Source organism: Reichenbachiella sp., assembly GCF_039941815.1.
Lineage (GTDB): Bacteria > Bacteroidota > Bacteroidia > Cytophagales > Cyclobacteriaceae > Reichenbachiella.
On record NZ_JBDVDW010000032.1, the window covers coordinates 576,716 to 634,386 of the forward strand.

Below are 57,671 nucleotides of genomic sequence, written 5' to 3' on the forward strand. Positions count from 1 at the left end.
TACAAATCTAAAAATAAGACACTCAAAGAAGTTTGTGAAAGTCACAATATCAATCCAGAGCAGTTATTGGATTGCATAGAAGGTGCCAAACCACAAAGCGGTGTTGATACAGCCGAGCTAAAAAAATATCCGGCGCGATTAATCATTGGCTATCTAAAACATACACACGAGCTGTTTATCAAAGATCGTTTACCATTCATTCTCAGACAAATCAATGCGCTGGATACACCATTGGATCAGGAGCTGATTTCAGATTTGAAAATGGTGCTGCCTATGTTTGTGGATGATTTTATCCATCACATTTACGAAGAGGAAGATCGTTTATTTACCTACATAAGCGATCTGGAGTATTTTCTAACTGGAAAAAACGCCTCATCCAAAATGCTGGCCAATATCAATTCATTTTCAATTCAAGAGTTTGCCCTACATCATGGCGACTCAGACGATGAAATGAGTGGTATCAGAGGAATTACAAATCAATATGATACTGAAAATATTGAAGACCTTCAGTTGAAGGTGATATTCAAAGAATTACAAGTTTTTGATCAAGAGCTAACCAAACACGCACAAATCGAAAACAAGGTGCTTTTTCCTAAAGCCCTGAACCTAGAAAAAGAAGCAAAAGAAAAGCTCAAGACGGTTTACAGTCTCAACTAAATGGGAAGAATTCTCGCGATTGATTTTGGCACCAAACGCACGGGCCTTGCCGTTACGGACCCGTTAAAAATCATCGCAACACCTCTCGAAACCGTACGTACCTTTCAAGCTATTGACTTCCTCAAAAACTATCATGAGAAAGAGGAAATAGATCAATTCGTGATAGGAATGCCCAAAGATTTAATGAATAAAGACACAGACAGTACAGCATCTGTTCGGTCTTTTATAAATTTGCTAAAGAAAAACTTTCCGAATCATTCCATCCATCAGGTCGACGAAAGATATACCAGTAAGCTCGCCATGGACGCTATGATTACGGGAGGAATGAAAAAAAAAGATCGACGGAAAAAAGAGAACGTGGATAAAATAAGTGCAGCGATCATTTTGCAATCGTTTTTAGAGTCAAGATTATGATTTACCCTATCGTAGTATACGGAGACCCGGTATTGAAAAGAGAAGCCGACGAAATAGAAGAAGGCAGCATTGATGTCATCCAACTCAGAGATGATATGTTTGAGACTATGTACGAAGCGAGCGGTATCGGGCTTGCAGCTCCTCAAATAGGCAAATCTATACGCATGTTTGTTGTAGATGGCAGCCCCTTGGAAGAAGAAGGCATGGAGGATTTTAAAAAGGTTTTTATCAATCCAGAAATTGTTTGGGAAGAAGGTGAGAAGTGGAATTTTGAAGAAGGCTGTTTGAGCATACCTGGGATACGAGAAGAGATCTCACGACACCGAAGAATAAGGGTGAACTACCTAGACGAAAATTTCAAAGAACACGAAGAAGAGTTCGATGGTATGAAGGCCAGGATATTCCAACATGAATATGACCATATAGATGGCATTCTGTTCACCGATTATCTATCACCCTTCAAGAAGAGAGTGCTCAAAGGCAAGCTGAATAATATCACCAAGGGAAAATGTGATGCCGACTACAAAATCAAAATTCCATCTCGGAAATAACAATGACATCCAAACTGCCCAACGCCCAGACTTCTATATTTGCTGTCATGTCAAAGATGGCCAACGAATCTAAGGCCATTAATCTGGCTCAGGGATTTCCAGATTTTGATGTTTCTCCCGTACTCATAGACCGGATACACTACTACATGCAGCAAGGCTACAACCAGTATGCACCTATGCCTGGTGTGCAGGAACTGAGAACTGCCATTGCAAAAAAAATTGAGAAAACTTATAGTGTCGGCATCGACGAAGATGACGTTACTATCACCGCAGGAGCCACCCAAGGCCTTTTTGCTGTGATCACGGCGATTGTTCATGCCGGAGATGAGGTCATCTACTTTGATCCTGCCTATGATAGCTACTTACCGGCGATTCAGCTATCAGGAGGTATCCCCGTCAACATCAATCTTGACAAGGACGATTTCTCAATTCCTTGGGAAGAGGTTGCCCGAAAGATCACCAGCAAGACCAAACTTATAATTATCAACACACCACATAACCCAAGTGGAGCAATATTGTCAGCAGAGGATATCGAAGAATTGGCTCGCTTGATCCGGGACAAAGAAATCTATGTGTTGAGCGACGAAGTTTATGAACACCTCATTTATGATGGAGAGGAGCATCACTCCGTACTAAAAAATGAGGAGTTGAAGAATAAAAGTATTGCAGTTTACTCATTTGGTAAAACATTTCACGCTACGGGATGGAAGATGGGTTATACGATAGCTCCGGATTTTCTCACTGCTGAGATCAGAAAAGTTCACCAGTTTATGGTATTTAGTGTGAGTACAGCGACTCAGTGGGCACTAGCAGATTATCTGCAAGACTCAAAGAATTATGAGTACCTATCAAAGTTCTTTCAAGCCAAAAGAGATTTGCTGTTGTCGCTAATGAAACCCTCTAGATTCATACCTGTAAAATGCCAAGGGACCTACTTTCAAACCTTTTCATATCGGGAAATAAGTGACCGGACCGATAGGGAAATGGCAGCTTGGATGACGAAAACTCATGGAGTAGCTGCTATCCCTTTGTCTCCATTTTATACAGATGGTTCTGATCATAAGCAGATTCGTTTATGTTTTGCTAAAAGCGAAGACACATTAAAGCAAGCCGCTCAGAAGTTATGTCAGATCTAACTATTGCCGTCATACAGTCAGACCTCCATTGGGAGAATATTGATGCCAACCTGGCGATGTTTGAGGAGAAAATCTGGTCGATTACTGAGCCTATAGATGTTATCGTCCTTCCGGAAATGTTTAACACCGGATTTTCCATGTCATCTAAAAGCATGGCTGAAGTACCAGGCCTAAAAACACACAAATGGCTTATTCAAATGGCTGCCCAGAAGCAGGCACTGATCGGAGGAAGCTATATGATCAAGGAAGGTCAGGATTACCACAATCGTTTTTTTGCCGCTTTTCCTGACGGTACATTTCAGGTCTACGACAAGCGGCACTTATTTACACTTGCTAAAGAAGACCAGCATTTTAAGGAAGGCTCTGAGCGCATTATTGTACAATACAAAGGTTGGAAAATTTGTCCTCTTGTCTGTTATGATTTGCGTTTTCCGGTCTGGTCAAAAAATAATTATGACCGTAGGACTAAAGAATATGACTATGATCTGTTGATCTATATTGCCAGCTGGCCAAAACCAAGAATTAATGCATGGGATACGCTACTGCAAGCTAGAGCTATCGAAAATCAATCCTATACGATTGGCTGCAATAGGGTAGGCCAGGATGGAAATGGCTACGAGTATGTTGGTCACAGCGGCATCTACAACTACCTGGGCGAAGGACTAGCATTTATTGACAATAAAGAAGACATCATTCTGCACAAACTAGAGAAAAGTCCACAGGACGAATTTAGATCTAAGTACTCATTTTTGGCAGATAGTGATAATTTTACCCTTGAAACCAACTAAATACATCAACCATGAAAACACTTGCCAGAATTTTATTTTTAAGTTTAATTATTATCAATTTTAGTTGCAGCGATGATGACGACGATGGAGGGCCCGCCTATGAATTTACCAACCAAAATCTCCAGGGTCAGATCAACGGAAAATCCTGGTCATTCGTGGAAGGTGTTGCTGAAGTAAGCCCGTTCGACGACACCAAACTGTCTATTGAACTGGGAGCTGAGGAACTTGAGTCACCGTGTGATCTTTTTGCTCTCTCTGGACTTAGAGTTTTCTTCTCCATACCCCATGAAGTAGCACTGACAGAATTGAATTTCTCTCTGGAAGAAGGTGGGCAGACCGTTACGCTCTTTGATCCCGATGGTACCCTCAACATTATCGCTACTGAAGGTGCAGTAGAAATCCTTACAATCACAGACACAGAGGTGACGGGAAGGATAGATGCACGAGAAGGAGGAGGTGGAGAAGACGGAGTGAATGGTAACTTTAGCGTGACTTATTGCTCAGAGTAGCTGCGCTAGAATCTCAATTATTGCTGCTAAGCACTATTTTAAGCGTACAACTTAGACCATTACTTGTTGCCTTTGCCAGATACATGCCGTCAACTAGAGAGCTAAGATCAACCGAAGAAAGGCTATAAGCCGAAAGCCATAACTCATGAATTTTTTTACCCGTCAGACTAAATATTTCTAAACGCGTGTTTGACTGGTTACTCAAGAAGTTGACAATTTTATCATTCGATGACGGTACGGGAAAGGCTCGTAGCGTCAGGTTGTTATCTGATGATTCTCCAGCGACATTGAAAAAATAGACACCGCCCTGGATGCTACCCACTACGACGGATGTGCCTCCGGTAAACTCACCAATGGCAGGTTTAGATATTCTACCCAATCTCGTCGGCACCAAAGAAGAGTTAGACTCAAGGCTGAGAACAGACGCTTGGGCCAGTGCATTTCCGGCTCGATAGTTTGAGTAGATAAGAAGTTCCCCAGTTCTATCTGTGGTGATCAAATCTGACTCGCCATCACCATCTACATCTCCTGCAGTGATCGATAAATTGCTTCGCTCACTAGTTGCGGTCAAGCCAAGATATTCTTGACTCTCGACTGTAAAATTGGGACTTTCGAACGTTCCTACATTTCTGTAGTAATCCAGCTGACCACTAGACAATCCAATCAGTAGGTCTAGTAGACCGTCTCGATCAACATCATCCAAATAGTAATCGTCTAAGAGAGTTAGATCAACATTGAACTCTTTGATATCTGCTAAGTCGAATGTCAGTTCGGAATTAGATCCTGCATTGATTATATAGTAGATGTTCGATGCGTTCAACACGTCTCTACCCGAGAAAATCAGGTCAGTGATTTGATCATTGTTCAAATCCACCAATTGGGGCTTGATGTGGGTGTATCCCAGGGAAGATAGACCAAACAAATCGTCAGTCTGCCATTCTAATCCCGTTGCAAGGGATCTGAAATAAGAGAGACTGCTTGTATAGTTGCCGTCTTTCATCCTTCCGGCGTTGCCTAGGACTAAATCGTCCTGGCCGTCACCGTCTATATCCACCAAGGCCGGATTGGCATATTCGCCTACATCAATCATTTCACCCTGCAGGAAAACTGTGGAACTAGTAAAATTATTCGATGTACCGGCGCCGATATTTTGATATAAAAAGCTGGAGAAAGTGAAATCAATCATGCCATCAACATTTGAGCGTTCGTTGCTTGAGATCAGTAGATCTCTCTTCCCATCGAAGGTGACATCTTCGTAGAAGGCAGCAGGAAAAGAAGTAAAACTGATTGGTTGATCGAATACTGGAAAGGTATTGTCGAAGGGTAGAAATGAGGCTATTGTAGAGTTCCCGCTATTTTCTGAATAATTTAAATTGACACAGGCCTCCTGACTTATGATGATATCTACTTTACCATCAGTATTGTAATCCAGACTAAGAATGGCTTTGCCACCAGCATGTTGAATGCGGCCGGACTCATCACAAGTTTCACCAACGGCAATATCGTCACAATCGCAATCTCTAATCTCACCATAGCTTCGCGACTCACGTGCGAAGGTAAGTCCACACGCACCGTCATTTTCTACTGAGAGATTTTTGTGAAACTCGATTTGCTCACTGGACGCAAAATCAAAAACCAAAATATCAAGATCTCCATCATCATCCAAATCCGAAATGGAGGGTATGTCTATAGGATTGAAAAACAAATTGATAAGCGAGCTTGAGCCTTGAGTTTTCAATGGGTCTGCGACTAACTCCCAAGAGAGATCAGTATCCGAAGATACGTTTCTAAATACTCGAATGCCTTGTCCTGTATAGGTGAAGAGATCTTTTTTATCATCACAATCATAATCGGCCAAGACCATCCAGTTTTGCAAGCCAGTTGGAAATTTGAAGTTATAATCAGGGCGATAGAGATATTCTGATCCAGTATTCTCAAAGCAAGTGATTTGATCAGCAGATCGGTCGAATATTAAAAGATCAAGGTCTAAATCGCCATCCATATCCATCGTTTGATATTGCGCACTATTGATTCCGCCAGCAAAAGGCATCGATAGTGTACGATCTCCAATGCTCACAGCCGGATCGACATACTCCAGTTGCACCTGTGCTAAAAGCAGCGAAGAGCACTTCAAAAGAGCCAAAAACAGTATGATGGGTTTTATCATTATTGTTATATACTACCTGCTGCCAACACAATGAAATTTATAATAACCAGAATTATTGAGTACTGATAAATATATTTGTGGGCTGCCATACAAATAACAACAAATTTGGATCAAACCATTTCTTTCCTTTACGAAAAATTTTTAGCAAGCGACGGGGTTTGTACCGATACCAGAGCGCTTCAAAAAAATCAAATCTTCTTTGCTCTGAAAGGAGACAGTTTCAATGGTAATACGTATGCCTCCAAAGCACTCAAGGCAGGAGCACTATTGGTCGTAATCGACGAGGAAGAGTTTAGTGAAGGTAATAAGTGCCTGCTTGTCGAAGATGTACTACTTACACTTCAGGAATTGGCCATTCATCACCGTGATCAATTTGACATTCCTTTTTTTGGAATAACCGGGTCCAACGGAAAAACGTCAACCAAAGAGTTGACTGCTCGTGTCATGGGGGCTGATCGCAAGGTGCAATGCACCAAAGGAAATCTCAACAATCATATAGGAGTTCCGCTCACAGTACTGAGCATACAAAAGGATACAGATTTTGCCATCATTGAAATGGGTGCTAACCATATCGGAGAGATCGCCAGACTTTGTGAGATCGCCAAGCCCACGCACGGCCTAATAACCAATATAGGAACCGCGCATATAGGGGAGTTTGGTGGACAAGAAGCAATCATCAGAGCCAAAAGCGAACTCTTTGACTATTTGAGGAAAAGTGAGGGTGTACCGTTTATTAATGTAGCCGATCGTGTATTGAATAATATGATCAAAAGATTTGATAACGCTGTGACTTATCCAAATGAGTCTTGCACCCTTCAATCTGCAACTCCCTTCGTCCACTATATTGACGAATATGGCGAGACTCATGCTACTGAGATGATTGGTGCGTATAATTTCGCAAATATTTCTGCTGCAGTCACAGTTGGAAAATATTTCGGTTCACAAGATCCCTATAAGGCAATTGACGGCTATATGCCGGAAAACAATCGTTCTCAATTGATAGAATTAAGTTCCAATACCGTTATTCTGGATGCATATAACGCTAACCCCGATTCTATTCTTGCCGCACTGGAAAACCTGGCGGTGATTAAGAGTGACAACAAGGTTGCTATTCTGGGAGATATGAAAGAGCTAGGTGTCTATTCTCATGAAGAGCACCGAAAAATTATTGATTTCGCTGAAACCTTAGACTTGAAACAAGTGTATTTAGTAGGAAATGATTTCTGTGAGGCGTTTGATCACAACCGGTCAAAAGTGTTTAGAAAAATTGAAGAATTGATCATCGAGCTTCGGCAGCATCCGCTCGTCGCAGCCACCGTACTGATTAAAGGCTCTAGAGGCATGCGTATGGAGCAGTTAATAGATTGTGTCGATATATGGAACTAAAACCAACTGTAAAATTTTTAAAAGAGTTATCAGCCAACAATACAAAAGAGTGGTTTGACCAAAACAGAAAGACTTATGAGAGTTGTCGTGTAGAATTCGTCGATCTGGTTTCTAAAATAATCCACGAGATATCAAAGTTCGACCCAGAACTAACAGGAGTTGATCCTAAAAAGTGTGTATTCAGAATCAATAGAGACATTCGATTCAGCAAGGACAAGACGCCTTATAAGACCAACTTTGGTGCCTTGATGGGCGCTAATGGAAAGAAAACTGAAGGAACCGGATTCTACATTCATTTGGCATCGGGCCAAAGTTTTGCAGGTGGTGGGATTTATATGCCACAGCCAGAAATGCTGGCAGCTATTCGCCAAGAGATAGATTACAACCCTGACCGCCTCAAGGAGCTTATATCCTCTCAAGAATTTAAGCAAACGTTCGATGAAATCAGAGGAGACAAGCTCAAGACTGCGCCCAAAGGATATCCCAAAGATCACCCCAATATCGAACTCTTGAGGCTAAAGAGTTTTTATGTGGTAAAGGAATTTTCCGATAAGGAAATCACTGCTGATGGTTTCTTCGATGAGCTTATTTCTACCTATAAAAAGGCGTATGAGTTCAACAAATATTTAAAAGCTGCAATAAGCTAAAATTTTATTGCAAAAGATTTGGAAATATCCATTCCTAATCTATTTTTGCACACCCAAATCAAGGGCGCTTAGCTCAGCTGGTTCAGAGCACCTCGTTTACACCGAGGGGGTCGGGGGTTCGAATCCCTCAGCGCCCACATTAAAAAGCCATTGCATTATGCAATGGCTTTTTTTATACTAATACCTGTATCCCTTGTTTAGGACCAGTCAACATCATATGATTTTATTTATTCTTCTTTAGGTACCTGACTGACATCAAGCCTTGCGCCATTGCCCTCTACAGACGAAACACAAAAGAATCCCACGACCAAAGCATCAGAAGTCGAATTTTCAATATTCGTTGGAATATTACTCAGCGGAGTATCAAATAGTGCGGCAAATCCGCCAGGTCTATCTGTTTGAATTCTGAGCTCGTTCAAGAAATTGTGTGCTGCAGGAGTAATAGAATGTAATTCAACATATAGTGAATCTCCATCATCAAAGGGAGATACAAATACATCCTCTTCTCCTTCCTTCTCATCAAATGGGTTAACTGCATCTCTGATCGGAGGAATAAATATCAATCCATCTATGGCACCTCCCGCAGAAAATCCGGCGTCCCAAGCAATGTTGATTTCAGAAGGTTTGCCAAGAAATTCTTCGTTTTTGAACGATTTGATCCAATAAGTATCCCCAAACCCTTCGATATCTCTTGACCAAAATTCGCCAAGATAGAATTCGTCTTCTTCTCCAAAATTTAGGGAATTTTCAAATTTGAAGGTGACACTATCCACTGTTGGCACTCTATTTTTTATAGATGTGGCTGTAAAGGTGTCTCCACCAACATTTACTGTGAGCTGATACGCATTGCCAACTGTACCAAAAGTTTCGGTCGCATAAGGCCAAACATAGTCACCGTTTGTGGTCTCCACAAAATCGAACCTGACACCTTCATTGTCAGTCAAATAGACTTCAGCACCAGTGACTCCACTGCTTTCAGAGTTATCAAAATACGGTTGAGTTCTGGTCAGAGATATGACCTGATCTTCTGGTTTGTCAGTAACCCATGCATCTACAACCAAAATCTCTGGTGCATCATCTAGTTCTGGATAGATTTGATCATCGCAAGAAGAAATTAGCGCGATTACAAAAAGTATGTTTATATATTTTAAAGCTTTCATTGTCATTAGAATTTGAAATTGTAAGAAACTGCCGGGATCATATTACCAATGATCGACACTTGTCTGGCTTGGGTGTTGACCAAAGCACCGGGGTCAGGCCTGACATCCTCTTGGGTAAAGTATATGGAGAATGGATTTTTTCGGCCATATAGATTGTAGACTGAAAACACCCAATAACTCTCATTTTTTCTACGCTCACCATTGCGCTTGTAACGCTTGCCTTGCAATGTAGCTGAGACATCCAACCTATGATAGATAGGTATTCTAAAATTGTTTCTTCCGTCGCCATAGTTATAAGGCACCACATAGTCACCCATTTGAAATCTTGAGGTGGGAAAAGTCGTAGGGGTACCCGTCAGGAAGGTAAAGTTTGAAGAAAAGCTCCACCGATCATTTAGATCATAAAAGGCTGCCAGTTTCACATTGTGACGTTGATCGTATCGAGTAGGGTACCAATTACCGCTATTGATACCATCGACTTGTAATTCTGTCTTAGCCAGGGTATAACTGATCCAACCCGTAAACTTGCCGGTATTCTTTTTGGCATATAGCTCGAGTCCATAAGCACGCCCATCACCTGTTAGCAAATCACCTTCTATCAGCTCATTGATTAGCAAATCTGCTCCATCTATGTAGTCAATCTGATTGGCCGTTTTTCGATAATAGACTTCTGCGGAAAATTCTACATTATTGTCCGGACCAAAATTCCTAAACCATCCCAGTGCTACCTGATGACCTGTTTGGGGCTTGATATTGTTGCTGCTCGGAGTCCAAACGTCCAATGGATTAGAAGCTGTAGTATTTGAGATCAAATGCAGATATTGGCTTGTCTTGTTATAACTCGCTTTAAACGAATTTTGATTATTCAGCTGATACTTCACAGAAAAGCGGGGTTCGAAGTTGTCATAATTCTTTATTACCTCTCGGCTTTCGTACTGCACCTCACCTATCACAGGTTTTCTGATACCTGGAATAGTGTCGCCATATATATAAGCAGTCCCAGAACCCAGCAAACTAAAATTGGAGTAGCGGATACCATATTGTAGCTGAATGTTGTTTCCTATTTTTTGATCGTTTGAAATGTATAGAGCAGATTCCAGTGCGTTTTTAGAAGGAAGACTAATATCTCTGGCTTCTCCATTACTCACACCGATGGCATTTGCAGGTTCAAACTCTAGAAACAGTAGTTCTCCACCAAATGATAGCTCATTGTTCGGGTTCATGAAATACGTGAACTCTGGCTTGAAATCATAGTTTCTAATCCGCGAATTCCAATCAAACTTGTCCATGTCATCATCACCAAAGGCAAGTACGTAGTCATAGTCACTATAAAATGCCGTGAAATTGGCAAATATCCGATCTGTAAAAATGTGATTCCATCTTAACGTGGCTGTCTTGTTTCCCCAATTAAAGCCTTGATTTGCATCAAATTTAAAATTGTCTCTACCGAAATAGCCTGACAAGAAAACCCTGTTTTTCTTATTGATATTCCAGTTTGTCTTCATCGTCAAGTCATAAAAATTGAGCGCAGCACCGTCGTCCAGTGCATCGGTGAAAAGCTTAGCAAAAACATCGATATAGGATCTTCTCGCCGCAATAATGAATGACGCTTTATCTTTGACAATCGGGGCCTCGACTGCCACTCGGCTAAAGATTGTACCTACACCTCCCTGTGCTGCAAACTCTTTGCTATTGCCTTCTTTCATCCGTATATCCAACACAGAAGAGATCCTCCCTCCATACCTTGCAGGTATTCCACCTTTAATCAAGTTGACGTCTTTGACCGCGTCAGGGTTAAACACAGAGAAAAATCCTAACATGTGAGACGAGTTGTATACCGGAGCTTCGTCAAGCAGCACCATGTTTTGTCCCACGCTACCTCCGCGTACATTGAAGCCTGACGCTCCTTCACCTACAGTAGCTACACCAGGTACCATCTGAATACTACGAAGTACATCTGCTTCACCCAAGAAAGACGGGATTTTTGTGATCGTCTCAATGTCGAGTTTGTTGGTCGACATCTGTATACCAGAGACGTTGATATCTTCTGGTTCTGCTGAGATTACTATTTCTTCCAGCTGCTGACTTTCAGAAGGCAGCTCTACATCTATCCGCTGGTTTTCTGACAAGTTAATACTTTGCACCACAGACTGATATCCTATATATCTATATTCTATCTCATAGGTGTTTTCTGGAAGAGTTATCGAGTAAAACCCGTAGGCATTGGTTATTACGCCTTGTGATGTTCCTTTGATCAGCACCGTGGCACCGATCAGGGTCTCCCCGTTGCTTGCATCTTTTACATAGCCACTAATGGTATTTTGAGCTTGAGCGTACATAGTCAAACAAACCAAAAGTTTGGCCAATAGTAATTTGTTCATTGAGTTTAGTGTGATTTTAGTTTTTTACTTGTAATTAACTTTTTTAAGACCTGACTCATCCAACTTACACTTATAAAGACGTACTTTATTTTGAGTCAAATGATCTGAACCTTTTATTCTGAGCTAGTTGATTTCTAATTATGTTTTACAAAAAGACAATATTTGGAGCTAAATGGTTACCAACTCGGTAATAAATATTGAATTCTATTTTCTAGAAAACCAAAAAGGTATCTACCCCTACATCCACGTAAAAAATATGGTGTTAACTATTTTTGCTTATTCTTCTTTGAAAAAAGCACAAAGGATTCCATATCAAGTGCGCCTATAGCTCGACCGATGACCTCCAGTGGAAGGTTTTCCAATTTTCTAAATCGAACACAACTTTTGCCCATATCCATTTTTTTGCCACTGGCTTTGTAGTCATTCTCAAAATTGGCTCGCAGGGCCGCATCACAGTATATGCCAGAGAGGTAAACAGCCATATGGTTTTTCTGCGAGGCTAATGCAGCAAACATCAGTGGTTTCTTATTGTAGGTATCGGGATAGACATGCAATGGTACTTCATAGCTAATCAAACCATAATTCATCGTTTCTTCGATCCCTTTAGGAAGATGCTTGAGGATGACCTCGCGGACTTTGCTGATCGCTTTACTGCGATCCTCGGGTAGGGTTTCTAAATATTCTTCAACAGAAGTGGCAGTGCTTTGCATGTCGACAGGGCATGATTAAGACTAAAATTAGCCTTTTCGTTGGACATGTACCAAGGATCAAATATCCTTTTGCGACATAAGGGTATAAAATCTTCTGCACTTTGCAGGTATTTAAGTAGAATATTACGCTCCTGTTATCACTTATTATAAACCTTCTATCACTGAATTTGCCGTTTATCACAAAATATCCTCCCTCTTAGAGGATACACGTTTATCTAGTTGTTAAAAATTCAAATACCATAACCATTTATATTATGAAGACAAAAATTAACATGCAAGCACTTTTTACGGCTGCGTTGATCGCAATGCTGTGTTGGGAGGTAAGTGCCCAAAACGTAACTACGCCAAGAGCAGTAAGTCCTGCTGCAGAATTCACTCAGACTGTAGGGATCTCTACGATCAACATCAAATACAGTAGACCGCGTGTAACCTTTAGAGGCCAAGATCGAAGTGGAAATATCTGGGGAACTCAGGTCCCGTGGGGATTTGACGCCACTACATTTGTAGATGGAAGCAATATTCCATGGAGAGCTGGTGCAAATGAAAACACCATAATAACATTTTCACATGATGTCAGTATTGAAGGCAAAAAAATTGCTGCTGGATCTTATGGGCTACATATGGCCGTATATGAAAATGGAAAAGCCACTGTGATTTTTTCAAACAATACTTCTTCGTGGGGTAGTTTCTACTACAAAGAGGCGGAGGATGCGCTCAGAGTAGATGTACAAACCACAGCTATCGATCACACTGAACTGTTGACTTATGACGCGATCGCTATGGATAATACGAGTGCGACTATTGCCTTGAAATGGGAAAAGAAAGCTATTCCGTTTAAAGTATCTTTTGACGTACACGAAGTTGTGCTAGCTAACTTTAGAGATGAACTTAGGTCTATTCCAGGTTTTGGATGGCAAGGTTTAAATCAGGCAGCTCAGTACTGCGTGCAAAACAACATTAATCATGAGGAAGCTATTCAGTGGGTTGATCGATCAATCGCCAACACTAAAAACTTCAACAACCTTTCGACAAAAGGTCAGCTTTTGACTCAGCAAGGTAAAACAGCTGAGGCTCAGGCCTTGATTGATGAATCTGTAGCAATTGCCAATGTTGGTCAACTGAATTTTCTTGGATATCAAATGATCGGTCAGCAGAAATATGATAAGGCCATCGAATACTTTACACTAAATGCTAAGAGGAATCCTGAAAATGCCAATTGCTGGGATAGCCTGGGTGAGGCTTACAAAACAAAAGGAGATAATAAAAACGCAATCAAGTACTTGAAAAAGTCACTTTCACTGAACCCTGCTCCAAATGTGAAAGCTAACTCTATCAAATTATTGAAAGAGATGGGTGTGGATACCAGTGGATACGATTCTTAAAAGAGATTTCCAGTTTGGATAATGTTTGGGCCAGCTAGGTAGCTGGCCTTTTTTATGGGTTGATTTGCCTAAGCAAATGATAGACCTCTGTAGCCTCTTCGCTAAGCTGGACGTCGGCCGTCAGATCCATGTCTTGTTTGTTTTTAAGGAACTTTTCTCTGTTTTTACTCCTTGACTCAATGCCAATCCAGTTAAAAATTGTTTTTTCGACCTTGTGAGTATCTTCGAGAAAATCCTGATAATGCACAAATAGGAGATTCTGGTCATCACCAAATTTTAGAAGATAGCTATAGTATTCCACCCATAGTGCCAACCAATATTCCAGTGTGTCAGGATCTGCAAATTTTCTCTCCAGCTTGGACAGTCTAAAGGGTTTGTGATGCAGGCCAAATTCGTGATGGCCCAACCAGTCCATATATTCAAGCGCAAAAGGTTCCTTTTTCTGCAAGGTCAAGAAATTTTTGTGTTGCTGTAACAGTGAGGATGCATGCTCCATTGGTTCTCTATACATGAGTATGACCTTAAAGTCCTTGTTGTGTTTTCTTAACGACTCATATCTAAGTATCAGGTTATTATTTTTTACCAAATAGGTTTGGCGATTTGGTGCGACCAAATTTTGGTAAAGTAGATACTGATGATAGGTGTCATCGCTCAGATCGTGAAGATCAAGGTGGCCATCTGAAATATATTTATCCTCGAGATGGACCTTAAAAAAATATTCATCAAAGGCTTCTGCAGAGTTAAGGCTATGCTTCATCTGGTCTTTGTGATGCCTCTCTTGAAGTCGGGTATTCTTTGGTGAATAAAATATCTTCCAAATTCGGGTGCCCATCAGCATAGGCATATTGGCATATGAAAGTGAAGAAAACCTGTCCTGATCGTTTAACATTTGCATGAGCGCAGTGGTACCGGATCTTGCAAGACCTGAAACGATTACAAATTGGGGATTCAAATTATTCTTTTTCAGAAAGATGGCTTTATCCAATGAAAACAGGACTTTCCCTACTTGATAATGGTCCAGAATCAGCCGATGAAACAACTTAGACCAGTCGGAATAGTCTCCTTGGGCCTTGGGCCAAAAAAGAAGAGGAATCCCTCCACCTACTGACAGAGCAACAATGAATTTGTATGAAGAATAGTCTTGAGCATATAATTCTTCTAGGGAAGAATTATTGACTACGTACAGTAGTCCATAAAAACCAAAAAACAACAGCCCAAGGGTGGATAGAAAAACGGCTAGCCAAAGCAGAAGGCTTGACAGTCGTTTGATCAGGTGAGTGGTCTTTTCGTTTTCATCGATGGAGGTATTGAGCATCATGTCCAACAATCGAACAGTGGACATTGCCATTAAAAAAAACGGTTTTTTCGCCGTAAGAATAAGCCCTACAGTGAATAGTAAGGAACCAGTCGCCACCCAAAAGTAATGACTCATGGCTTAGTTGTTTTTGCCACGGATTTTTCTAATCAGATTTTTGATAGGCGTCCAGATGATCATTCCAAAGCTAAATACTACAATGAGCAGAATAATAATCACAAGGAATATGGTGCCTATACCAAGTCCCGGGCCTAAGTAAAGAAGTGTACACAGCATATTTTAGAAATTTATGTCTTCATACAATTGCATCCAATGTGGAAGATAGATCATATCTTCTTGCGAAGTGTCCAACTGTTTTTTGAAAACAATCTCATTTTCGTTTAAAATAAAAATTTTACCCTCCTCAAAACTCTCGACAAACAGATCACCGTTGCTCAAAAACTGATGGAGACCATTTGTTCTAGTATAGATTTTTTCCAGATCAAAAAACTTCTTGAACGAATTGGAATAGGTGCTATCCATAAGATCATATATCAGGACATCCGAAGAATTGAAGGAGTCTTGAAGTTTATCCGGCGTTCCGTACTCAGACATTTGGCGCTTGGATCCGATGCCCGTAGCGTTGTTGTTGAACAATGAAATTTTGTTATCTGATAAAATGTCAACGTCGTGTTGATTGATGAAGGGTCCTTGCACTACTCTTAGAATTTTATTGGTAGCAGGCCTGTACAATAGTATCATTGATCTATGTCGTAGGCTGAGAAAAATATCGCCTTTCTTCCAGAACTCACCATCTGTCAGTAAGGGCTGAATGTCGTTTAGATGAAATGGGTCTGGTTGATCATACGAGTTGATATGATTGCTATGCCCATAGATAATGTGATCCATCCCGTTTTCCTGAAACATTTCACTCAAGCTTTTATTGAAAATACGCTCTCCGGTTGAAAAATCATACAGAGACAATTGATCTTCGCGGTAATAATAAGTCCGGCCATCGGCAGATTTAAACGGTCGCTGGGTTCGAGATCCTATCCACAGATTGTTGTTGTGATCCTGATTAATGCTATGATGATGAAATCGATCATAGACTCTCCAGACCAGCTTTGAATCCCTATCTAGTCTCACGACATTGTTCGTTTTGTTGAATCTAAAAACAATCGAACGATTCGGTAATAAAACAATGTTTTTTAGGTCAGTATTAAAGAATTCAATAGGGTTTCCTTCATAATCAAAGTGCTCTTGTCCTACTTGCCACTCATAATGTACCGAATCATCCTTTAGGTTGAATAGTCTGATTTCCCAAAGTGAGTTTTTGTTGTCAAACGAACCGTGAAGCGAGAACACGTCGTAGGTCAGTTCGTTTTTGCTTATGAAATTTGGATCTCTTGGTTTGAAGTCCAGCGGGTTTCCCCAGAGTTCGTTGCTCCTTAGCACAGCATATGCCAATTTGGGAAATTCGTAGAAGCTCTTTATTGGCTCTGTCAAAGAACCAAACCTCGTACCGCCTCGCTCGATATGAATTATGCTAAAGCTATATAAGCAAAGCAAAGAAATCAATACTACAAAGATGTTGAGATAGGTTAATATCTTCTTCAATTTGAAAAGGGGTTATAAAAAGGCCTCAAACTAGTTGAACTTGTTTATAATCCCTAATTCAAATCATCAGATTTTTGCTTCATACGTAAAATTTATGCCTTATTCAGATCGCAGTACGTCTACTGGATTGACTCTGGTGGCATGTAGCAGCTGACCGGTAATCGTGGTGGCCACAGTAAATACTATGACCACTACAGATACAATGAATGGTAATATGCTAGATGGGGGAGTATCCGGGTAGATGGTTTGCAAAAGCTGAATAATCAACGCAAACCCCAGTGGCGCTCCAAATACAAATGCTGTAAGCATAATCCACACATACTCTTTGTTGGCCTGCTTAATGATAGAAAATCTACCAGCTCCCAGTACTTTTCGCACACCAAATTCTTTCATTCTTCGCTGAAGATTGAAGCTCAACAGCCCAAAAAGCCCGAGACAGGCAAGGATCATTGCAAAGGCTGATATGGTTATTATAAGTGTAAGATTGCCCTTGTTTTCTCTATAAAAATCATCAAAAGCAAATCTTTGGAACTCTCGATCATAAGGGTCATTGGGAGCAAAATCGAACCATACTGCCTGAAACTGATCATCCACTTCGAAAAGCTGATTTTCTTCCGTTTTGACAATAAAATACTTATGCTCATCGGGGTTTCCGATGGTAAAAAAAGCGGCGTCCGTTTCTTCATAAAAATTACGTGTATAAAAATCTTCAATAACGCCAATTACATAATAATCTGTGCTGTCATGAGTAAACTTCATATCAAGTGGTTTATCCCAACCCATTTTGGACGCAAATTTTTTGTTGATTACCGTTTGTTTTGATGGATAAGACGAGTTCTGGTCGAATAGTCTACCTTCCGCAAGCCTCAAATTCATTGTTTCAAGATAATTGGGAGTACTCTGGTAATGCAGCGTTTTGAGTTGTGATTCACGTACACTGATATGTGTGAGCCAGTTGGATCTACCCAGGTGGCCCAACCCTTCAGCATAGGATAGGACAGCCGGATTTGCTTCAGCCGTTTGCCGGAGGGAGTTGAGATGGCTGTTGTCATTTACTCTAATTGAAAATACCCCATTTGCTTTGTAGCCCCAGTCTTTGTCATTGAGATAGATGGCATTTTCTGTAAATACAAAGCAACCCACCACCATCATAAACGCCAGTAGTAATTGAAGTGTAAGCAAGATTTTACTGAACCAATTTTTTCCGCCAAGTTTTTGATTGCCTTTAAGAATAGCTGCCGGCTGAAATCTTGAAACATAAAACGCTGGATATGAGCCTGAAGCAAAGCCAATAAGTAAAAGCAGACCACCAAAAAACATAACAGCACTTTGAAAAGACGAGAACGAAAACGGAATTTCCACCGGAAACAAATAGTTAAAACCTGGGAGAAAGAAATAGTAGCTCAACAAGACTCCAAGAAATAAGGCGACTAGACAGAGTATAAAGTTTTCTGTAAGAAATTGATAGATGATGTTTTTTCTATCGCTCCCCATCACTTTTCTCATGGCGATTTCTTTGAGTCTCTTTGTAGCCGAAGCCACCGCTATATTCATATAGTTGAAACAAGCCAAGGCCAATAGGATTATTGCGATTACCGATAAGGCCATTCGCCCAGCAGGATGACTGCCTCCCGACACGCTTCCTTTTATTTGATAGTCCCGAATAGACATTTCTTCCAGTGGAACAAATTCAAAAATATTTATTGTCCAATCTGTAGCTGCTATGTTATGCCTATTGGCAAACTCCGTCATCTGATCATCTAGCTCTGATGGGTGGTGACCAGAGGCCATTTCTACAAAGGTGGCATTGGTCAAAAAATCCCAATCCATTTTTTCATAGCCTTTAATATCAAAAAGATTTTCCATTGGAATCATGATATCAAAACCAAAACTGGAGTTGGCGGGATATTTTTTGAGTACTGCACCAACTAGGAAGGATTGGGTTTGATTGCCTCCAAGATTGATGGTAAGCGTTTGTCCTATGGGGTCCTCTTCTCCAAAATATTTGACTGCCATGTCATGACTAATTATCATACTTTGTTTGTCCTCCAATATATTTCTTGGTCCTTTTGCCAGTTCGAAATCAAATATTTCAAGAAAAGAGGGTTCAATGTAGGACAGTCTTTCAGAAAATACTTTGTCGCCATACCTTACGTTTCCACCGACATACTCCATGCGCATGGTATTGCTTACAGATGCATTGTTCTGCTCCAATTCTTCTGCGAGTAAAAGTGGGTTTATACCCCACAGTTCATCACCAGATTCATTGTTTACATGATTGATCAATTGATAAATATTGTCTTTTTTTGAATGGAATTGATCCATATGGAGCTGCATATCCACAAAGATAAATGTGGTAATCGCACACCCTATGGCAAGAGCCAGACCAAAGATGTTGATGAAAGAAATAGCCAAGTTTTTACTAATATTTCTAAATCCTATTTTTAAATAGCTACTAAACATAATGAGTGAGTTTATTTTGAGTTTGTTTGACTTGTTCAGATTGGACCACCTGAAGAACCTAATGACATCCCAGACATATTTTCTTCTAGCCTTCCTTTCTCCATCCTTCTCTGCACGACGATAAAATAGTTCTTGTGCATCCCCTTGAATTTCTTCAAGAAGGTCAGGGTGACAATACCACTTTAAAAATCGATCGGCCCATTTAGGCGGAGAGATATTCAAGGTTATGAAAAGTTGAAAGTGAGTTTTGGGATCGCGTTGTAGAGTTCATTGCGCAACCCAATAGACTGATCGAGCGCTGCTTTTCCCTCAAAGGTGAGTGTAAAATATCTTTTTCGTCTACCCCCGCGCTCATTTGTGGCACCTCCCATCCTCGACTGAACAAAGCCCTTCTTTTCCAGGCGTTTCAATACTTCATGGACTGCGCTAATATTGACATTTCGGCCTGTTCTAGATGCAATTTCATCCATGACAGCAACGCCATAGGCTTCATTAAATAGAGCTCCCACTGTAAGTAGAGCAAGTTCTTCAAATTCACCAATATGAGTTCCCTTCGTTGTTCCCATTCAAAAAATTATTTGTTATACAAACGTGAATTTAATTCATTAGTTTCAGTTTTGTATAACTAGAAGATAATTATTTGCATCTCAATTACTGTTGGATCAACAAGGCAATTCAGCTATCTTGTTTCCCATGAAAGAAATTTCAGCTTTGCTTCTCGTTTGTTTTATGCTGGCTGCTAATACCTGCGAGTCCCCTTGTATTGATAAAAACAAAATCAACCTTGAAGGGATTTGTACGATGGAGTATGATCCTGTCTGCGGGTGTGATAATGAGACCTATAGCAATGCCTGCCAGGCTGGTAACGCCGGTGTCACCCGATGGGAAAAGGGGGCTTGTAAATAGCCGGTTTATACAAGATGCTCTCTGATGTATCCAGCAGATTTGTCTAAAAAAAGATGAAACTAAATTTATCCATGCCGAGCAAGTTGTTTTCTTTTTACTCTCAGGAGCTCACCAACTATCGACTAGCAAAAATAGCGAACGACAGTGCTCAAGTTTGGCACCATCTGGAGCGTGCTCATATCATCGGTCAAGCCTACCCAATACAACATACGCAGACACATTGGCTAATGCTCATGCAAGGCTGGCAAGAAAAAAGATTCAATGAAGTTCTAGGTCAAGCGATTCGGTTAGTATTTGGAGGCCCACTCTCTTTTATTAACTACTTTCCAAAAGGTAACCCTGGAAGCATTAGAGTATCTATGATGAAACCAGAAGCCCTTCCTGAGGACATCGCCCAATTTTTTCGTGACTACACCTAGACCACTAAGCATATAAATTCGTATAGCAAAATAAACCTCTACTGACTTATGGATATTCACAACGACTGGAGTAAAATTCGACGGCACTTTAGCCTGAGTTTCAAAAATAGTCTTCATGTCTCTATTGCCTCCGTTGACACAGAGCAGAACCCCACGGTGACTCCTATTGGTTCCTTTTTTTTGAATGACAACCTTTCCGGTTTCTATTTTGAAAAGTATGCTTCCAAACTCCCTGCTCATGCTAGCACAAACTCCAACATCTGCATATTAGGCGTGAATAGCAATCGTTGGTTATGGATCAAATCTCTTTTCAAAGGACGATTTGATCAGTATCCTGCAGTAAAATTATACGGTCAGCTTGGCGCAAAACGTAAGGCATCAGACCAGGAGGTGCTTCGTCTCAAAAGAAGAATGAGAACTACAAAACGACTCAAGGGCCATAAGTATCTCTGGGGGCAAATGGATAACGTCAGAGAGATTAGCTTTCACAAAGCTGAATGCATCAACCTGGCGGAGATGACTAGAGGGCACTAGTCCCTCTTCAGAAACCTCAGTCTTCGAGGTGAAACAATAAGCTTACATTAAAAACATTGCTTACCGCGTCTTGATAAGGATCATCCAGAGGAACATTAAGTGTAAGACCAGGTTCGAAATTTTTGGATCTGTAGCTCGCACCTAACGCAAATAAAAATGAAGCGGCGTCATCCTCTCCAAACTTGGAGTCTTCAGTCAGCCCAACTCTACTATTAATTGCAGCCAATACACCTATGCCATCGGACGTCCTAAGTCCAATTTGACCCATCAGATCAAGATGTAGAAGCGACACATCAAAGTCTTTTAGTTTCCAATAAAGTAACCCTCCTCTGACCCTATAATAAAGGCCATTATCGTTGATTGGCTTTTCTGCCGTTAACTTGGCGTTTAAACCCCAGGTATTCGGTGTGAATTTTTCTTCTCTGTTAAGCAATGCCAATGTTCCAAAAGAACTGGCGAACAGCTTGTCTTCTGCTGTAGTCGGTAGCGAAGCGCCAATCTCAACTCTTAACGGTTTAGATCTGTCACCAGTGCGGATTCCTACATAGAGATTGCCAATAGTCGTTTCAGAAGGAAAAGAACTTTCGCTTGCTTTGAAGTGCGAAATTGGTAAGTCCACGATCAATTCCGTTTTTTCTCCTACGCTAAACCCTCCAGACAAATCGTAAACAGCTGTAAGAAAGCCGAGTCCGTCATTGCCTCCACTTAATTTTACTTTTGAAAATTCAAAGGCAAAAAAACCAGGGTTGTTGTTGTTGAGCCAAGGGCTTTGTCCAAAAGACTGAAAGGACAAAAGAGTAATGCAGATTACTGCGCAGAATCTTAATTTTGAGTAGGCCATCGTGCTGTAAATTTTAGATTAGTAAAATGATTACAAAAGTATCACTTCTTAATAATAAATGGAAAAACTATTTTAAATAAACAGAACGTAGATTACAGATCTACCATTCCTTTTAACAGCTCTCTTACATTTTCGAAACTATTGACACTAAATTTAGCCGCCGAATTGGAGCTCCCAACCTTGACCGTATAGGCCTCCTTGGGCATAGCCTTGAAAGTATCTTCATCAGTCCAATCATCACCAATGGCCATGATAAAATCGGCATTCTCATGTCGCTTCATCCAATTGCGAGCTGCGCGACCTTTGTTGATTTCTGTGCTCTTGATTTCTACGACCATATCGCCTTCCAGCACCTGCAAGTTTTGATTGGAAGCCAGATATTTTAAATGGCTCGTGAGTTCACGCGTTCTGAGTTCTCCTAAACCTGTCTCTACCTTTCTATAATGCCACACAAGAGAATAATCTTTTTCTTCCACAAATGACCCTGGTGTCCGTGCTACATAGCCCTCGAGCACATCTCGAATGTCGTCTTTCCATACATCTGTAAGGTTTGTGATCGTATGCCATTCTTCGCCATGACCTCTTAGCCATACTCCATGCTCGCCGATGAGATCTACCTTTGATAGATTAAACCAGCTCGCTAAGGTTTGCTTATCCCGACCACTAATGATCACTACAGTTGACGTTTTGTTTTTTGTCAACCCTCCGATAATTTCATACAATTCTTCGTCAGGTTTGGCCGCCTGAGGATCACCAAAAAATCCTTTGAGGGTACCATCATAGTCGAGAAAAATCAGGGACTTTTTAGCCTTTTTATACGCCGTCTGAATGGATTCCTCTGATTTTTTATCTAACAATTTGGTGGTAAGGGCTCTCTGCTCTTCTTTTACCACAGAGAGTCTATTCATAAAGAGATCAACCCAGTTATATATATTGTATCTCTTGAGTGTGTTTTGCATGACAATCATGCGCTGAACTTGTTCGTCCTCTTGCATTTCCAAAGCTTCGCGTATAGCCTCTACCATCTGCTCCCGGTTGTTTGGATTGACCAAAAGAGCATCTGACAGCTCTTTAGATGCACCAGCCATTTCACTCAAAATCAGCACCCCTTTCTTGTCCAGCTTACTGGCTATGAATTCTTTGCAGACGAGGTTCATCCCATCTCTCATCGGACTGACGAGACATACATGCGCCATTCGATAAAATGCAGATAACGCATGCAAAGGATAGGAACGATAAAAGTAATGTATTGGGGTCCAGCTCAAACGGGAGTATTGTCCATTGATCCGTCCAACAAGCAAGTCGATTTCTTCTTTGAGTTCTTTGTACTTTCCTACTTGATCTCTAGAGGGTACGACCACCATTAGCATAGAAACCTTCTCCCGGTATTCGGGATTTCGCTCAAGTAGTTTTTCGAAGGCCTTAAGTCTTTGAGGAATTCCTTTGGAATAATCCAACCGGTCTATGCATAGAATAAGTTTTTGTGAGCCAATGCTGGTTCTGTACCTGACTTCTCTTTCGAGAGTCTCCGGCGCTGCTGCAGTCTCAGCATATTTATCATAGTCTATTCCCATCGGGAGCGCATCAGCCATGATCTGGCGATTGTTGTAATTGATATGCCCGTGTTCATTTCCCACTCCTGCAAGTCGGCTGACCGACGAGAGAAAGTGGCGCGTATCATCGTAGGTATGAAAGCCCAAAAAGTCAGCTCCAAGCATACCTACCAGCAGCTCTCTTCTCCAGGGCAGAATTCTAAAGGATTCGTAGGAAGGAAATGGAATATGAAGGAAAAACCCAATGGATATCTCAGGTAACTTTTCTCGAACCAGTGCCGGCAGGAGTAGGAGCTGATAATCATGAATCCAAATGGTATCATTTGGGTTTGCGTTTTTTATAACTTGATCGGCAAATTTTTGGTTGACCTCCTGATAGGACCTCCAATATTCTTGCTTAAATTCAGAGAATTGATTGAAGTAGTGAAAATTTGGCCAAAGTGTTTCGTTTGAAAATCCTTCATAATACAACTCAATATCCTCCTCTGTAAGAAAAACCGGAGCCATGTTCTGATCTTTTAACTCTTTTTTAGTTTGATCTTCTTCTGACTTGCCACTTAGAACAGCACCAGGCCATCCGAGCCAAATATTGTCTCCTTGCTTATAGATAGAACCTAACCCTGTAGCTAATCCTCCTTCACTTGGCATGAAGGATAATTTGTTTTCTTCTTTTACAATCCGAACTGGTAGCCGGTTGGATACAATTATTGTTTTTGTTTTTTGCTTAGCAGCCATAATTTTCTAATGAAGTACGATGCCGGTAACCTATTACCTGCGGAGAAAATTGGATAAAACTTGTCTAGTACGACTAGTATAAGTCGTCGAATCAGTTTTGGGCTAACTGGACTTAAAAGTAACGATAAAAAATAAGTTGAAAGAGATATCTATATCAATAGATTAGAACACTCGCTCTTTGGTTCTGAAAATCATCCATTTTTTCCATCTCAATTTCCCGAAGCTCCTCGATCGATCCATTAACTTCGACCCATTTTCTGATTCTATCGGTTCCATTTAATATATCAATGGGGAGTATTTCTTCTTCATATTCATAAGGTGGCTGCTTCCAGGCAAACTGCTCCCCAAGATGGTGATAGAACTCCCGATTAAGAAGCTGACCTACAAGCCAAGGTCTAAATCTACTTTTGTCCGTGATATGAATCTGATAACCATGGCACAAGATGCCTTGGTGCTTTTGAAAAGTCGGAATAAACGAGGTCGGTCTTAGTACAAAACCATCCAATCTTTGATTTTTTATTTCTTGTTGAATTTGGGTCAGTAGTTGATAATTGGCAATTGCTGGATGACCTACCGTTTCTAAACTTTTGGTGGTCCCTCTTCCTTCAGATATGTTGGTGCCTTCGAAAATTACCGTGCCCACAAAAGTAGATGCTGTCTCCGGATTGGGAAGATTTGGAGAGGGGAGGATCCAGGGCAGGCCTGTCTCTGCGAAATACATATCTCGTGTCCATCCCTTCATTTTAGCTATTCGCAACTCACAATCAACGCCCCAGTATTTCTTTGCTATCAGACCAACTTCTCCCATCGTCATCCCATGACGCATGGGAAGCTCGTATCTCCCAATAAATGATCTAAAGTCAAAATCCAAAACATTGCCTTCCATGGCCAAACCACCTATTGGGTTAGGTCTATCCAGTATAATCACTTCCACCCCCAGCTCACCGCAAGCTTCCATCATATAAATCATGGTATATATATAGGTGTATACCCTGGTCCCCACATCTTGCAGATCAATCAAGACATGATCTAAACCCTCGAGCATATCGGCTGTAGGTTTTCTTGTATCCGAGTAAAGACTGTATACCGGAAGGTCAAAGTGGGTATGATGAAAATGATCCGACTCCACCATGTTGTCTTGAACATCTGCAAAGATTCCATGCTGTGGAGCAAAGAGCTTTTTCAGACGTGAACCATACAAGGATTTGAGGAGGTCTATTCCGTGATCGAAGTTTGATGCAACAGATGCCGGATGGCAGAGATATCCCACATGACCATGTATGTCCTGAGAATTTTCCTTTAGTGATTCTAATCCTGTTATAACCATCAGACGATTTTCTCTCGAAGATACTTAGCTGTGTGGTTATTTTCCAATTTTATCATTTCCTCTGGAGTCCCTGCAAAACACAAACTTCCGCCTTGATCTCCACCATCAGGCCCGAGATCAATGATCCAATCTGCAGATTTTATAATTTCCATATTGTGCTCGATGATCACCACAGAATGGCCCTGATCGACCAATGCATTGATACTATCTAGCAGTTTCTCGATGTCCTTAAAATGTAGGCCGGTAGTGGGTTCATCAAAAATGAAGAGTATTTTTTCTTTTTGCTGTCCTTTGCCAAGGAATGATGCCAATTTCACACGTTGTGCCTCTCCACCGCTAAGTGAATTGGAAGACTGGCCGAGCTTCACATAGCCAAGACCCACGTCATCTAAAGGTTGGAGTTTGGATACAATAGCCCGCTGATCTGCAAAAAAGGTTAAACTCTCCTCTATACTCATATCCAAAATATCAGCAATATGCCTGTCATTGTAGGTGACCTCAAGAATATCTTCCTTAAAACGTTTTCCTTTGCATTCATCACAGGTCAGGTGTAAATCAGCCATAAATTGCATTTCAATTTTCACCTCGCCTTCTCCCTGACAAGTCTCGCACCTTCCACCGTCGACATTGAATGAAAAGTGTGCCGGCTTTAAGTTTCGCTGTTTTGCTGTAGGCTGATCTGAGTAGAGCTGGCGGATGGCATCATAGGCCTTGACATAAGTCACTGGGTTGGACCTTGAGCTTCTCCCAAGCGGGTTTTGATCTATCATCTCCATCCGCTGGATCATTTTGTAATCTCCATCCAGAGCACCAAACTTACCTGTTTCCTCACCGGTTACTCCTACAATTTTCCCCAAGGCAGGGTATAAGATCTTTCTTATCAAAGTCGATTTTCCAGACCCACTTACTCCTGTGACAACAGTGAGTACGCCCAATGGAATGGAAACATCAATACGCTTCAGATTGTTCTCTCTGGCTTCGATTATATCAATGCTGTGTTTCCACGGCCTTCGTCGTGTGGGTACGGGGATAAACTCTGTTCCATTGAGAAATCTAGCCGTTACGGAGTCTTTTTCCTCCAATATGTCGTCCCAATCTCCCTGAAAAACCAACTCTCCCCCGTGGATTCCGGCTGCTGGCCCAATGTCAATGATTTGGTCCGCTCGCTTCATTACCTCCTCTTCGTGCTCTACTACGATTACCGTATTTCCCAAATTTCTTAATGTATTGAGCACGTTACCTAAGCGAGCCGTATCTCTCGGGTGAAGCCCAATACTCGGTTCATCCAGGATATACATGGATCCGACCAAAGCACTGCCCAATGAGGTGGCTAACTTTATTCTTTGATATTCTCCACCTGAGAGTGTTGAGGTTAATCGGTTGAGGGTCAAATATCCAAGACCCACCTCTTTCATATAACTCAATCGGTTTTGAATTTCCTTGAGGATTCGTTTTGCTACCTGGCGATCAAATTCTGAAAGCTCAAGGTTGGCAAAAAACTCTACGGCATGATCCAACGGCATTAACACCAACTCGGAAATGGGTTTTCCTCCTACTTTGACATAGAAAGCATCTTTGCGCAATCGTGTGCCGTGGCATTCTGGACAAGACGTTTTTCCTCTGTACCGAGAGAGCATGACTCGGTATTGAATTTTGTGCAGTTGAGACTCAATAAATGCATAGAAGGCATGTAATCCTTCAAATTCACCTTTACCATTCCATAGCAAATCATACTCTTTTTCCGAAAGATCTTTTACCGGTCGATGAAGAGGGAAGTTTATTTCATGAGCAATTTTCAATAGCGGTTGAAGCCATTTTTTCATCGTTTCGCTTCTCCATGGTACGATCGCACCATCATATACAGAGAGGTTTTTGTCAGCAATGACCAAATCCGGGTCGATGCCCAATATTTTTCCAAACCCTTCACAACGTCTACATGCCCCATATGGATTGTTGAAGCTAAATAGATTCGTTGAAGGTTCTTCGAACAATATTCCGTCTAGTTCAAATCGATCTGAGAATTGCAGCACTTCGCCAGATTTCATGTGAATACGACAATCTCCTTCTCCTTCGAAAAATGCAGTTTGTACAGAATCTGAAAATCTAAAATTGGCGTCTTCGTCGGTAGCATTTACACTCAATCTATCAATCAGTACTTCGACCTTATTTGGATCAACCTGCGAAGCATCGAGCTCCTCAATCTGAGCTAGCTCACCATCTATCAACACACGAGTAAACCCCTTACTCAATAGAATGTTGAATTCTACCTCTACGCTTCTATTCTCATGTAGTCTAAAAGGTGCAGAGATCATAAACTTTGTTCCCTCATCGTACTTGTTGATCGAATTCACAACGGTGGATACGGTATCTCTTTTTACCAACTCACCGCTGATAGGTGATATCGTTTGACCTATTCTGGCATACAGCAGCTTGATATAGTCATAGATTTCTGTGGTGGTACCTACGGTAGATCTTGGATTTCTTGTATTTACTTTTTGTTCTATTGCTACTGCAGGAGATACTCCTTTTATATAGTCCACCTCTGGCTTCTCCATTCGACCCAGAAACTGCCGCGCATAAGAACTCAAACTTTCCACATATTTTCTTTGGCCTTCGGCAAACAAGGTATCAAAGGCTAGAGAAGACTTTCCAGACCCCGAAAGGCCTGTCACAACCACCAGCTTATTTCTAGGTATAGCAACACTTAGATTCTTCAGGTTGTTGACTCGGGCGTTCTTGATAATAATAAAATCTCTGGGGTCCAATTGGTCAATATTATTGGCAATGTGATTTTCTAGAATTTCGGCCATAGAGGGTGTGCATTTAACAATCCGCAAAGATAGAGATACGTGAGTCAAAAAGCATAGATCAGGAAAATATTGATTTTTTTGGCGACCTTTGTCACAAACAAGGGTTGATACTGTCCTTGTATATGCAAACAAACAATTGAAATGGAAATATTAATTTTTATGTTGGTGATGTGGTACGGCGGTCTGTTTTTTCAGACTTTCTTCCTCCATCGTTATTCAGCCCATCAGAGTTTTACTATGTCGAGATTCGGAGAAAAACTGTGTTATTTTCTTACCTGGGTTTTTCAAGGCTCAAATTACCTCAGCGCCTATGGGTACGGAGTAATGCACAGAATGCACCATGCCTATGCAGATACCGAAAAAGATCCCCACTCTCCTAAATATGATGAAAATCTGTTTGCTATGATGTGGAGGACAAAAACCACCTATTCCGCGATTACCAGCAAGAGGGTCGAAGTAGAGGCTAGGTTTACAGACAATGTGCCAGAATGGGTCGCATTTGACAAATTTGCTCGCTCATGGGTCTCTAGGATCGCATGGGGTGCAGCTTATACCTTCTTTTTTATGGCTTTTGCTACTGCTTGGTGGCAATGGTTGTTCTTACCTGCCGCATTTTTGATGGCTCCTATTCATGGTGCTATTATCAACTGGTTTGCTCATGTTTATGGCTATGTGAATTTTAAAGTGGGCGATACTTCTAAGAATCTTCTACCATTTGATTTTCTGATGATGGGAGAGAGTTATCACAACAATCACCACAAGCATGGCAACAGAGCCAATTTTGGTGGCGTAAGGTGGCATGAAATTGATCCTACTTATTTGATCATGTGGGTGATGGACAAAGTTGGAATTATTCATATCAAGAAACTCGAAGTCTCAGTGAAAAGAGAAAGCTTTAAGAAAGCAGCTTAACTCATACTGAGTTCTATAAAATTTGAACCCCTGTCTATTTGATTGGGGTTTTTTTGTGTTCTGGTCAATCGGCCTCTCATTAAGGAATTAATATTTCAGACAGCCTTACCATTCACATAAGGAGCTATCCGTTTACTTATTTTGAGGTTGGCAATTTGCGTGTGCTTTGATTAGGTTACGTAAAAATACAACTGAGAAAATGAGAAAAATGAAGAAGACGTTTGGGGTACTACTACTCGCTATACCACTGCTCATTCAGGCGCAACCTGAAGCGGGACCAAAGGACCTGTTAAAAAGTGATTTTCATAAAGAAAAAAGAGCAGAGCTTCGGGCAAAAATGCCTGACAATTCGGTTGCTGTATTCTTCTCCAATGCCATTCGGAATAGAGCCAACGATGTAGATTTCCTCTATCATCAGGATCCTAACTTCTTTTATCTAACCGGACACAAAGAGCCTCACTCGGTGCTTATGGTTTTCAAAGAAACCCAAAACATCAACGACAATACGCTAAACGAAATCATTTTTGTTCGTGGTCATGATGTACTAAGGGAGCTATATGATGGCCCAAGACTAGGCAAAGATGGTGCAGATGACAAACTTGCCATTCAAGTGGCTTTTGAAAATCCTAGCTTCAAAGATTTCAATATAGACTTCTCCAAATTCGATAAGGTCCTATTTTATGATTTCAAGAACGATGTTCGAAACACCGAAGAAGAAGGTGATTTGTTTGATTTGATTGAGCAGTTCAAACAAAAGTCAGGATATAAACAAGGTGAACTAGCTATCGAACCTCAGAAAAACAATTTGGACGTGGTAAGTCTGGACAGAATCATGCGTCAGTTAAGAGGAGTCAAAACCAAAGAAGAGCTGGATCTGATCAGAAAAGCCGTAGATATATCTACTATCGGTCAGCGAGAAGTAATGAAGGCTATGAAGCCAGGCATGTCTGAGGCTGAAATCCAGGGAATCCACGAATTTGTCTTTAAGAAATATGGCGCGGAATATGAAGGCTACCCAAGTATCGTAGGAGCTGGTAATCATGGTTGCATTCTTCACTACATCGACAATTATAAGCCAGCGATTGAGGATGGCGAACTAATCTTAATGGATTTGGGAGCAGAATACCATGGCTATACAGCAGATGTTACTCGCACGATTCCGGTAAATGGCACTTTTACCAAAGAACAAAAACTTATCTACGACTTAGTCTATGAGGCTCAGCAGGCCGCTGCGGATAGCTGCAAGGCTGGCCTGCCCTTCACCGCACTCTACGAAACTACAGCTAAAATTGTAAACGAAGGTTTGGTAGAATTGGGATTGTACAAGAGTCTAAAAGATGAAGATATCATTAACCCTGAAACCGGTAGAAACCGATACTATCCACACGGGTGCTGTCATCACATCGGTCTCGACGTTCATGACAAGGGGCTCTATGGAACGCTAGAGGAAAACATGACGATCACTATCGAGCCAGGTATCTATATTCCGAAAGATAGTCCGGCGGACAAAAAATGGTGGGACATCCCGGTCAGGATCGAAGATGACTACCTAATCACCAAAGATGGCTGTGAGCTGCTTTCTGACAAGGCGCCAAGGCGATCCGATGAGATAGAAAAGCTCATGAAGGAAACCAGCATATTTACAGATTATGAACTACCTCCGCTTAAATCAGAGGATTAGTCTAATGACATAAATTGAATGCTTTCTGGATCGGTGCAAGACGCTAATGTTTTGCACCGATTTTTTTACTTTTTGATTCAACCGATATTTGCTTAGTCTCTAGTTATCGAAATAGAATTGAGGAGGGCTATACCCAAACAAACAATTGACCATTCTCCCATTCCGTGCGGTAAATATTTAAGGATCGACAGCGCTTTTGACTTTCATCACCGCTGAATAGACTAAACCGGAAGCTGTGCCAAGGACAAACAATTTCTCCTGCTGGATTTAGGTTTCCTTTACTCAAATCCTCACCTAAATGAGGACAGGACTTTTCGAATACTCTAAACCCCTCAATATTTCGAGCCAAGCAGTAGAGGCGATTATCTAACCTAATCTTTTTAATCCGGTTTAGTGGAATCGTTGCCTCCGCCTGTTCTTTAGTTTCAAAAACAAGATATTTATTCATCCGATTGGGCTTTATTCTCTAATATTAAACTTTCGATTTAATATAACGCTATGAATTGTCAAAGAAAGAAATTCAACCTTAGTAAAAAGTATGCCTATCTCAACTGTGCCTACATGGCTCCTTTGTTGAAGAAAGTAGAGAAAGCCGGTATGGCAGGAATAAAAGCCAAACGCCAACCTTACAAAGTGACCGGTGAAGACTTTTTTAAAGACGTAGAAATACTTCGAATTCTTTTTTCTGACTTAATCAACAATCCAGAGCCCAATCGAGTGGTCATGGTTCCTTCTGTATCGTATGGGATTGGAAATGTGGTGAATAATATAGCGCTTACCAAAGGAGAAAATGTGGTACTGACAGAAGGTCAATTCCCAAGCAACGTCTATCCATGGAAACACCATTGTGAAAAAAATGGCGGGGAGTTAATGTTAGTGGCCGCACCTGATACCGAAGACCAAAGAGGATCAAAATGGAACGAAAATATATTAGCAGCCATAAACAATAGAACCCGAGCCGTGAGCCTAGGTCATGTCCATTGGGCAGATGGGACGTTATTCCATCTGAAAGCTATTAGAGAAAAATGCAACAAGGTGGGAGCTGCGCTGATCATAGATGGTACGCAATCTATTGGTGCCTATCCTTTCGACATACAAGAAATCAAACCAGATGCTTTGATTGTGGCAGGCTACAAGTGGTTGCTCGGTCCTTATACCAGCGGATTCGCCTACTTTGGCGAACGATTTGATCAGGGAGAGCCTATTGAGCACAATTGGATCAATAGACTCCATAGTGAAGATTTTGCCAATCTAGTCAACTACCAAGATGCATATCAGGATGGAGCCAGTAGATATGGCATGGGTCAACAAAGCAACTTCATAGCAAATCCAATGCTGATCACTGCTATCAAACAATTAAGATCATGGGGAGTTGAAAATATACAGAATTACTGCGCTGACTTAATAGAACCTACTCTTGCTGAAGTCCGTGATTTGGGCCTATACGTAGAAGACAAAGACGCAAGAGGGGCACATCTGTTTGGAATCAAATTTCCTCAAGAGAAAATGGATAAACTGGCAAACACACTCAAAACTCATCGAGTGAGTGTTTCCGTTCGTGGTGAATTCATTCGCGTAGCCCCTCATGTATATAATGACGATCGTGATATGAGAAAACTGGTGAAAGCGCTAAAGGAGGCTTTATAGATGATATTGAAGAAATACTTCATATTAGGATTGTTCCTCACAGTTTCTGCTGTAGGGATTGAAGCTCAAGAGTTATTGAATTTGCCTGGGTCCACCAAGTGGCGACAGGTGAAGAGTGAGCACTTTAAGGTCATTTATCCGGCAGGCCTGGAGCACGAAGCCCAACGTACTACCAACATTCTGGAGAATATATATGAGCCTGCCAGCCGATCTCTCGATGCTAGTCCACTTCGGTTTCCTATCATTCTTCAAAATCAACATGCCGTTTCCAACGGGTTTGTAACTGTTGCTCCGTATAGATCGGAGTTGTACATGTTCGAACCACAAGGCTACCGCAGCCAGGGCAATGATCGCTGGCTCGAGCGCCTCACTGTGCATGAATACAGGCATATAGTCCAGTTTGAAAAAGCCATCACTCCGATAAATAAAGTACTGTATTTTTTCATGGGGGAATTTGGGCCATTTCTCTCCGCGGCAGCCGCCGCTCCTCAATGGTTTTATGAGGGTGATGCCGTAGGGGTTGAAACTTCATTTGGACATACCGGACGAGGAAGAATGCCCTCATTCTTGATGTCTTTCAAGGCCAACCTGATAGATAAAGGAGGGTTCAACTACTATAAGCAATACCTCAAATCCTACCGTGAGCTGGTCCCTAATCACTATGTCACAGGGTATTTGATGACCACCTATCTCAAAAATAAGAGCGGAGTGGATGTCTGGGGTAAAATCGTCGGAAGGTCCTTTTCCAAACCATATCTTCCATTTATTTTTTCCAATTCCATGAAAAAAGAAACAGGCAAGCGTCTGGTTCCTACCTATAATGAAATGTTGGACCAGCAAAAGCAATTGTACACGCAACAGCTTAGCCAAATTGAGCCAACAGCGTTTTCTCAGTTGCCTCATGAGGCCAAAAAGAATTTTACAAACTATTACTTTCCACGAAGGGTCTACAATAATCAGGTATTGGTGGTGAAAACAGGGTTTTCTTTAATTCCTGCTCTAGTACTAATCGACGAATCGGGAAATGAAACAAAAGTTCATGAACTAGGGTCCTGGCAAAATCCAGATGGACTCAGTTCCAATGATTCTTCGGTGGTCTGGGCTGAGCTGGAACTTGATCCCCGGTGGCAACGGCGAACCTATTCGGTAGTCAAAAAACTAGACCTACGAACAAGAAAACTCACTCGACTCAGCAGCAAGTCGAAGTATATGGCTCCCACCATTTCCAACAATGGAAAATGGGTCGCTACTATACAACAATCTGATCTAGGTCAATATGAGATTCATCTACTTGATGCCCATACGGGTGAATTGATTAGGGCATTTGAGAATCCCAATAATGATTACTATTCCGTACCTCAATTCGATAGTAAGGATGAAAATCTAATTCTGCTCAAATACATGCTAGATGGAAAAGCAATCCTTAAGAAAAACATCACCACTGGACTGGAGGAAATACTCTACTACTCAGACAAAGAGAATCTGGGCAATCCCATTCTCCAGGATGGATGGGTATACTACGCCACAGACCGCGACGGCATAGACAATATCTACGCGATGAATATGGAAACTAAAGATCACTACCAGGTGACCAGCTCTCGTTTCGGGGCTTTTAGTCCAAGAGCTTCCCAGGCTGGTGAAATTTTGTATAATGATTACACCTCTGAAGGGTTTGAAATGGCCGCCGTTAGTGTTAATCCGTCCCTATGGATCAAAGCAGAAAATGTCAAATATGTAGGTTTTGATTTTCAGAAACAGATGGTGCAAGAAGAACATGCAGATGAAATCCTATACAATTATCCAGACTCAGTGTATGAAACCTCAAAATACCCGAAAGTAGGCCGCATCCTGAGGCCTCATAGCTGGGGTTTGAATACTATCACCTCTAACAACAACTACTCTTTTGGAGTGACCTCAAAAGATCTTCTGCAGACCACCACTCTTTCGGCAATTGGTATTTTTAATGGCAACGAAAGGGTCTGGCGCTTTGTGACTGGAGGTAGCTATCAGGGTTTTTATCCTATTATTGATGCCAACTATTCATTTGGTGCTCGCACACTTGATGTGCTCGTGCAGGACGGAGACAGAACATATACTCGCACTTACAGTTGGAACGAAACCAAAGTTACGGCTGGCCTACGTTTACCTCTGTATTTTACTAACTCCAAGTATGTAAGGAAAGCTGAGTTTGAAATAAAAACTCAACATACAACCGTCAACAATTATGACATTCCGTTCACCAGCCCTGAGCTTACTCATGTAAGAAATGGTAAGCTGATTTCCATGCAGTATGTGGCATCCTACCAGCGCTTACTCAAAAAAAGCTACCTGGACCTAAACAGCCGTTGGGGTCAAACGTTGGAATTGAACTATAGGCAGACTCCATTTGGAGGAGATTATCAAAGCGAGTTATTCTCAGCAGAATCAAGTTTGTACTTTCCTGGCCTATTCGATCATCACTCCGTACAGTTGAATGGCGCATTTCAATATGAAGACAATTCAGAATATAGATTTTCTAGTCCAATCCGCTACACCAGAGGGTTCAGCTATATCTCTTTTGACTCATTTGTCAACCTGTCTTTCAACTATAAAATGCCGTTGTTCTATATGGATTGGCACCTGGGTCCGGTTTTCAATCTTAGACGGGTCTATGTCAACGGGTTTTATGACTATGGAATCGGCAGGGGAAGAACCGACGGAGACCTCGATTTAAAATCCTATGGTGCCGAAGTATCATTTAACTTTAACTTGTTTAGAACGCTACCGCTCATAGACATGGGGTTTAGGTATAGCCGTCTTCCTGATAGAAAGGATCAAGTGTTCGAAATCATATTTGGCGGGATATCCTTCTGACTCTGATCTAACCTACTAGCATAAGTGACATCAGTAGCGCATATGAAATTAGACTTATCGCAATCCCGATGTATTTTTTGATGACTATCATTACGCAGTTTGAAGAATTTCTGAGACTTTTTCATGTACTTCCAGCCACGCTGCTTCTACCTCCTCATTCCAATTTTCGCGAAGCTCACCTTTGAAAGAATATAGCAAAGCCGATGCGGCCATATTATAATGCTCAACACCCAGGCCATACCGACTGTATCGTTTACCAATATTTCTGACTACTGGGGCAAGTACCTCCAGTGTGTTTAGTCCTTTGACCAACATCGATACCATTTCGATCATTGCTCTGCCTTGGCTGTTTTCATTAGCCTTCATGATCGGGCGCAATTCAGGGCTTGTTTCAAATAATCTATTGTAAAAAACCTTAGCAGTGTTATCAGCTTTCGATTCTACCATCCAGAATGTAGCTCTAACAAGCCGCTTGTGGTAGGGAGTAATTGATAAAGTATCAGTCATAACTATTGATTTAAAAGATGGAAAAATTCGGAGTATTGGCATCTCCAATACTCCGATGTAAGCATTTTCTCATATTAAAATTGTTAGACAAATCTATTGGCCATGTGATTGAGTTACTATGGTTGTACCCACCCAAGGATAGTTTTTATGACATGTTTTATCCTGTCAAAAGACAGATTAATGGTTAGGGAACAGAAAATTGGACATAAAAAAAACCGGCTTCTTTGGCCAGTTCAGCTGAGGCTTCTTGTTCATAAAACCCCTTTCGCGACGATCTACTTTATCTTGGTCATCCCCGCTGTGACTTTAGTAACCACTCGATCGTGGTTAGTTTCTGATACAAAGAACGCATATTATTATGGAATGGTTTCGAATGCAATGTTAAGTCTAGGTTAATTCTTTAGTCATCCTAGCAACAAGTATGGCTTGCATAGCTAATGAGGGTAACGCAATAGTCAGTGACTTTTCCATCAAAACAGCAGAAACCTGGAGAGTTCAGTTCAAAAACTTTCCTGGAGTGAATACAGCTTGGGGAGCACACCTAGTACATCACAAAGGTCTTACTACAATCTACTTGCGACTCAACGGAATCAAACCCATCCAATACTTAGTAGAGCAGTAGTTCATAGATGAAGAATTCTATTTTGAACAAGTGTCCATTTTCCAAATAATATAAAAGTATTACTGAAGGTCTCAATAGAATTTATTTTTAGACAGAGTGGGTGCTAGAACCGAGCTAGCTGTATACCTACATAAGCGGAGTAAAACTACGCCTATATCTATATCAACTAAAATAAATTTAACATGAGAAAATCATTACAGATTTTAATGTTGCTGGTCCTGCCATTTGCGGTAAGTGCTCAGCAACTTAGTGGGGTCATTTCTGACAAGAGTGGTCCAGTAATAGGTGCTACGGTAAGCATCTCGAGTAGCAACGGTACGATCACCAATGTAAACGGTGAGTATACTCTCAAAGTACCGGCAGGCACACATGAAGTGTCTATAAGTTTTGTAGGGTATTTGACGAAAAAGATTACCACTACAGTTGCTTCAGGAGAAAACAAAACATTGAACGCCACATTGGAGGAAAATGTCGAGCTTTTGAATGAGTTAGTAGTGGTAGGTACAAGGAGTAGACCGAGATCTTCGGTGGATACTGCTGTACCCGTCGATATTTTGGACGCTAAGGATTTGATTAGCACAGGACAAAATACCTTTGACAAGGCGTTGACCTATCGGGTACCTTCATTCAACTCTGTGCAAACTCCCGTAAACGATGCGACTTCGTTGCTGGATCCATATGAGATCAGAAACATGGGGCCTAGCCGTACCTTGATTTTGATCAATGGCAAAAGAAAAAACTTGAGTGCACTTCTTTACACTCAGACGTCTCCTGGTAGAGGAGAAACCGGTGCTGACATTTCAGCTATTCCACAGGATGCTATCGAGCGAGTGGAAATACTAAGAGATGGTGCATCAGCTCAGTATGGATCTGATGCCATCGCTGGTGTAATGAACATTATTCTCAAAGATGACGTGGACTACGGATCTGTGACATTACGTGCTGGTATCACTGGCGAAGGTGACGGAGAAACAGTTGGTGTAAGCTTGAACAGCGGTACTACTTTGGGTAACGATGGTTTCTTGAACTACACAGTAGATTTCTCTAAAAGAGAATTGGCCAACAGACCAGGTACTGTAAATGCTGCCGGTGAAGCGGGGGATTTTGGTGCTAATATTGCGGACGTCAGAGAGTTTTTGAACAGAAGACCAGACGCAGGAAACGTCAATGGATCTCCAGAGACTACAGCCGCAAAGTTTCTACTGAATGGTGGATTTAATATCAGCAGTGATGTTCAAGGTTATTTCAACGGAGCTTATGTTTATAAAAATGTAAACAGTTTTGCGAATTATAGAACTCCTTACTGGAGAACAGTTACTGACTTTCCATATCTAGCTGATTTCTTCCCAGGCGACCACCCGACTAACGCAGGTGGATATGACGGATATGTGCCTACATTCGACGGACTCTTGAATGACTATAATGGAACCCTCGGAGTAAGATCAGAAAGAAATGGATGGACATACGACGGGAGTTTCACCGTAGGTGGAAATACTCAAACCTATAAGGTGACTAATTCTCACAATAGAAATTTTGTCTACTCTCCCTCTACTTGGCTAGATGCAAACAGCAATGGCACTGTTGATGCCGGTGAAATCAATGAAGGCTCTCTGCTATACAGAGAAAACAGCCCGATTAGTTTTGATCCAGGCGGAACCAGGTTTTCTCACATCGTTGGGAACATAGACATTACCAAAGAGATCTCGAATTCATTGGCTATGGCTTTTGGTGCTGAGTTTAGAAACGAAACCTTCACGGTAATCGAAGGAGACAAAGCTTCTTATGACGGTGGTGGTGCAGATTCATTTGCTGGAAACACTCCTGAGAACTCAGGCAAGTTCAACAGATACAATTTTGGTGGATATTTTGATCTATCCTACGATGTGACCGATGACTTCCTGCTCAATGGTACCATTCGTATGGAAAACTACAGTGATTTCGGTCAGGCATTTGTTTGGAAGTTGAGTTCAAGATACAAGTTGATGGATGATAAGATGACCTTGAGAGCATCTGCCTCTACCGGATTCAGAGCACCTACATTGCATCAAATCTACACGCAAAAAGCACAATATAGCTTTGTTCCAGGAGCTGGTATCCAGGTGGGAGGATTAGTAAACAATGTGTCTCCGCAGGCCAAACTTTTGGGTATTCCACAATTGGATGCTGAAGAGTCTTTCAACTTCACTATTGGATTAGGTGCAAGACCAAGTGAGGATTTCGATGTCACCATCGACTATTACAACATTGCTGTAAAAGACAGAATCGTATTGAGTACTGAGATCGGTCCGACTGGTGGAAACACTGCATTGGATCAGGTATTGGCCGCCAATAATCTAAGCGACGTTAGCTTCTTTGTAAACGCTTTGGATACTAAAACTTCAGGTATTGATTTTGTAGCCAACTACAAAAATCTAGGTGTTGGGAATGGTACCATGAGATTTACTCTATCAGGAAACTACACGATCCAGAACGAAAGAGATGGAGACGTGAAAAATCCTGCCTTGGTGGCTGGTGCAGGTCAGTCAGTTGTAAATGAAACACAAGAAGCATTGTTCTTTACTTCAAGACCAAAAACTAAGTGGATATTAGGTGTTAATTATGATTTGGGCAAGTTTGGGTTCTCCTTGAACAACACCTACTTCGGAACAACTACTTTCAGACAGCAGGGAATGGATTCTAACTTGAAGACGGAGTTCAAACCTAAGGTTGTAACTGACCTTGGAGTAAATTTTTCTGCTTCGGACAACGTAAACATTTCATTTAATGTGAACAACATTTTGAATGTATTACCAGAGTGGGAATTCAAGGCGCTTAACGGAGCTGGAGAGAGCATTTTGAATGATCCTGCTCAAGTTCAGAACCAGTCTAACCTGATTACTTTCAATCAAAGATATTCTCAAATGACCTATGATGGCTACCATTTCAGTCAGCTAGGATCAATGTACAATCTTACAGTAAATGTGAGATTCTAAGAACCGAGTAAAGTTGAGTAATTAGTTAGTAAAGAGAGGCTTCATTTGAAGCCTCTCTTTTTTTGTTTCACTTCTTATTTTAAAAGAAAATCATCTTCAACTATTATAAGTGTGGATATTGAAACCGAAAAGGAACACTATATAGCTCGCAGAAAATAAAATGAGATTGCGTCGTTTTGCTCGCAAAGACGGATTCATTATAGGCTTTCTACCTCAGTTTTCGTTCCCAAAAATTAGCTTCGCGATTAGCGTCTATTTTCGACTTGTTCTTTTTGATCAACTCACTGATCTCACCTTGTGAGGTGAAATGATAGTTACCACATTCCCTACATTCATAAACATTGATTGGGCCGCTATTTTCTGAATGATAGTGTCTACTTCGGTTTTCGACTAGTGCTTCTTCTGCTATCTCTTTTGAAGCATAGCAAATTTTATTGGTCACGCACTTCATGATTTACAAGGTCTCCCGGAGCCACCTGAAAAACTCTTTTTGCCAGACGATTCCATTTTGTGCTGACAGCACCCAATGATTTTCCTCAGGCAAATAGATTAATCTGCTTTTTATCCCTAGTACCTGTGCCGCTTGAAATGCCTCTAGACCCTGACCGATGGGAACTCTATAATCCTTGCCTCCCTGTACAATCAAAATTGGAGTATCCCATTTTTCTACTAGTTCGATGGGGTTAAATTTGGTATATGACTGCTGTGCTGCAGCATTGTCTTTCTCCCAATAGGGGCCACCTATATCCCAGTTTACAAAAAAGAGTTCTTCGGTCGTCCCATACATGCTTCTCCAGTTGAAGATGCCGTCATGAGAAATAAAGCTCTTGAAGCGTTTGTTGTGGATTCCTGCTAAGTAAAATACTGAATACCCACCATAGCTAGCACCAACTGCACCTAATCTATCACTGTCAACATACGGTTCTTTGGCCATCGTATCAATTGCCGACAGGTAGTCTTGCATATTTTGTCCGCCGTAGTCTTTGCTGATTTGTTGATTCCATTCCACTCCATGGCCTGGCATTCCTCGACGGTTTGGAGCGACAACAATATACCCTTGTGCCGCCATGAGTTGAAAATTCCATCGGAAAGAATAGAATTGCGACAGCGCTCCATGAGGGCCTCCTTGGCAATAGAGCAGGGTAGGGTATTTCTTAGCTGGATCAAAATTAGGTGGATAGATCACCCAGGTTACCATTTGTTTATTATCAGTGGTTTGGATCATCCTTTTTTCCACTTTGCTCAAGGCAATGGAATCATAGAGGCTATCGTTGACATGAGTCAGTTGCGACATACCACCGTCCGCAAGGTTTACTATAAATATCTCCTTGGCATGATTCATATCTGTACGGGTCACAACCAAAGATTTTCCATTCTGCCCTATGATGCCAGTGATATCAAATTGCCCTTTCGTAATTTGTCTTACCTCAGGTGTCTTTTTAGATTTTCCAGGATAGTTTACTGAAAAAAGATGTTTCTCTCCTCCTTTGGGAGCTACAAAAAAGATCTCCTTACCATCTTCCGACCATTTGAATTCATCGACCGTGCCGTCCCAGTCTGCTGTGAGGTTTTTCTGTCCGTATCGGTCTGATATTACTATATCATTTTTGTCAGATTCATTGCCCTCTGTTGACATACTGAGCCACCCCAATATTCCATATTTTGAAAATGCAGGACTATTGTCATAGCCCATCATACCTTTGGTGAGATTGGTCGTGGTTTGCGTGTTTAGATCATAAGAGAAAATATCAGTATTTGTACTGGAGGCATAGGCCACTCCAGCCTTGGTTTTAGTCACATACAATATTCTGCGTCCTTTAGTATCCCAGATATAATCCGATTCATCCCCGAATGGGCTCGTTGGACACTTAAAGGTCTTGTTTTTCATAATGTCGATCTCCTCAGAACCATCAGATTTGCTCATAAATATATGATCAAAGCTGCCATCTGCCCAAGTATCCCAGTGACGATACATGAGATCGTTATAGATTTGAACCTGAGACTTATCTAATTCTGGGTAATAATCAGATCCTGAAATGCTATGAATCTTAACACGCTTATGATAGATTTTAAATGTTCCATCAGGAGATAATTTGTTGTCTTTGACGAGCGTATTTGGGTCGTTCACCCGAGTGGCTTCTCCGCCAGACAATGGAATTGAATAATATTCGGTTTTGCTAGTGTTAGTTGTAATATCATATTTGGTTACACCATATACAACAGATTGATTGTCGATAGATAAACCAACGCCACTTACACGACCAAGATTCCACAGGCGTTCGGGTGTCATTACTTCCTGTGATATGGCTGAGAAAACGATGAAAAACAGAAATGTGGAGGATATAATTTTTTTCATAGTAACAATCGGGTTTAGCATGCAATTTACAAAATAGAAAAGCAATTGGGGGTCAGTGCTTTATTATTTGTCCTATGGGGGAATATCAAACAATTTCTGGATATTTCGAACCGAATTATTATGATGAAGTCCTCTCTAGTCCTCACATTCATAGCTGCAGCAGTTTCGCTGAGTTTTACTGATCCAAACAAAGTAGCGGTTGATCAAAAGGTCCAACAGGTTTTTGAAGCCACACGTCAGATCGAATCTCTCAAATATGACTTTGTCCGAACAGAGAGAATCAATGGAAAATTTGAATCCAATGAGTCTTCAGTAAAAATGACTCGTAGGCCTTATCAGGTCTATATGAAACTTCAAGAACCACAAGCTGGTATCGAGGTTCTATATCCACACCCAACGGATGAAAAAAGAGCGCTTGTCAACCCGAATGGTTTCCCCTGGGTTAACCTAAAATTGGATCCAAAAGGAGATCTGATGCGCAAGGGTCAGCACCACACTATTTTGGATTGTGGCTATGATCATGTGGTCTCTGTGATGGAATATCTTTTTTACAAACACAAAAATGAGATCAATCAAATCTTGAATGAGCACGGAACAGCTCGTGTGAATGGTAGAAACTGTGAGGTAATATCTATGGTCAACTCTGACTTTGGTTATTTAAATCATGAGGTGAAGAAAGGTGAAAGTATTGCAAGTATTGCACTAAAAAATAGGCTAAACGAATATTTGATCTACGAGAAAAACAATCAGCTAGGTCTGTTCGCCGGAGTGAAAGAAGGAGACATCATCAAGGTTCCTACCGACTATGCAGCAAAAATGTATTTGTATATAGACATTGAAAAGCAGATTCCTTTAAAACTCGAAATCTATGACGAGCTTGGACTTTTCGAGAAATATGAGTTCAAAAATGTTGAAATCAATCCTGAGCTTTCTGCAGAAGAATTTTCACACGGCAATACCGCTTATCAGTTTTAATTGTTATTGTAGGTTATCGAAAGATTCCCCATTGGCCGACCTGCTCTATAAAGCCTGCAAGTACATGTGGCTCAATCAGCACACTAAATATTAATCCAAAAATGGCTCCAATTAGGTGAGCATCGTGGTTGATATTATCAGACATGTCCTTGCCTTTGGTGTATGAGTAGATCAAGTACAACACACCTAGAATAAATCCCGGAAGACACAAAAAGCCATAAAGACAAATGTCATTTGTTGGATAAAATAATATGCTACAGAATACTATTGCAGCTACACCGCCTGACGCACCAAGTGAATTATAATGCGGGTGATCTTTGTGTTTGATCAGAGAGGGAAGGTCTGAAATCACGATGCCTAGAAGGTAGAAGGAAATAAAATAGATCCCTCCCAGATCACCTTTCAATCCAGCAAAAATGTACTCTACTGTGCTGCCAAAAAAATAAAAAGTAAACATGTTGAATCCAAGGTGCATCCAGTTGGCATGGATAAATCCAGAAGTGATTGTACGATACCATTGCCTATTGTTTAATATGGCAACAGGGTTCATCATGAGTCTATGCTTAAAGTTCGGATCTTGAAATCCCATATAGCTGACTGCAACATTGATGATAATAATGACTGTGGTCCAGGACATAATATTTTATTAATGATCTCTTGCAATCAGCGCTTCGGTGAATTTTCTTAACGGTTGAATATTATAATCGCTCACTTCAAGGGTATTGAGTTGGACAAATCCTTTTTCAAAGTGGTCGTTCATAGCCTTCTCTGCAATCGCTTCAATATTGAGGTCTTCATAAATTGCCTTCATCTTTTTTACCTTCACCTCAGGATCTATTTCTTTGTCAGCCATCAAGTTATGCAAATCCAATTTTTGTTTCCCTTCAGCCAGTTCAATGGCCTTGATCAACAAGAGTGTCTTCTTGTTGGCAATGATATCTCCACCTACCTGCTTGCCAAATTTTTGGGCATCTCCATAGACATCCAAAAGGTCATCTTTCAGCTGAAACCCAATGCCAATATTGACCCCAAATTCTCTAAGGTGTATGGCCTCCTCTTTTGTCATGCCTCCTAGCAAACCTCCAAGCTCAAGACTAAACCCAAGGAGAACAGCCGTCTTGAGGCGAATCATTTCAATGTACTCATCCTCACTCACAAATGAGCGCTCTTCAAAGTTCATATCTAGCTGCTGGCCTTCACACACTTCTATTGCGCACTGGTTAAACAGTCTAAGTAGATATTTGAAATCCTTGTAGTCTGCTCTCATTAGTAAATCATAGGCCATGACCATGAGTACATCACCTGAAAGAATAGCGATGTCTTTGTTCCATTTTTTGTACACGGTAGGTTGACCTCTTCTGAGTGGTGCTTCATCCATTATATCATCATGGATCAAGGTAAAATTGTGAAACAGCTCAATGGAAAGTGCCGGATCAATAATTCGCTCCCAATCATCTTTGCTACACATATAGGCCATAATCGCCAATATCGGCCGCATGCGTTTGCCGCCCAGACTGAGCGTATAATGAATCGGCTCGTAGAGTTCTTTGGGTTGCTTGTCCAAGTCAAGTTCCAGCAGCCGTTCTGTCAGTTTTTTCTGAAAAATTATGATGTCTTCAGTCATTATTTACAATCTCAAGATCAATGGTTCTGCGATCAATATCGGTATCTACCACCATCACGGTGACTTGATCGCCCAAAGTAAACATCCTTTTATTTCGTTTGCCAATCATGCGAAAATTCTTTTCGTCAAATTCATAGAAGTCATCGGTCATTGTGGACATCCTGATCATACCTTCGCACTTGGTCTCGATCAATTCTACAAAAATGCCCCACTCGGTGACTCCTGAAATAATTCCATCAAAGGGCCGCTTTTCAGCCATTTGCATAAATTCGACCTGCTTGAATTTGATAGATGCACGCTCGGCATCAGCTGCTCTTTTCTCTCGCTCAGAAGAATGTCGACACAGTTCGTTGTACGGTTCCACTTTAGGAGATTTGGCTCCATCGAGATAGTGCTGTAGCAAACGGTGCACCATCACATCGGGATATCTCCTAATCGGAGAAGTGAAGTGTGTATAATGTGGAAAGGCTAATCCAAAATGTCCCTTGGGTTCGGTGGTGTACACCGCCTTAGACATGGTGCGAATGGCCAAAGATTCTAATACATTCTGTTCGGGCTTACCATTAATATCATCCATGAGTGCATTCAAACTACCTGAAATATCTGCACCCAGATTCATGCGATGACCAAACCTGGCCGCAAACTTGGAAAATGTTTCTAGTTTCTCAGGATTTGGGTCATCATGAGTTCTATAGACAAAGGTATCTTCTCCTTTGTGTTTGTTGAAGATAAACTCCGCGACTTTCTTGTTAGCCAGTAGCATAAATTCCTCCACCAGTTTGTGTGCGTCTTTTCTTTCTTTTGGAAATAGACCTATGGGCTTTCCGTTTTCATCTAGTTTGAATTTGACTTCAACCGTTTCAAAGCCGATCGCTCCTTTTTTAAATCGCTGATCTTTGAGTTTATGAGCCAGTCCATTGAGTAAGTTGATTTCTTCTTGAAAATCTCCTTCACCACTTTCTATTCTTTCTTGCGCCTCTTCGTAGGTAAACCTGCGATCAGAATAAGTCACTGTTCTACCAAACCATTGGCTTTTGATTTCAGCCGTCGGCGAAATCTCAAAAATGGCTGAAAAAGTCAGCTTCTCTTCCTTAGGCCTGAGTGAACAGAGGCCATTTGATAATTTTTCGGGAAGCATGGGTATGGTACGATCAACTAAATACACGGATGTCGCTCTATTTACAGCTTCATTATCTAAAACTCCGTCCTCTTCCACATAGTAGGACACATCGGCTATATGCACACCGATTTCGTAATTCCCATTTTTTAGATACTCTACAGAGATCGCATCATCAAAATCTTTGGCATCCTCGGGGTCGATAGTAAAGGTTGTGACGCCTCTGAGGTCTTTCCTTTTTTTGATTTCATTCTTAGGAATTTCTGCGGGTATATTTTTCGCTGCTTCCTCCACATTTTTAGGAAAACGAAAGGGGAGTTCGAATTCCGCCATGATCGAGTGAATCTCTGTCTCGTGATCACCTGCTTTACCCAATACTTCTACGACTTGACCTACAGGATTCTTTTGCTTGCCACCATGCCACTCTTTGATTTTGACCAGCACTTTGTCGTTGGTTTTGGCTTTCCCTATTTTTTCGGGATATATAAAAATATCATTATAGATCTTTCTAAAATCTGGTGTTACAAAAGCATAGTTGGGTAAGACTTCTATCTTCCCTACAAATTCTGTCCGCCCTCTGGATACAATACTAGTCACGACTCCTTCGGGTCTGCTACCGTGACGTCCTCCACTTTTGATTCGCACGGTCACTCTGTCACCATTGATGGCTCCTTTCAGATCATCGGTTTTTATCCAAATGTCCTCTTCCTCACCTTCGCAGATCACATACGCAAATCTTCGATTTACATGATCGACTATGCCTTGCAATCCTGTTGTGGTTGCGGTAACCCGCGATCTAAATGACCCGTTTCGCAACTGCTCTACGGTGCCTTCCTGCTCGAGGTCAAGCACAAAATTGAGCCCTGCTTTTTTGGACTGTTTATCCCTGAGTCCTGCTTTACTAAAAATTTGTTTTACTGTAAAGGCCTCTCCAGGGTTTTCGTCGAAGAGACTTACTACTTGCTTTCTTACAGCATCGGTGTTTAATACTTTATTAGTGCGATTGATTTTTCGCCTATTGTCTTTTTTCTTTTTCGCCATTTATGGGAATATAATAAGATGTGATTGGAGTCATAAGCAATCCCAACAAAGATACAGGGATGTGTTAGAATCTATCGTATCAGAAATTATCTTGTGATTATTTATTTCACGAAGGATAGGATCGTGAAAGTTCTTGAGTGGGATTGGATTGACTCGATTGGTTAATAATTTTTACAAAGGTAGGCATTAATTATTAAGTGCCTCCTCAGCGATAACGAGGAAGCGTGGTTTTGGGTTTTGTTAGGGGTTGAAGTCATTCATTTTTGGCACTCGTCAAATACATATTTTAATTCCTTTGGACCAAGAAATAATCAGTTCTTTGATTGCCAGAAGAACAATAAACTTTAGCAATACTAGAAGATATCAATACATCATATTTGGATTCGCGGAGGATTCTGGAATTTGTTGGATTGCATCCCAGTGTTCCACGATCTTGCCGCTGTCATCAAATCGGAAAAAATCCATCGTCACATACTGATCATTGCCTGGCCAGGTCTGGTGCGAATGCAATGCCACAAGGTTTCCTTCGGCTATCACACGAACAAATTCTATACTTTTCTCCGGGTATTCTTTTTGCATACGTAAAAAATAGTCGACGAACCCATCCGTTCCATTGGCCACATCAGGATTGTGCTGAATGTACTCATCACCAACAAACTGATCTACCGCCTGCTGCGGCTGGCCCTCATATGCCATTTTGTAAAAGGCTATTGCGTTTCTTTTGTTCTCTTCCAAGTTCATTTTGTGATATTTAATATCTAACTAAAGTTAAAAGTCTGCCATGTTATTTATACTGCTCTAAAAATTGAAATCGCATTGTGACCTCCAAAGCCAAATGTATTGCTCATCGCTACGTTCACCGCTTTTTGTCTGGCCGCTTTGGTTACAATTTCTAACCCCTCGACAATATCCGGATCGATGGTTTCGGTATTAATTGTAGGCGGAATGATGTTATGATTGATGGTCATAATGGATAAAATGGCTTCCGCGACTCCGGCAGCTCCAAGCATATGGCCGGTCATAGATTTGGTACCACTGATAACAGAGTTATTTTCAAATCCTTTCATCAGTTTGTGAATTGCTGCCGGCTCACTCAAATCACCGACCGGAGTAGAAGTCGAGTGGGTGTTAATGTAATCCAGGTCTGATGGTGTAAGGTTAGCTTCTTTGAGTGCCCATTCCATGGCACGAAGTGCTCCTAGCCCTTCCGGATGAGTAGCGGTCATATGATACGCATCATTGGTCATGGCAGAGCCGACTATTTCGGCATATATTTTTGCTCCTCTCGCCTTGGCATGATCATAATCCTCCAGGATCAAAGCTCCTCCTCCTTCTCCCATCACAAATCCGTCGCGATCAATATCATATGGCCTGGAGGCTGATACTGGGTCGTCGTTTCTAGTAGATAATGCTTTCATAGAGCCAAATCCACCAATGCTAGCTTCGGTGATAGGTGCTTCTGACCCTCCCGTCACAAAAATTTTGGCTTTTCCCAGCTTGATATAATTGAATGCATCCATGATCGCGGTATTCGTGGTCGCGCATGCTGAAATGGTCGTAAAACCTATGCCCATAAAACCATACTTCAGCGCAATCATACCGCCACACATATTGGTAAGCATCTTGGGTACGAGAAATGGATTGAACTTGGGTTCTTTGTCCTTCTCCATATAATATTGTACTTCTCTTTCCAATGTCTCTAATCCTCCTTGGCCCGTTCCCCAAATTACACCCACATCGAAAGGGTCCATTTTATCCAGCTCAAAACCGGAATCTTCAACAGCTTGCGCTGCAGCATAAAGTCCATATTGGCTATAGAGATCTGTTCTTTTTATTTCGTTTCGATCGAGGTATTTTGCGGGATCAAATCCTTTGACTTCACAGGCAAAACGTGTCTTGAACTTTTCTGCATTGAAGTGGGTAATCGGCCCTGCTCCGCTCATGCCATTTACGGCATTGTTCCAAAAAGTCTCGACATCATTTCCTAATGGTGTGACAGCACCCATTCCTGTTACAACTACTCTCTTTTCTGTCATTTCACTATTTAGTTTTGAGGTTTACAGATAATATTATTGATTGGACTATGGACTCAAATATTTGTCCATGCATCACTTTACTTAGTAATAAGGAAGACAGCAGGGAAGATATAATCAATTCGGCTTTTGCTCGTGGCTCTTCATCAAAATGAAATTCTCCTTTTTTCAACCCTTCAATTAGCGTTTGAGTCAGTCGATTCAAAATGTATTCAGCCATTTTGGTCAGCTTATTCTGCATCGTCGATGGGAGAGAATCGACTGACGAACTCAATGCGCCCATCAGACAAGACCAATTTTTGTCATGGCTTTTTTGATAAATATTGATGAAATCCAAAAGTTGTTCCTTTGAGGACAACTGATTCCACTGCTTTTCTTTTACAATAAACAAATCAATGCTTTGCTGAATGATCGCCGTTCCTAATGCTTCTTTGCTTGGAAAATGATAGTGGACGGCGGCATTTTTTATTCCCAATTTCTCACTAATGTCTTTGTAACTAAAAGCATTGAAACCTCTGGTACGAATCAACTCCTCACCCAAGTCTAATATTTGTGTCCTGGTATTTGACATGTAGCAAATATACTTACTAGTAAGTAAGTATATTTAATTTTGGACTATTATTTAAGAAGAGCTGCTTAGAGTAAATCACCTTACTTGACTGGCAATATTCATTAGTAGCTGTATTAGTTCATAGTTCGGATGTACGGGGTCTGGTAGAAAATCGGAGCCGATCGCTGATTTTTTATAGATTGTCTTATAGAAAATTAGTGCTGTTAAGAAACTTCCTAGCTCTGAAGGGTGACTCCCATCGGGATCGTATAATTCTATGACCGGAAAATCTCTTTTAGTCAGGTGCCATGCTTTTGCTACGGGTGCGATTTTGGCACCGGTATTTAATGCCAATTTCTCAAAGGTCGCATCAAGTTTTGATTGGGAATCAGGATTGTTTTTTCTTGCCCAGGTCTGATAAATAATAATTTGAGCTCCTTGCTGAATGGCAAGATCAGCCAGCTTCTTTCCATAACTTAGAGTCTTCTCTGCCTCTATTATCGGGGCAAGGCTCTGATCTTGCAAGACCACAAAATCAAATCTCTCTTTCTCTATCAATGTTTTGGTCTGTAGACCTGAATTTCCTTCCCAGTGGTCCTTCAGCGAAACACCCCCGCTCACGGAAAGTGTAACCATACAAGATTCACCATTTTGCTCAGCTATATTTTTCACTATTTCGGGCATATTATGAAAATAGGTATAACTGTTTCCAACGAACAAAACTGAGGTTTGCCCAAACAGAAAAATGGGAACAAGTAAGGTTATAACTGATGATAATATCGTTTTGAAATATTGTAGATTCATTTTTTAAGAACTCAACCCTTTATTCTTGGAAGATCCGTTTTCCTGGTTATTCAAAGATGCATCTTTTTATTATTTAAATATTCGCTATGCCCTAATTCAAATAGTGGAGTACCTTTGCACCCCGTTTTAAAAAAAACTTATTTTTTATGTTCGAGCTGATCAGAAATAAATCTAAAAATGCCAAAAATGATATTCTATCAGGAATTACAGTAGCGCTTGCTCTAGTGCCAGAAGCAGTCGCTTTTGCTTTTGTCGCAGGTATTGATCCTGTTATAGGCCTGTATGGTGCTTTTATGGTCGGCTTGGTGACTTCAGTTATTGGTGGACGACCTGGTATGATTTCGGGAGCTACTGGAGCCTTGGCTGTTGTGATGGTTGCGTTGGTCAGAGAAGGCAATGCACTCATGCCTGAAGTAGAAGGTGCAGGAGTTCAATATCTATTCGCCACTTTGGTAGTCATGGGATTGCTACAAATGGCTGCCGGAATATTCAAACTCGGAAAATTTGTTCGACTCATACCTCATCCGGTCATGCTTGGCTTTGTAAACGGATTGGCTATTGTCATCTTTCTTTCACAGATGGGAATGTTTAAGGTAGAAGGACAGTGGCTTGCCGGAAATGATCTTTGGATGATGCTCGGTCTGGTTCTTTTGACAATGGGTATCATGTTTGGCCTACCAAAGATTACAACCAAAATACCAGCTGGACTTGCGGCGATTGTGACTGTTTCATTAGTCGTAATACTCGGGGGTGTAGATACACAAACTGTACTATCATTTGTAAAGTCAAATGGCGGTAGCGGAATAGAAGGAGGATTACCATCGTTTATGATTCCACAAATTCCATTCACTTTGGAAACGCTAGCTTTCATTTTCCCGTATGCGGCAATTCTAGCAGCAATTGGTTTAATAGAATCGCTCATGACCTTGACTCTGATTGACGAGATCACTGAGACCAGAGGCAGTGGCAATCGAGAATGTGTAGCTCAGGGTACAGCCAATATTGTCAATGGTTTCTTTGGCGGCATGGGTGGATGTGCCATGATAGGCCAGTCCATGATCAATGTAAATTCTGGTGGACGTGGAAGGCTATCAGGTATAGTCGCTGCATTGATGCTTCTTTCATTTATTTTGTTTTTGTCTCCATATATCGAGCAGGTACCTATCGCAGCTTTGGTTGGAGTTATGTTTATGGTGGTGATTGGAACATTTGCATGGTCCAGCCTTAGAATCATCAACAAAATACCTCGGGCCGACGCCTTTGTGCTCATCCTCGTTTCCGCTGTGACGGTCTTCTTTGATTTAGCCATCGCGGTATTATGCGGAATCGTTGTTTCTTCATTAGTTTTTGCCTGGGAAAATGCCACCAAAATACGAGCTAGAAAAAGCATGAGGGAAGACGGCACAAAAGTGTATGAAATTTGGGGACCTTTGTTTTTTGGATCTATTCAAGCCTTCAATGGTAAATTCACTCCGGCAGAAGATCCTGATCATGTAGAAATTGACTTCATAGATTCAAAGGTATCTGACCACTCTGGTGTGGAAGCGATAAGGGTTATTGTAAATAAATATGAAGCGCTTGGCAAAAAAGTGATGCTTAAGCATCTCAGTCCTGATTGTAAATTGGTATTGAACAAAGCCAACTCAAAATTTGAGGAGATTATAATTTCTGATATCGACGATCCAAGATACTATGTAATGACAGAAGCTGTGGGTATTACTGAATAGACTAGTCTATGGTTTTCTTTTCTATCAGCACCTTTTGATCTTCTTCCGACAGTTGTAAATCCTCAATAATGGTGTTTAACGTTGGTCGCTTGAGCGAAAGAAGAATAGTAGTCGCGATATATGCCACAATAAAAAGGCCATTAGCTGTTAAGAAGAGTCCACAAACCAAAATCAAACTAGCCAGCAAATACGCCATGTATTTCCTAAATGACTCAGACCTGTATTCATTTAGCTTTTCCCTAAGTGTACTTTCTGTTTTATCTGATTGGACAAAATTGGAGAAGGATCGATAAGACTGATATATCAAGGCCGCAGCAGAGAGTATTAATACAACTACTAATAGAGGGTTCAGCGGATATGGCACTTGCGATTGTAGTGACCCTGTTTGTCTTAGTAGTAGCAAGTAGCCGAATGGTAATAATGAAACTGCGATGAGTGCGTTGAAGAGGAGGTAAATCTTATTGTAGTATTCTTCTCCGTTCTTATAATTTCCTTGCAAAACTATTCTACGTCTCCTGCTTCTCTTCGCCTATCCAATTGGTCTAACTCTTCTCGAATTTGAACCATACGATCCGGAAAGTCTGTAATGATTCCGTCCACACCCATATTAAGCATTTTCAGCATATCCGATCTTTCATTTACTACATAGGTATACACCTTGTAACCTCGAGCATGGAATCTAAATATTCTTCGCTGTGAAAGTGTAGTAAAATGTGGATTCAGCGTGCCATAGAATTCGTGCATATTCCTATGGTCTGTAAAATTTTTAGCGTTGATATAGAAGGCAAGTAGGTGAGTCTCATCTTCGCCCATCATGATCTTCTTCATTTCTATAGTAGAGTCTGCTTGATACGCATCCTCTAGATATTGTTCATCGTAGGCCTGAATGATGCACCAATCCATGGCTCCTTTATCATCTATAATCTCAACAATCCTTTCAGAAAAACCATGATAATATTGATGACCCTTTGATTTGATGTCAATTATGAGTTCCATTTTACCATGAATCAAATCAATGGTTTCAGCCAGTGTGGGGACTTTTTCCCCTTCGAACTTAGGGGAAAACCAATAACCGGCGTCAAGTTCTTTTACTTCCGCAAGTGTCAATTCATGAATTTTACCAGAACCGTTGGTAGTTCTGGAAATTTCTTCATCATGGAATACCACCACCTCTCCATCCTTGGTATAATGTACATCTATCTCGATCATATCAGCACCCATATCCATCGCTATCTGAAAGGACGTAAGTGTGTTTTCTGGTGCGTATCCAGCAGCACCTTTATGCCCAACAATTTTGAAGTCTCTTTTTTTGATTTTTTCCAGTTTTTCGCTGGCAACATATCTCTGGTAAAACCACGGCTCATATAGCCACATCATGCCCAAGAATATCATCATGGGAAGGGCATACCAGATAAAATTACGACTGTTCATGGACATGAGTAGATAATCGATGTTTGTGGCAATAAAAATACAACAAGTCCCTTACATAAAAAACTAGTTGATCGCAGGCGACACTATTGTTGTCAAGAATAGCAGTTTGATTGCAATGTTTTATTTAATTTCCTATTCCAAAATTATCAAGACATGAAATTTCTAATTTACGGAGCATACGGCTACACCGGCAAACTCATTTCTCAGTTGGCAAAATCTAAGGGACTAAGTCCAATTCTCGCCGGTCGCGATCATGACAAGACAAAAGCACTGGCAGAAGAACTTGACTTGGACCATCAATCATTTGATTTATCTGAATCCGACAAATTGAAAGCGGCGCTCGACCAAGTCGATTTGGTATTGCATTGTGCCGGTCCATTCTCCTCTACAGCCAAAGTGATGATGCAAGCTTGTCTAGCTACTAAAACGCACTATTTAGATATCACTGGAGAAATTGAAGTTTTCGAGCTCGGTGCGTCCTTAAACGAAGAAGCGAAAAAAGTAGAAATTGTCTTGATGCCAGGCGTGGGATTCGATGTTGTACCGAGTGATTGCCTGGCTGCATACTTAAAATCACAACTTCCAGATGCATCGCATTTGGAGCTCGCCTTCATGAGTGAATCATCAACTTCTCGCGGAACTGCCCTGACTATGACTCAGGGTATCGGTAAAGGTGGTGCTATTAGAAAAAACAAGAAAATTATTCCTGTTCCCCATGCCTATGCCTCCAGGAAACTAAATTTAGATGGAAAGGACAAAACTTTTGTTTCTATTCCATGGGGAGATGTCTCCACTGCCTATTATAGCACTGGCATCCCTAACATTATGGTGTATACCGCTATGCACCCCGGTCAGGTCAAAAAAATGAAATTTGTTCAGCGCTGGAAATGGGTTTTTAATTTAGGCTTTGTTCAAAAGTATCTACAAAACAAAGTGAAAAAAACAGTAACTGGACCTAGTGAACAGATGCGAGAAGAAAGCCACTGTTATCTATGGGGAGAGGTGAAAAATCAAGCGGGTACAACCAAATCAGCTAGGCTTACTACCCCAGAGGGATACAAGCTCACAGCCATCACTTCACTAATGGTCGTCGAAAAGCTGATGAACGATCTTCCTGCATTTGGATTTCAAACGCCATCCAGCGCCTTCGGTGCTGACTTCATTCTTGATGTAGAAGGAGCTATTAGAGAAGATCTTTAATGAGAATTGTCTTAAAAATACTTGGGGTTCTTACCCTCTTCACAACTATATCCTGCAACCAGAACACAAAGAAACCAGTACTTCCGGAGTTACCAGGAATAAAATCAGCCATAGGGTCGAAAGAAAAGCCCAGAGCTCGTTTCGATTATAAGACTAAAATGCTGGTTGATCCACGGACGGATGAGATTCCTTTTAATATTCATCGCGATGAACTAACCTTTTCGAGATCCATTCAAAATTCTACTCTTTCAAACCAAAGAAGAGAATCCTTGGAATGGACTACTGCAGGGCCCAATAATGTAGGAGGTAGAACTCGCGCGTTAGCTATTGATGATCGTGATGAGGATATTATCCTGGCAGGTGGAGTATCGGGAGGTGTCTGGCGCAGTTTAAATGGAGGTCTAAGTTGGACTCGAACCACTCAGCCAACCGTACTCAACAGCGTGACTTGTATTGCTCAAGACAATAGAACAGGTAAGCGAGATACCTGGTACTTTGGTACAGGCGAGCTTCGAGGAAACTCGGCAAGAGCCCCAGGGGCATTGTATAGAGGAGATGGAATATTTAAGTCTGTTGACAATGGTGCTTCTTGGGATATACTTCCTGCAACTTCAACAAATCAGGCGGCCTCCTTTGACAGCCCATTTAACTATGTGTGGAATCTTGCTACAGATCCCACCAGTGATTTTGGAATTGATGAAATATATGCTGCCCTATACGGAAATATCGTTAGATCTACCGATGGGGGTAACAATTGGGTGAAGGTGCATGGAGAACCAAATTTACTTGAAGACAACTCTGGGAATTTAAATAATTCGGGCGCCTCCTTCTATACTAATATTTTAATTACGCCAAGTGGAGACAAATACGCTTACTTAAGTACTTCCACCGGGACTGGGTTCAATGGAACTGATAAGGGAATTTTTTATTCAACGGACGGCACCAACTGGACAAACATTACTCCTCCCGGTTTTATAAATTTCTCGGAGAGGCTCGTGATGGCATACGCACCATCTGACGACGACATATTATACTTCCTAGTCGAAGGAACCTCCTTGCAGCTTTGGAAATATGAGAACAGTATTTGGTCTAATCGTTCAATGCAAGTTCCAGATGACACTTTTGATTTTGAGGCCTTCGACAGTCAAAGCTCTTATAACCTCACAATCAAAGTACACCCCAGTAATCCAAACATAGTCTACATTGGCGGCACCAATCTTTATCGCTCCACAGATGGCTTTACCACAAGGAGCAATGTTTCACAAATAGGAGGTTATGCCATAGAAGACGAATCTCTTATTTACGAAAATCATCACCCCGACCAACATGAATTGGTCTTTCTGGAGGATGCTGATCAAATGCTCACAGCAAATGATGGCGGTGTTTTCAAGACTTTTGACAACAGGTCAGCTAATGTCTCATGGGTTTCTTTGAATCAAGGATATATCACTTCACAGTTTTATACCATTGCCTTATCAAAGGTCGAGCAAAGTAGTAGAACCATCGGTGGCCTGCAAGACAACGGGTCCTATCTCAAATTTGAAAATAGTGTAAATTCTGATTGGACAGAAATATTGGGAGGGGATGGGAGTTTTTGCGCCTCTACTCCAGCGGACCTTTATTGGTATGCTTCCTTTCAGGAAGCGGGAATATTCAAGGTTTCTTATGATTCTGATGGAGATCTTAGTACATGGGCTGAAGTAGACCCAAAAGGTATTTCAAGAGACAACTATTTATTTGTTACACCCTTTGTACTGGATCCCAACAATTATAATCGAATGTATCTGGCTGGAGACAGTGCGATTTGGAGAAATAATAATTTAACTCAAATTTCACTATTCACTCAAAATACAACAACTACTAATTGGGATGTGATAGATCCGATCAGTGATCCAGAGGATATTACAGCACTTGAAATCTCCACCAATCCAGCGCACATACTCTATTACGGTACTAGCAATGGAAATGTATATAAGATAACCAGCGCTAACCAACCGACACCGGACACTGAGCAGATTTTTTCGCATCAGGGGTATGTCGCCAATATTAGTATCAACCCTAACAATGCAGATCAGTTATTAGTATGCTATTCCAATTATAATATCCCCAGCTTATTCTATACTGAGGATGGCGGTGAGAATTTTGTTGATGTGGGTGGCAATTTGGAAGAAAATGACGACGGAAGCGGAAATGGGCCAAGTATACGTTGGTCAGAAATTATACCCTTGAACAATGAAGAGTACTTTTATATGCTAGGTACCAGTACCGGTCTCTATAGTACAGAAGAATTGATTGAAGGTCAAACAGTTTGGCAACCAGAAGGTCTCGAAAGTATTGGCCATTCTGTAGTTTCTATGATCGATTATCGATCTACCGACGGCAAAATTGTAGTTGCCACTCACGGCAATGGAGTATTTGAATCAAGCCTCGCAAATACAGAAGAAATAGTGCCAGCAGTAATTGAAAAAAGCGGAATTCAGTTGGCCTCAGGTTTTCCGAACCCATTTACTGAAGAGTTTCAAATACGTTTTACGATTTCTGAAGCAGGTCCTCTAGCATTACATATTTCGGATGTATCCGGGCGTATCATCCGTACGATTCTAAACACGCCACAATTTGCCGGAGACATTTCTATTACTTGGGATGCCAAAAACAATAGCGGTGACTTTGTTGCTAATGGATTATATCAATATTTAATTATCTATGAAGGCCAATCTTGCGGTGGCAATGTTATTCTGAATCGTTGACCTCTACAACAATGACATCAAGGCCAAGTTTACCGATTTCTCTTCTCCGTTCTGGAGAATCACAAGTTTTACAGACTTACCTGGCTGCACTAGCATTTTTTGTATTTCAGGAAGGTTCACATCAGCAATTGCCTTCTTCCCATTGATACTTAACAACTCTGCGTTTTCTTCTATGCCTACACTCTCAGCAGCGCTACCTTCAAATACCTGATGAATCAGAACCTTCTGCTTATCTTTCGAAAGTTGAATATCTATGCCACTACAGTTTACGGTGAAGTGATCATCAAAACTTTTGTTTTTCTCTAAGTAGATAAGCTTGGCAGGCAAATCAAAGATTACGTTATATCTACTTAAAATTTTATTTCCCAAAATACCTGAGACTTTTTCATGAGCCTGGGTTCCTGTTTTTGCCTGACTGATGCCTATAGGCAAATTCTCGAATTTCTGTTGGCCAAAAGTGAAGGACTTTACCATTCCTTCATAAT

General features: G+C 41.2%; 49 protein-coding genes and 1 tRNA gene (2 of these 50 running past the window's edge). 23 read left to right on the plus strand and 27 right to left on the minus strand.

Features of this window, described 5'->3' with window-relative positions; genetic code table 11:
* The 6 genes in view from ABJF11_RS09700 to ABJF11_RS09725 are tightly spaced (at most 11 nt apart) and all read left to right on the plus strand, a layout consistent with a single transcriptional unit that may run on beyond the window.
* Positions 1-657, plus strand: the 3' portion of a protein-coding gene (locus tag ABJF11_RS09700; protein ID WP_348119626.1) for an iron-sulfur cluster repair di-iron protein. It extends 81 nt beyond the left edge of the window; only the last 657 of its 738 coding nucleotides appear in the window; the start codon falls outside the window, past its left edge; the stop codon is at positions 655-657.
* Positions 658-1,071, plus strand: a complete 414-nt coding sequence (gene ruvX, locus ABJF11_RS09705; RefSeq protein WP_348119628.1) for a Holliday junction resolvase RuvX — start codon at positions 658-660, stop codon at positions 1,069-1,071.
* Positions 1,068-1,622 (plus strand): peptide deformylase, encoded by a 555-nt coding sequence (gene def, locus ABJF11_RS09710; RefSeq protein WP_348119629.1) that lies wholly within the window; start codon positions 1,068-1,070, stop codon positions 1,620-1,622. Before ruvX ends, def begins: the two co-directional genes overlap by 4 nt.
* Positions 1,623-1,624: 2 nt before the next feature.
* Positions 1,625-2,758 (plus strand): methionine aminotransferase, encoded by a 1,134-nt coding sequence (locus tag ABJF11_RS09715; protein WP_348119630.1) that lies wholly within the window; start codon positions 1,625-1,627, stop codon positions 2,756-2,758.
* Positions 2,746-3,546 carry an amidohydrolase gene (locus ABJF11_RS09720; protein WP_348119631.1) on the plus strand — a complete coding sequence of 267 codons (801 nt, stop codon included), beginning with the start codon at positions 2,746-2,748 and terminating at the stop codon, positions 3,544-3,546. The genes ABJF11_RS09715 and ABJF11_RS09720 overlap by 13 nt, the downstream gene beginning before the upstream one ends.
* A gap of 11 nt (positions 3,547-3,557) precedes the next feature.
* A complete protein-coding gene (locus tag ABJF11_RS09725; protein WP_348119632.1) occupies positions 3,558-4,055 on the plus strand; it encodes a hypothetical protein in 498 nt (165 codons plus the stop codon).
* A 13-nt stretch (positions 4,056-4,068) separates the two neighbouring features.
* Here the strand turns inward: ABJF11_RS09725 and ABJF11_RS09730 are convergent, their stop codons facing one another.
* Positions 4,069-6,222 (minus strand): T9SS type A sorting domain-containing protein, encoded by a 2,154-nt coding sequence (locus ABJF11_RS09730; protein ID WP_348119633.1) that lies wholly within the window; start codon positions 6,220-6,222, stop codon positions 4,069-4,071.
* Between the two features lie 105 nt (positions 6,223-6,327).
* Between ABJF11_RS09730 and murF the strand changes: the two genes are divergently transcribed.
* The 3 genes from murF (at position 6,328) to ABJF11_RS09745 (ending at position 8,392) form a co-directional block, all read left to right on the plus strand.
* On the plus strand, positions 6,328-7,608 hold the full coding sequence (murF, locus tag ABJF11_RS09735) for a UDP-N-acetylmuramoyl-tripeptide--D-alanyl-D-alanine ligase (protein WP_348119634.1): 1,281 nt from the start codon (positions 6,328-6,330) through the stop codon (positions 7,606-7,608).
* Positions 7,599-8,255, plus strand: coding sequence for a DUF2461 domain-containing protein (locus tag ABJF11_RS09740; protein ID WP_348119635.1), 657 nt, complete (start codon positions 7,599-7,601; stop codon positions 8,253-8,255). The genes murF and ABJF11_RS09740 overlap by 10 nt, the downstream gene beginning before the upstream one ends.
* Before the next feature lie 62 nt (positions 8,256-8,317).
* Positions 8,318-8,392 (plus strand) — tRNA-Val (locus ABJF11_RS09745).
* Between the two features lie 90 nt (positions 8,393-8,482).
* Here the strand turns inward: ABJF11_RS09745 and ABJF11_RS09750 are convergent.
* From ABJF11_RS09750 to ABJF11_RS09760, 3 genes are all read right to left on the minus strand, one after another.
* The gene (locus ABJF11_RS09750) at positions 8,483-9,415 is read right to left on the minus strand and encodes a DUF4249 domain-containing protein (protein WP_348119636.1); all 933 of its coding nucleotides are present in this window, start codon (positions 9,413-9,415) and stop codon (positions 8,483-8,485) included.
* Between the two features lie 5 nt (positions 9,416-9,420).
* Positions 9,421-11,796 carry a TonB-dependent receptor gene (locus tag ABJF11_RS09755; RefSeq protein WP_348119637.1) on the minus strand — a complete coding sequence of 792 codons (2,376 nt, stop codon included), beginning with the start codon at positions 11,794-11,796 and terminating at the stop codon, positions 9,421-9,423.
* Between the two features lie 266 nt (positions 11,797-12,062).
* Positions 12,063-12,506 carry a DUF1801 domain-containing protein gene (locus ABJF11_RS09760; RefSeq protein WP_348119638.1) on the minus strand — a complete coding sequence of 148 codons (444 nt, stop codon included), beginning with the start codon at positions 12,504-12,506 and terminating at the stop codon, positions 12,063-12,065.
* Positions 12,507-12,760: 254 nt separating this feature from the next.
* Here ABJF11_RS09760 and ABJF11_RS09765 point away from each other — a divergent pair, with 254 nt between their 5' ends.
* On the plus strand, positions 12,761-13,888 hold the full coding sequence (locus ABJF11_RS09765) for a DUF2911 domain-containing protein (RefSeq protein ID WP_348119639.1): 1,128 nt from the start codon (positions 12,761-12,763) through the stop codon (positions 13,886-13,888).
* Between the two features lie 52 nt (positions 13,889-13,940).
* Here the strand turns inward: ABJF11_RS09765 and ABJF11_RS09770 are convergent, their stop codons facing one another.
* The 5 genes from ABJF11_RS09770 to ABJF11_RS09790 form a co-directional block, all read right to left on the minus strand.
* A complete protein-coding gene (locus ABJF11_RS09770; protein ID WP_348119640.1) occupies positions 13,941-15,320 on the minus strand; it encodes a sulfotransferase in 1,380 nt (459 codons plus the stop codon).
* 3 nt (positions 15,321-15,323) lie between these two features.
* Complete coding sequence (locus tag ABJF11_RS09775) at positions 15,324-15,479, minus strand: hypothetical protein (protein ID WP_348119641.1); 156 nt, start codon at positions 15,477-15,479, stop codon at positions 15,324-15,326.
* Positions 15,480-15,482: 3 nt separating this feature from the next.
* Complete coding sequence (locus ABJF11_RS09780) at positions 15,483-16,799, minus strand: arylsulfotransferase family protein (protein ID WP_348119643.1); 1,317 nt, start codon at positions 16,797-16,799, stop codon at positions 15,483-15,485.
* Between the two features lie 99 nt (positions 16,800-16,898).
* Complete coding sequence (locus tag ABJF11_RS09785) at positions 16,899-19,484, minus strand: ABC transporter permease (protein ID WP_348119644.1); 2,586 nt, start codon at positions 19,482-19,484, stop codon at positions 16,899-16,901.
* Between the two features lie 2 nt (positions 19,485-19,486).
* Positions 19,487-19,828 (minus strand): helix-turn-helix transcriptional regulator, encoded by a 342-nt coding sequence (locus tag ABJF11_RS09790; RefSeq protein ID WP_348119645.1) that lies wholly within the window; start codon positions 19,826-19,828, stop codon positions 19,487-19,489.
* Positions 19,829-19,955: 127 nt separating this feature from the next.
* Here ABJF11_RS09790 and ABJF11_RS09795 point away from each other — a divergent pair, with 127 nt between their 5' ends.
* The 3 genes from ABJF11_RS09795 to ABJF11_RS09805 are packed head-to-tail and all read left to right on the plus strand — an operon-like array spanning position 19,956 to position 21,121.
* On the plus strand, positions 19,956-20,168 hold the full coding sequence (locus ABJF11_RS09795) for a Kazal-type serine protease inhibitor domain-containing protein (protein WP_348119646.1): 213 nt from the start codon (positions 19,956-19,958) through the stop codon (positions 20,166-20,168).
* Between the two features lie 53 nt (positions 20,169-20,221).
* On the plus strand, positions 20,222-20,587 hold the full coding sequence (locus tag ABJF11_RS09800) for a DUF3703 domain-containing protein (RefSeq protein WP_348119647.1): 366 nt from the start codon (positions 20,222-20,224) through the stop codon (positions 20,585-20,587).
* 48 nt (positions 20,588-20,635) lie between these two features.
* Positions 20,636-21,121, plus strand: a complete 486-nt coding sequence (locus ABJF11_RS09805) for a hypothetical protein (RefSeq protein WP_348119648.1) — start codon at positions 20,636-20,638, stop codon at positions 21,119-21,121.
* A gap of 16 nt (positions 21,122-21,137) precedes the next feature.
* Here ABJF11_RS09805 and ABJF11_RS09810 read toward each other — a convergent pair whose 3' ends face one another.
* The 4 genes from ABJF11_RS09810 to uvrA all read right to left on the minus strand — a co-directional run bounded on the left by ABJF11_RS09810 (position 21,138) and on the right by uvrA (position 28,387).
* Positions 21,138-21,962 (minus strand): hypothetical protein, encoded by an 825-nt coding sequence (locus ABJF11_RS09810; protein ID WP_348119649.1) that lies wholly within the window; start codon positions 21,960-21,962, stop codon positions 21,138-21,140.
* Between the two features lie 92 nt (positions 21,963-22,054).
* Positions 22,055-24,250: a bifunctional alpha,alpha-trehalose-phosphate synthase (UDP-forming)/trehalose-phosphatase gene (locus ABJF11_RS09815; protein WP_348119650.1), complete on the minus strand. Its 2,196-nt coding sequence runs from the start codon at positions 24,248-24,250 to the stop codon at positions 22,055-22,057.
* Between the two features lie 154 nt (positions 24,251-24,404).
* A complete protein-coding gene (locus ABJF11_RS09820; RefSeq protein WP_348119651.1) occupies positions 24,405-25,577 on the minus strand; it encodes a DUF1343 domain-containing protein in 1,173 nt (390 codons plus the stop codon).
* Positions 25,577-28,387 carry an excinuclease ABC subunit UvrA gene (gene uvrA / locus ABJF11_RS09825; protein ID WP_348119652.1) on the minus strand — a complete coding sequence of 937 codons (2,811 nt, stop codon included), beginning with the start codon at positions 28,385-28,387 and terminating at the stop codon, positions 25,577-25,579. Before uvrA ends, ABJF11_RS09820 begins: the two co-directional genes overlap by 1 nt.
* Before the next feature lie 141 nt (positions 28,388-28,528).
* Here uvrA and ABJF11_RS09830 point away from each other — a divergent pair, with 141 nt between their 5' ends.
* On the plus strand, positions 28,529-29,299 hold the full coding sequence (locus tag ABJF11_RS09830; RefSeq protein WP_348119653.1) for an acyl-CoA desaturase: 771 nt from the start codon (positions 28,529-28,531) through the stop codon (positions 29,297-29,299).
* A 208-nt stretch (positions 29,300-29,507) separates the two neighbouring features.
* Positions 29,508-30,980: an aminopeptidase P family protein gene (locus tag ABJF11_RS09835; protein WP_348119655.1), complete on the plus strand. Its 1,473-nt coding sequence runs from the start codon at positions 29,508-29,510 to the stop codon at positions 30,978-30,980.
* Positions 30,981-31,107: 127 nt separating this feature from the next.
* Here ABJF11_RS09835 and ABJF11_RS09840 read toward each other — a convergent pair whose 3' ends face one another.
* The gene (locus ABJF11_RS09840) at positions 31,108-31,428 is read right to left on the minus strand and encodes a Rieske 2Fe-2S domain-containing protein (protein ID WP_348119657.1); all 321 of its coding nucleotides are present in this window, start codon (positions 31,426-31,428) and stop codon (positions 31,108-31,110) included.
* Between the two features lie 50 nt (positions 31,429-31,478).
* On the opposite strand from ABJF11_RS09840, the gene ABJF11_RS09845 reads away from it, so the two are divergent.
* Positions 31,479-32,627, plus strand: coding sequence for an aminotransferase class V-fold PLP-dependent enzyme (locus tag ABJF11_RS09845; protein ID WP_348119658.1), 1,149 nt, complete (start codon positions 31,479-31,481; stop codon positions 32,625-32,627).
* Positions 32,628-35,480: a hypothetical protein gene (locus tag ABJF11_RS09850; RefSeq protein WP_348119659.1), complete on the plus strand. Its 2,853-nt coding sequence runs from the start codon at positions 32,628-32,630 to the stop codon at positions 35,478-35,480.
* Between the two features lie 90 nt (positions 35,481-35,570).
* Here ABJF11_RS09850 and ABJF11_RS09855 read toward each other — a convergent pair whose 3' ends face one another.
* Positions 35,571-35,987 carry a globin domain-containing protein gene (locus ABJF11_RS09855; protein WP_348119660.1) on the minus strand — a complete coding sequence of 139 codons (417 nt, stop codon included), beginning with the start codon at positions 35,985-35,987 and terminating at the stop codon, positions 35,571-35,573.
* Between the two features lie 421 nt (positions 35,988-36,408).
* Between ABJF11_RS09855 and ABJF11_RS09860 the strand changes: the two genes are divergently transcribed.
* Together ABJF11_RS09860 and ABJF11_RS09865 are read left to right on the plus strand one after the other, a co-directional pair.
* Positions 36,409-36,609: a hypothetical protein gene (locus ABJF11_RS09860; protein WP_348119661.1), complete on the plus strand. Its 201-nt coding sequence runs from the start codon at positions 36,409-36,411 to the stop codon at positions 36,607-36,609.
* A 182-nt stretch (positions 36,610-36,791) separates the two neighbouring features.
* Entirely contained in the window at positions 36,792-39,581 is a 2,790-nt protein-coding gene (locus tag ABJF11_RS09865; protein ID WP_348119663.1) for a TonB-dependent receptor, read from the plus strand.
* Positions 39,582-39,789: 208 nt separating this feature from the next.
* Here the strand turns inward: ABJF11_RS09865 and ABJF11_RS09870 are convergent, their stop codons facing one another.
* Together ABJF11_RS09870 and ABJF11_RS09875 are read right to left on the minus strand one after the other, a co-directional pair.
* Complete coding sequence (locus tag ABJF11_RS09870; RefSeq protein ID WP_348119665.1) at positions 39,790-40,023, minus strand: hypothetical protein; 234 nt, start codon at positions 40,021-40,023, stop codon at positions 39,790-39,792.
* Between the two features lie 12 nt (positions 40,024-40,035).
* Positions 40,036-41,937, minus strand: coding sequence for a S9 family peptidase (locus tag ABJF11_RS09875; protein WP_348119666.1), 1,902 nt, complete (start codon positions 41,935-41,937; stop codon positions 40,036-40,038).
* A gap of 120 nt (positions 41,938-42,057) precedes the next feature.
* On the opposite strand from ABJF11_RS09875, the gene ABJF11_RS09880 reads away from it, so the two are divergent.
* On the plus strand, positions 42,058-42,912 hold the full coding sequence (locus ABJF11_RS09880; RefSeq protein WP_348119667.1) for a DUF1571 domain-containing protein: 855 nt from the start codon (positions 42,058-42,060) through the stop codon (positions 42,910-42,912).
* A 13-nt stretch (positions 42,913-42,925) separates the two neighbouring features.
* Here the strand turns inward: ABJF11_RS09880 and ABJF11_RS09885 are convergent, their stop codons facing one another.
* The 7 genes from ABJF11_RS09885 to ABJF11_RS09915 form a co-directional block, all read right to left on the minus strand.
* Positions 42,926-43,549 carry a rhomboid family intramembrane serine protease gene (locus ABJF11_RS09885; protein ID WP_348119668.1) on the minus strand — a complete coding sequence of 208 codons (624 nt, stop codon included), beginning with the start codon at positions 43,547-43,549 and terminating at the stop codon, positions 42,926-42,928.
* A 9-nt stretch (positions 43,550-43,558) separates the two neighbouring features.
* Positions 43,559-44,536, minus strand: coding sequence for a polyprenyl synthetase family protein (locus ABJF11_RS09890; RefSeq protein ID WP_348119669.1), 978 nt, complete (start codon positions 44,534-44,536; stop codon positions 43,559-43,561).
* On the minus strand, positions 44,529-46,694 hold the full coding sequence (gene rnr, locus ABJF11_RS09895) for a ribonuclease R (RefSeq protein WP_348119670.1): 2,166 nt from the start codon (positions 46,692-46,694) through the stop codon (positions 44,529-44,531). Before rnr ends, ABJF11_RS09890 begins: the two co-directional genes overlap by 8 nt.
* A 363-nt stretch (positions 46,695-47,057) precedes the next feature.
* Positions 47,058-47,435, minus strand: a complete 378-nt coding sequence (locus tag ABJF11_RS09900; RefSeq protein WP_348119672.1) for a nuclear transport factor 2 family protein — start codon at positions 47,433-47,435, stop codon at positions 47,058-47,060.
* 47 nt (positions 47,436-47,482) lie between these two features.
* Complete coding sequence (fabF, locus tag ABJF11_RS09905) at positions 47,483-48,730, minus strand: beta-ketoacyl-ACP synthase II (RefSeq protein WP_348119673.1); 1,248 nt, start codon at positions 48,728-48,730, stop codon at positions 47,483-47,485.
* Positions 48,731-48,734: 4 nt separating this feature from the next.
* The gene (locus ABJF11_RS09910) at positions 48,735-49,298 is read right to left on the minus strand and encodes a TetR/AcrR family transcriptional regulator (protein ID WP_348119675.1); all 564 of its coding nucleotides are present in this window, start codon (positions 49,296-49,298) and stop codon (positions 48,735-48,737) included.
* A gap of 75 nt (positions 49,299-49,373) precedes the next feature.
* A complete protein-coding gene (locus ABJF11_RS09915; protein WP_348119676.1) occupies positions 49,374-49,961 on the minus strand; it encodes a hypothetical protein in 588 nt (195 codons plus the stop codon).
* A gap of 266 nt (positions 49,962-50,227) precedes the next feature.
* Between ABJF11_RS09915 and ABJF11_RS09920 the strand changes: the two genes are divergently transcribed.
* A complete protein-coding gene (locus ABJF11_RS09920) occupies positions 50,228-51,808 on the plus strand; it encodes a SulP family inorganic anion transporter (protein ID WP_348119677.1) in 1,581 nt (526 codons plus the stop codon).
* A gap of 1 nt (position 51,809) precedes the next feature.
* On the opposite strand, the gene ABJF11_RS09925 is transcribed toward ABJF11_RS09920, so the two are convergent.
* Together ABJF11_RS09925 and ABJF11_RS09930 are read right to left on the minus strand one after the other, a co-directional pair.
* Positions 51,810-52,307, minus strand: a complete 498-nt coding sequence (locus ABJF11_RS09925) for a hypothetical protein (RefSeq protein ID WP_348119678.1) — start codon at positions 52,305-52,307, stop codon at positions 51,810-51,812.
* Between the two features lie 2 nt (positions 52,308-52,309).
* Complete coding sequence (locus ABJF11_RS09930) at positions 52,310-53,239, minus strand: glycerophosphodiester phosphodiesterase family protein (RefSeq protein ID WP_348119680.1); 930 nt, start codon at positions 53,237-53,239, stop codon at positions 52,310-52,312.
* Positions 53,240-53,392: 153 nt separating this feature from the next.
* Between ABJF11_RS09930 and ABJF11_RS09935 the strand changes: the two genes are divergently transcribed.
* Together ABJF11_RS09935 and ABJF11_RS09940 are read left to right on the plus strand one after the other, a co-directional pair.
* Positions 53,393-54,439, plus strand: coding sequence for a saccharopine dehydrogenase NADP-binding domain-containing protein (locus ABJF11_RS09935; protein WP_348119681.1), 1,047 nt, complete (start codon positions 53,393-53,395; stop codon positions 54,437-54,439).
* Positions 54,439-57,186 (plus strand): FlgD immunoglobulin-like domain containing protein, encoded by a 2,748-nt coding sequence (locus ABJF11_RS09940; RefSeq protein WP_348119682.1) that lies wholly within the window; start codon positions 54,439-54,441, stop codon positions 57,184-57,186. The genes ABJF11_RS09935 and ABJF11_RS09940 overlap by 1 nt, the downstream gene beginning before the upstream one ends.
* A gap of 3 nt (positions 57,187-57,189) precedes the next feature.
* Here ABJF11_RS09940 and ABJF11_RS09945 read toward each other — a convergent pair whose 3' ends face one another.
* Positions 57,190-57,671 carry the 3' end of an aspartyl protease family protein gene (locus tag ABJF11_RS09945; RefSeq protein ID WP_348119683.1) on the minus strand. Its footprint extends 685 nt past the window's final position, so 482 of the gene's 1,167 nt are visible here — the last part of the coding sequence; its start codon lies beyond the right edge, outside the window; it ends in the stop codon at positions 57,190-57,192.

Bases quoted from the DNA above. Each gene is read 5' to 3' on its own strand.
- ruvX (WP_348119628.1), top strand. From the start codon at position 658: ATGGGAAGAATTCTCGCGATTGATTTTGGCACCAAACGCACGGGCCTT.
- def (WP_348119629.1), top strand. From the start codon at position 1,068: ATGATTTACCCTATCGTAGTATACGGAGACCCGGTATTGAAAAGAGAA.
- ABJF11_RS09715 (WP_348119630.1), top strand. From the start codon at position 1,625: ATGACATCCAAACTGCCCAACGCCCAGACTTCTATATTTGCTGTCATG.
- ABJF11_RS09720 (WP_348119631.1), top strand. From the start codon at position 2,746: ATGTCAGATCTAACTATTGCCGTCATACAGTCAGACCTCCATTGGGAG.
- ABJF11_RS09725 (WP_348119632.1), top strand. From the start codon at position 3,558: ATGAAAACACTTGCCAGAATTTTATTTTTAAGTTTAATTATTATCAAT.
- ABJF11_RS09730 (WP_348119633.1), bottom strand. From the start codon at position 6,222: ATGATAAAACCCATCATACTGTTTTTGGCTCTTTTGAAGTGCTCTTCG.
- ABJF11_RS09740 (WP_348119635.1), top strand. From the start codon at position 7,599: ATGGAACTAAAACCAACTGTAAAATTTTTAAAAGAGTTATCAGCCAAC.
- ABJF11_RS09750 (WP_348119636.1), bottom strand. From the start codon at position 9,415: ATGAAAGCTTTAAAATATATAAACATACTTTTTGTAATCGCGCTAATT.
- ABJF11_RS09755 (WP_348119637.1), bottom strand. From the start codon at position 11,796: ATGAACAAATTACTATTGGCCAAACTTTTGGTTTGTTTGACTATGTAC.
- ABJF11_RS09760 (WP_348119638.1), bottom strand. From the start codon at position 12,506: ATGCAAAGCACTGCCACTTCTGTTGAAGAATATTTAGAAACCCTACCC.
- ABJF11_RS09765 (WP_348119639.1), top strand. From the start codon at position 12,761: ATGAAGACAAAAATTAACATGCAAGCACTTTTTACGGCTGCGTTGATC.
- ABJF11_RS09770 (WP_348119640.1), bottom strand. From the start codon at position 15,320: ATGAGTCATTACTTTTGGGTGGCGACTGGTTCCTTACTATTCACTGTA.
- ABJF11_RS09775 (WP_348119641.1), bottom strand. From the start codon at position 15,479: ATGCTGTGTACACTTCTTTACTTAGGCCCGGGACTTGGTATAGGCACC.
- ABJF11_RS09790 (WP_348119645.1), bottom strand. From the start codon at position 19,828: ATGGGAACAACGAAGGGAACTCATATTGGTGAATTTGAAGAACTTGCT.
- ABJF11_RS09795 (WP_348119646.1), top strand. From the start codon at position 19,956: ATGAAAGAAATTTCAGCTTTGCTTCTCGTTTGTTTTATGCTGGCTGCT.
- ABJF11_RS09800 (WP_348119647.1), top strand. From the start codon at position 20,222: ATGAAACTAAATTTATCCATGCCGAGCAAGTTGTTTTCTTTTTACTCT.
- ABJF11_RS09805 (WP_348119648.1), top strand. From the start codon at position 20,636: ATGGATATTCACAACGACTGGAGTAAAATTCGACGGCACTTTAGCCTG.
- ABJF11_RS09810 (WP_348119649.1), bottom strand. From the start codon at position 21,962: ATGGCCTACTCAAAATTAAGATTCTGCGCAGTAATCTGCATTACTCTT.
- ABJF11_RS09815 (WP_348119650.1), bottom strand. From the start codon at position 24,250: ATGGCTGCTAAGCAAAAAACAAAAACAATAATTGTATCCAACCGGCTA.
- ABJF11_RS09820 (WP_348119651.1), bottom strand. From the start codon at position 25,577: ATGGTTATAACAGGATTAGAATCACTAAAGGAAAATTCTCAGGACATA.
- uvrA (WP_348119652.1), bottom strand. From the start codon at position 28,387: ATGGCCGAAATTCTAGAAAATCACATTGCCAATAATATTGACCAATTG.
- ABJF11_RS09830 (WP_348119653.1), top strand. From the start codon at position 28,529: ATGGAAATATTAATTTTTATGTTGGTGATGTGGTACGGCGGTCTGTTT.
- ABJF11_RS09835 (WP_348119655.1), top strand. From the start codon at position 29,508: ATGAAGAAGACGTTTGGGGTACTACTACTCGCTATACCACTGCTCATT.
- ABJF11_RS09840 (WP_348119657.1), bottom strand. From the start codon at position 31,428: ATGAATAAATATCTTGTTTTTGAAACTAAAGAACAGGCGGAGGCAACG.
- ABJF11_RS09845 (WP_348119658.1), top strand. From the start codon at position 31,479: ATGAATTGTCAAAGAAAGAAATTCAACCTTAGTAAAAAGTATGCCTAT.
- ABJF11_RS09850 (WP_348119659.1), top strand. From the start codon at position 32,628: ATGATATTGAAGAAATACTTCATATTAGGATTGTTCCTCACAGTTTCT.
- ABJF11_RS09855 (WP_348119660.1), bottom strand. From the start codon at position 35,987: ATGACTGATACTTTATCAATTACTCCCTACCACAAGCGGCTTGTTAGA.
- ABJF11_RS09860 (WP_348119661.1), top strand. From the start codon at position 36,409: ATGGCTTGCATAGCTAATGAGGGTAACGCAATAGTCAGTGACTTTTCC.
- ABJF11_RS09865 (WP_348119663.1), top strand. From the start codon at position 36,792: ATGAGAAAATCATTACAGATTTTAATGTTGCTGGTCCTGCCATTTGCG.
- ABJF11_RS09875 (WP_348119666.1), bottom strand. From the start codon at position 41,937: ATGAAAAAAATTATATCCTCCACATTTCTGTTTTTCATCGTTTTCTCA.
- ABJF11_RS09880 (WP_348119667.1), top strand. From the start codon at position 42,058: ATGATGAAGTCCTCTCTAGTCCTCACATTCATAGCTGCAGCAGTTTCG.
- ABJF11_RS09885 (WP_348119668.1), bottom strand. From the start codon at position 43,549: ATGTCCTGGACCACAGTCATTATTATCATCAATGTTGCAGTCAGCTAT.
- ABJF11_RS09890 (WP_348119669.1), bottom strand. From the start codon at position 44,536: ATGACTGAAGACATCATAATTTTTCAGAAAAAACTGACAGAACGGCTG.
- rnr (WP_348119670.1), bottom strand. From the start codon at position 46,694: ATGGCGAAAAAGAAAAAAGACAATAGGCGAAAAATCAATCGCACTAAT.
- ABJF11_RS09900 (WP_348119672.1), bottom strand. From the start codon at position 47,435: ATGAACTTGGAAGAGAACAAAAGAAACGCAATAGCCTTTTACAAAATG.
- fabF (WP_348119673.1), bottom strand. From the start codon at position 48,730: ATGACAGAAAAGAGAGTAGTTGTAACAGGAATGGGTGCTGTCACACCA.
- ABJF11_RS09910 (WP_348119675.1), bottom strand. From the start codon at position 49,298: ATGTCAAATACCAGGACACAAATATTAGACTTGGGTGAGGAGTTGATT.
- ABJF11_RS09915 (WP_348119676.1), bottom strand. From the start codon at position 49,961: ATGCCCGAAATAGTGAAAAATATAGCTGAGCAAAATGGTGAATCTTGT.
- ABJF11_RS09920 (WP_348119677.1), top strand. From the start codon at position 50,228: ATGTTCGAGCTGATCAGAAATAAATCTAAAAATGCCAAAAATGATATT.
- ABJF11_RS09930 (WP_348119680.1), bottom strand. From the start codon at position 53,239: ATGAACAGTCGTAATTTTATCTGGTATGCCCTTCCCATGATGATATTC.
- ABJF11_RS09935 (WP_348119681.1), top strand. From the start codon at position 53,393: ATGAAATTTCTAATTTACGGAGCATACGGCTACACCGGCAAACTCATT.
- ABJF11_RS09940 (WP_348119682.1), top strand. From the start codon at position 54,439: ATGAGAATTGTCTTAAAAATACTTGGGGTTCTTACCCTCTTCACAACT.